At 66.7% G+C, this 56817-nt stretch carries 51 protein-coding genes and 1 tRNA gene; 31 read left to right on the top strand and 21 right to left on the bottom strand.

What is annotated here, in order from left to right:
• Positions 1-128: 128 nt before the first annotated feature.
• Entirely contained in the window at positions 129-551 is a 423-nt protein-coding gene (locus ACY0MJ_RS21035) for a rubrerythrin family protein (RefSeq protein ID WP_462640508.1), read from the bottom strand.
• Positions 552-793: 242 nt separating this feature from the next.
• Between ACY0MJ_RS21035 and ACY0MJ_RS21030 the strand changes: the two genes are divergently transcribed.
• From ACY0MJ_RS21030 to ACY0MJ_RS21015, 4 genes are read left to right on the top strand one after another with little or no spacing between them, the layout of a single operon-like run.
• Positions 794-1411: a VOC family protein gene (locus ACY0MJ_RS21030; RefSeq protein WP_462640507.1), complete on the top strand. Its 618-nt coding sequence runs from the start codon at positions 794-796 to the stop codon at positions 1409-1411.
• 27 nt (positions 1412-1438) lie between these two features.
• On the top strand, positions 1439-3163 hold the full coding sequence (locus tag ACY0MJ_RS21025; RefSeq protein ID WP_462640506.1) for an FAD-dependent monooxygenase: 1725 nt from the start codon (positions 1439-1441) through the stop codon (positions 3161-3163).
• Positions 3160-3348 (top strand): DUF2783 domain-containing protein, encoded by a 189-nt coding sequence (locus ACY0MJ_RS21020; protein WP_462640505.1) that lies wholly within the window; start codon positions 3160-3162, stop codon positions 3346-3348. The genes ACY0MJ_RS21025 and ACY0MJ_RS21020 overlap by 4 nt, the downstream gene beginning before the upstream one ends.
• A 16-nt stretch (positions 3349-3364) precedes the next feature.
• Entirely contained in the window at positions 3365-6181 is a 2817-nt protein-coding gene (locus ACY0MJ_RS21015; RefSeq protein ID WP_462640504.1) for a valine--tRNA ligase, read from the top strand.
• Between the two features lie 768 nt (positions 6182-6949).
• Here ACY0MJ_RS21015 and ACY0MJ_RS21010 read toward each other — a convergent pair.
• Positions 6950-7963, bottom strand: coding sequence for an NAD(P)-dependent oxidoreductase (locus ACY0MJ_RS21010; RefSeq protein ID WP_462640503.1), 1014 nt, complete (start codon positions 7961-7963; stop codon positions 6950-6952).
• 100 nt (positions 7964-8063) lie between these two features.
• Between ACY0MJ_RS21010 and galU (ACY0MJ_RS21005) the strand changes: the two genes are divergently transcribed.
• Complete coding sequence (gene galU, locus ACY0MJ_RS21005; RefSeq protein ID WP_462640502.1) at positions 8064-8957, top strand: UTP--glucose-1-phosphate uridylyltransferase GalU; 894 nt, start codon at positions 8064-8066, stop codon at positions 8955-8957.
• 9 nt (positions 8958-8966) lie between these two features.
• Here galU (ACY0MJ_RS21005) and ACY0MJ_RS21000 read toward each other — a convergent pair whose 3' ends face one another.
• The 4 genes from ACY0MJ_RS21000 to cysM are packed head-to-tail and all read right to left on the bottom strand — an operon-like array spanning position 8967 to position 11547.
• Complete coding sequence (locus ACY0MJ_RS21000; RefSeq protein ID WP_462640501.1) at positions 8967-9845, bottom strand: D-hexose-6-phosphate mutarotase; 879 nt, start codon at positions 9843-9845, stop codon at positions 8967-8969.
• Positions 9846-9864: 19 nt separating this feature from the next.
• A complete protein-coding gene (locus tag ACY0MJ_RS20995; RefSeq protein ID WP_171563612.1) occupies positions 9865-10092 on the bottom strand; it encodes a sulfurtransferase TusA family protein in 228 nt (75 codons plus the stop codon).
• Positions 10092-10628 (bottom strand): NUDIX hydrolase, encoded by a 537-nt coding sequence (locus tag ACY0MJ_RS20990; RefSeq protein ID WP_462640500.1) that lies wholly within the window; start codon positions 10626-10628, stop codon positions 10092-10094. Before ACY0MJ_RS20990 ends, ACY0MJ_RS20995 begins: the two co-directional genes overlap by 1 nt.
• Before the next feature lie 16 nt (positions 10629-10644).
• On the bottom strand, positions 10645-11547 hold the full coding sequence (gene cysM / locus ACY0MJ_RS20985) for a cysteine synthase CysM (RefSeq protein ID WP_462640499.1): 903 nt from the start codon (positions 11545-11547) through the stop codon (positions 10645-10647).
• 43 nt (positions 11548-11590) lie between these two features.
• On the opposite strand from cysM, the gene ACY0MJ_RS20980 reads away from it, so the two are divergent.
• A tRNA-Leu gene (locus ACY0MJ_RS20980) sits at positions 11591-11677 on the top strand.
• Positions 11678-12072: 395 nt separating this feature from the next.
• The gene (locus ACY0MJ_RS20975; protein ID WP_462640498.1) at positions 12073-13173 is read left to right on the top strand and encodes an MraY family glycosyltransferase; all 1101 of its coding nucleotides are present in this window, start codon (positions 12073-12075) and stop codon (positions 13171-13173) included.
• Between the two features lie 24 nt (positions 13174-13197).
• Here the strand turns inward: ACY0MJ_RS20975 and ACY0MJ_RS20970 are convergent, their stop codons facing one another.
• Positions 13198-13527, bottom strand: coding sequence for an H-NS histone family protein (locus tag ACY0MJ_RS20970; protein WP_462640497.1), 330 nt, complete (start codon positions 13525-13527; stop codon positions 13198-13200).
• Positions 13528-14139: 612 nt separating this feature from the next.
• Between ACY0MJ_RS20970 and ACY0MJ_RS20965 the strand changes: the two genes are divergently transcribed.
• Positions 14140-14319: a hypothetical protein gene (locus ACY0MJ_RS20965; protein WP_462640496.1), complete on the top strand. Its 180-nt coding sequence runs from the start codon at positions 14140-14142 to the stop codon at positions 14317-14319.
• On the top strand, positions 14316-16439 hold the full coding sequence (locus tag ACY0MJ_RS20960; RefSeq protein WP_462640495.1) for a hypothetical protein: 2124 nt from the start codon (positions 14316-14318) through the stop codon (positions 16437-16439). Before ACY0MJ_RS20965 ends, ACY0MJ_RS20960 begins: the two co-directional genes overlap by 4 nt.
• A 212-nt stretch (positions 16440-16651) precedes the next feature.
• On the opposite strand, the gene ACY0MJ_RS20955 is transcribed toward ACY0MJ_RS20960, so the two are convergent.
• The gene (locus ACY0MJ_RS20955; protein ID WP_462640494.1) at positions 16652-17578 is read right to left on the bottom strand and encodes an SDR family oxidoreductase; all 927 of its coding nucleotides are present in this window, start codon (positions 17576-17578) and stop codon (positions 16652-16654) included.
• Positions 17579-17616: 38 nt separating this feature from the next.
• Between ACY0MJ_RS20955 and ACY0MJ_RS20950 the strand changes: the two genes are divergently transcribed.
• From ACY0MJ_RS20950 to ACY0MJ_RS20885, 14 genes are all read left to right on the top strand, one after another.
• Positions 17617-18669, top strand: a complete 1053-nt coding sequence (locus ACY0MJ_RS20950; protein ID WP_462640493.1) for a CDP-6-deoxy-delta-3,4-glucoseen reductase — start codon at positions 17617-17619, stop codon at positions 18667-18669.
• Between the two features lie 94 nt (positions 18670-18763).
• Positions 18764-19510, top strand: a complete 747-nt coding sequence (locus ACY0MJ_RS20945) for a polysaccharide biosynthesis/export family protein (protein WP_462640492.1) — start codon at positions 18764-18766, stop codon at positions 19508-19510.
• Positions 19511-19559: 49 nt separating this feature from the next.
• Positions 19560-21899, top strand: coding sequence for a GumC family protein (locus ACY0MJ_RS20940; RefSeq protein ID WP_462640491.1), 2340 nt, complete (start codon positions 19560-19562; stop codon positions 21897-21899).
• A gap of 12 nt (positions 21900-21911) precedes the next feature.
• Positions 21912-23393, top strand: a complete 1482-nt coding sequence (locus ACY0MJ_RS20935; protein WP_462640490.1) for a J domain-containing protein — start codon at positions 21912-21914, stop codon at positions 23391-23393.
• Positions 23390-24580 carry a tetratricopeptide repeat protein gene (locus ACY0MJ_RS20930; protein WP_462640489.1) on the top strand — a complete coding sequence of 397 codons (1191 nt, stop codon included), beginning with the start codon at positions 23390-23392 and terminating at the stop codon, positions 24578-24580. The genes ACY0MJ_RS20935 and ACY0MJ_RS20930 overlap by 4 nt, the downstream gene beginning before the upstream one ends.
• 69 nt (positions 24581-24649) lie before the next feature.
• A complete protein-coding gene (locus ACY0MJ_RS20925) occupies positions 24650-25099 on the top strand; it encodes a FecR family protein (RefSeq protein ID WP_462640488.1) in 450 nt (149 codons plus the stop codon).
• Positions 25089-26510, top strand: coding sequence for an O-antigen ligase family protein (locus ACY0MJ_RS20920; RefSeq protein ID WP_462640487.1), 1422 nt, complete (start codon positions 25089-25091; stop codon positions 26508-26510). Before ACY0MJ_RS20925 ends, ACY0MJ_RS20920 begins: the two co-directional genes overlap by 11 nt.
• On the top strand, positions 26507-27298 hold the full coding sequence (locus tag ACY0MJ_RS20915; RefSeq protein WP_462640486.1) for a tyrosine-protein phosphatase: 792 nt from the start codon (positions 26507-26509) through the stop codon (positions 27296-27298). The genes ACY0MJ_RS20920 and ACY0MJ_RS20915 overlap by 4 nt, the downstream gene beginning before the upstream one ends.
• Positions 27299-27330: 32 nt before the next feature.
• Positions 27331-28302 carry a Bug family tripartite tricarboxylate transporter substrate binding protein gene (locus ACY0MJ_RS20910; protein WP_462640485.1) on the top strand — a complete coding sequence of 324 codons (972 nt, stop codon included), beginning with the start codon at positions 27331-27333 and terminating at the stop codon, positions 28300-28302.
• Positions 28303-28408: 106 nt separating this feature from the next.
• A complete protein-coding gene (locus ACY0MJ_RS20905; protein WP_462640484.1) occupies positions 28409-28852 on the top strand; it encodes a hypothetical protein in 444 nt (147 codons plus the stop codon).
• 122 nt (positions 28853-28974) lie between these two features.
• Positions 28975-29871, top strand: a complete 897-nt coding sequence (gene galU, locus ACY0MJ_RS20900) for a UTP--glucose-1-phosphate uridylyltransferase GalU (protein ID WP_462640483.1) — start codon at positions 28975-28977, stop codon at positions 29869-29871.
• Entirely contained in the window at positions 29868-30995 is a 1128-nt protein-coding gene (gmd, locus tag ACY0MJ_RS20895) for a GDP-mannose 4,6-dehydratase (protein ID WP_462640482.1), read from the top strand. The genes galU (ACY0MJ_RS20900) and gmd overlap by 4 nt, the downstream gene beginning before the upstream one ends.
• The gene (gene fcl / locus ACY0MJ_RS20890) at positions 30992-31951 is read left to right on the top strand and encodes a GDP-L-fucose synthase (protein ID WP_462640481.1); all 960 of its coding nucleotides are present in this window, start codon (positions 30992-30994) and stop codon (positions 31949-31951) included. The genes gmd and fcl overlap by 4 nt, the downstream gene beginning before the upstream one ends.
• 4 nt (positions 31952-31955) lie before the next feature.
• On the top strand, positions 31956-32312 hold the full coding sequence (locus ACY0MJ_RS20885; protein WP_462640480.1) for a VanZ family protein: 357 nt from the start codon (positions 31956-31958) through the stop codon (positions 32310-32312).
• Between the two features lie 44 nt (positions 32313-32356).
• Here the strand turns inward: ACY0MJ_RS20885 and ACY0MJ_RS20880 are convergent, their stop codons facing one another.
• Positions 32357-32911 carry a hypothetical protein gene (locus ACY0MJ_RS20880; RefSeq protein WP_462640479.1) on the bottom strand — a complete coding sequence of 185 codons (555 nt, stop codon included), beginning with the start codon at positions 32909-32911 and terminating at the stop codon, positions 32357-32359.
• A gap of 185 nt (positions 32912-33096) precedes the next feature.
• Here ACY0MJ_RS20880 and ACY0MJ_RS20875 point away from each other — a divergent pair, with 185 nt between their 5' ends.
• From ACY0MJ_RS20875 to ACY0MJ_RS20845, 7 genes are all read left to right on the top strand, one after another.
• Positions 33097-35283 carry a YjbH domain-containing protein gene (locus ACY0MJ_RS20875; protein ID WP_462640478.1) on the top strand — a complete coding sequence of 729 codons (2187 nt, stop codon included), beginning with the start codon at positions 33097-33099 and terminating at the stop codon, positions 35281-35283.
• Between the two features lie 107 nt (positions 35284-35390).
• The gene (locus tag ACY0MJ_RS20870) at positions 35391-36560 is read left to right on the top strand and encodes a polysaccharide biosynthesis/export family protein (protein WP_462640477.1); all 1170 of its coding nucleotides are present in this window, start codon (positions 35391-35393) and stop codon (positions 36558-36560) included.
• A complete protein-coding gene (locus tag ACY0MJ_RS20865; RefSeq protein WP_462640476.1) occupies positions 36557-36988 on the top strand; it encodes a low molecular weight protein-tyrosine-phosphatase in 432 nt (143 codons plus the stop codon). Before ACY0MJ_RS20870 ends, ACY0MJ_RS20865 begins: the two co-directional genes overlap by 4 nt.
• Positions 36989-36999: 11 nt before the next feature.
• Positions 37000-39264, top strand: a complete 2265-nt coding sequence (locus ACY0MJ_RS20860) for a polysaccharide biosynthesis tyrosine autokinase (protein WP_462640475.1) — start codon at positions 37000-37002, stop codon at positions 39262-39264.
• Positions 39261-40295 (top strand): hypothetical protein, encoded by a 1035-nt coding sequence (locus ACY0MJ_RS20855; protein ID WP_462640474.1) that lies wholly within the window; start codon positions 39261-39263, stop codon positions 40293-40295. Before ACY0MJ_RS20860 ends, ACY0MJ_RS20855 begins: the two co-directional genes overlap by 4 nt.
• Positions 40292-41584: a lipopolysaccharide biosynthesis protein gene (locus ACY0MJ_RS20850; RefSeq protein ID WP_462640473.1), complete on the top strand. Its 1293-nt coding sequence runs from the start codon at positions 40292-40294 to the stop codon at positions 41582-41584. Before ACY0MJ_RS20855 ends, ACY0MJ_RS20850 begins: the two co-directional genes overlap by 4 nt.
• Before the next feature lie 13 nt (positions 41585-41597).
• Positions 41598-42668: a glycosyltransferase gene (locus ACY0MJ_RS20845; RefSeq protein ID WP_462640472.1), complete on the top strand. Its 1071-nt coding sequence runs from the start codon at positions 41598-41600 to the stop codon at positions 42666-42668.
• A 1702-nt stretch (positions 42669-44370) separates the two neighbouring features.
• Here ACY0MJ_RS20845 and ACY0MJ_RS20840 read toward each other — a convergent pair.
• The 12 genes from ACY0MJ_RS20840 to ACY0MJ_RS20785 form a co-directional block, all read right to left on the bottom strand.
• The gene (locus ACY0MJ_RS20840; protein ID WP_462640471.1) at positions 44371-45321 is read right to left on the bottom strand and encodes an acyltransferase family protein; all 951 of its coding nucleotides are present in this window, start codon (positions 45319-45321) and stop codon (positions 44371-44373) included.
• A gap of 314 nt (positions 45322-45635) precedes the next feature.
• On the bottom strand, positions 45636-46784 hold the full coding sequence (locus ACY0MJ_RS20835) for a glycosyltransferase family 4 protein (protein ID WP_462640470.1): 1149 nt from the start codon (positions 46782-46784) through the stop codon (positions 45636-45638).
• Positions 46781-47926 (bottom strand): glycosyltransferase family 4 protein, encoded by a 1146-nt coding sequence (locus ACY0MJ_RS20830; protein ID WP_462640469.1) that lies wholly within the window; start codon positions 47924-47926, stop codon positions 46781-46783. The genes ACY0MJ_RS20835 and ACY0MJ_RS20830 overlap by 4 nt, the downstream gene beginning before the upstream one ends.
• The gene (locus ACY0MJ_RS20825) at positions 47904-48503 is read right to left on the bottom strand and encodes a WcaF family extracellular polysaccharide biosynthesis acetyltransferase (protein ID WP_462640468.1); all 600 of its coding nucleotides are present in this window, start codon (positions 48501-48503) and stop codon (positions 47904-47906) included. The genes ACY0MJ_RS20830 and ACY0MJ_RS20825 overlap by 23 nt, the downstream gene beginning before the upstream one ends.
• A 30-nt stretch (positions 48504-48533) precedes the next feature.
• On the bottom strand, positions 48534-49787 hold the full coding sequence (locus ACY0MJ_RS20820) for a WcaI family glycosyltransferase (RefSeq protein WP_462640467.1): 1254 nt from the start codon (positions 49785-49787) through the stop codon (positions 48534-48536).
• A 2-nt stretch (positions 49788-49789) separates the two neighbouring features.
• On the bottom strand, positions 49790-50458 hold the full coding sequence (locus tag ACY0MJ_RS20815) for a sugar transferase (protein ID WP_462640466.1): 669 nt from the start codon (positions 50456-50458) through the stop codon (positions 49790-49792).
• Between the two features lie 274 nt (positions 50459-50732).
• Positions 50733-50924, bottom strand: coding sequence for a hypothetical protein (locus tag ACY0MJ_RS20810; RefSeq protein ID WP_462640465.1), 192 nt, complete (start codon positions 50922-50924; stop codon positions 50733-50735).
• A gap of 218 nt (positions 50925-51142) precedes the next feature.
• A complete protein-coding gene (locus ACY0MJ_RS20805) occupies positions 51143-51859 on the bottom strand; it encodes an ABC transporter ATP-binding protein (protein WP_462640464.1) in 717 nt (238 codons plus the stop codon).
• Complete coding sequence (locus ACY0MJ_RS20800) at positions 51856-52668, bottom strand: ABC transporter ATP-binding protein (protein WP_462640463.1); 813 nt, start codon at positions 52666-52668, stop codon at positions 51856-51858. The genes ACY0MJ_RS20805 and ACY0MJ_RS20800 overlap by 4 nt, the downstream gene beginning before the upstream one ends.
• Before the next feature lie 8 nt (positions 52669-52676).
• On the bottom strand, positions 52677-53855 hold the full coding sequence (locus ACY0MJ_RS20795) for a branched-chain amino acid ABC transporter permease (protein ID WP_462640462.1): 1179 nt from the start codon (positions 53853-53855) through the stop codon (positions 52677-52679).
• Positions 53856-53865: 10 nt separating this feature from the next.
• Positions 53866-54795 carry a branched-chain amino acid ABC transporter permease gene (locus tag ACY0MJ_RS20790; RefSeq protein WP_462640461.1) on the bottom strand — a complete coding sequence of 310 codons (930 nt, stop codon included), beginning with the start codon at positions 54793-54795 and terminating at the stop codon, positions 53866-53868.
• A gap of 140 nt (positions 54796-54935) precedes the next feature.
• Complete coding sequence (locus tag ACY0MJ_RS20785; protein WP_462640460.1) at positions 54936-56240, bottom strand: replication-associated recombination protein A; 1305 nt, start codon at positions 56238-56240, stop codon at positions 54936-54938.
• 25 nt (positions 56241-56265) lie between these two features.
• Between ACY0MJ_RS20785 and ACY0MJ_RS20780 the strand changes: the two genes are divergently transcribed.
• Entirely contained in the window at positions 56266-56637 is a 372-nt protein-coding gene (locus tag ACY0MJ_RS20780) for a hypothetical protein (protein ID WP_462640459.1), read from the top strand.
• Positions 56638-56817: the final 180 nt, after the last annotated feature.

Below are 56817 nucleotides of genomic sequence, written 5' to 3'. Positions count from 1 at the left end.
TGGGGTTCCCGGCGGTTTTTTTGCGGGGGTGTGTGGGTTTGTTGGTGGGGGGGGGGGGGGGGGGGGGGGGGGGGGGGGGCCCCCCCCCCCCCCCCCCCCCCCTCCCCCGGAGGGGGAGGGAGGAAGAATCAGTCGGCCAGCTCGTTGAGCGCCTTGGTGTAGCGGTTCGCGTGCGAGCGTTCCGCCTTCGCCAGGGTCTCGAACCAGTCGGCGATCTCGTCGAAGCCTTCCTGGCGCGCGGTCTTGGCCATGCCCGGGTACATGTCGGTGTACTCGTGGGTCTCGCCGGCGACGGCGGCCTTGAGGTTGTCGCGCGTGCCGCCGATCGGCAGGCCGGTGGCCGGGTCGCCGCACTGCTCCAGCCACTCCAGGTGGCCGTGGGCGTGGCCCGTCTCGCCTTCCGCCGTGGAGCGGAACAGGGCCGCCACGTCGTTCTGGCCTTCCACGTCGGCCTTGTTCGCGAAGTACAGGTAGCGGCGGTTGGCCTGGGACTCGCCCGCAAAGGCGGCCTTCAGGTTTTCTTCCGTCTTGGAGCCTTTGAGTGCTGCCATGGAGATCTCCTTCTGGTGAATGAAGAGGGGAAGCTCGTGCCCCGGCCGGGCCGGGGACGCTGCAAGCGTAATGAGCGCGGGGGGTGGCGTCTAATAGGGTTGCTCAATGCACTCCATTCCCAAGGGCTATTGACGCCGGGGTGTCGATAAATGGTCTTAAGCCCCGCGCCCGGCCGCCTTGGAGCAGCGAGAGCGTTACGGTATAGTAAATGCATTACGCATAGGTAAATACGGAGACTCCCATGGCCGCCGTTCTGAAGGACCCGGGCGCCCTGCCCGCCCCCGCCCCGATCCACCAGCTGCACCACTACGCCTACCGGGCGCGCGACGCCGAGGAGACGCGGCACTTCTACGAGGACATCCTCGGCCTGCCGCTGTACCACATCATCCAGAGCGACTACGTGCCGAGCACGGGCGAGTACTGCCCCTACACGCACTTCTTCTTCCGCCTGCAGGACGGCTCGTTCATCGCCTTCTTCGACCTCGGCGACGACCAGGCCTGCGAACCCTCGCCCAACACGCCCAAGTGGGTCAACCACATCTCCTTCCGCGTCGACTCGATCCAGGCGCTGCAGGACATGAAGGCCCGGCTGGAGGCGCACGGCATCGAAGTGCTGGGCGTGACCGACCACCACATCTTCCACAGCATCTACTTCTTCGACCCCAACGGCGTGCGCCTGGAGCTCACGGCCCAGCTCGCGGACGAGTTCCAGATGCTCGAGGAGAGCAAGACCGCCCATGCCCGCCTGAAGGAATGGACGGCGCGCAAGGAGCAGTGGCGCGCCGACCGCGCCGCGGGCAAGTCGGCCGCGCCGCTGAAACCGCAGCAGAACGACCGCCCGGAGTTCGTGAAGAAGTAAATTCAGGTTCGTCAGGAGGAGACAGACATGGCGGACCGCTACGCCGAGGTGGCCCACACCAACGGCTACGAATTCACGTCGGGCACCGGCTACCAGTTGCCCGAATATCCCTTCCGGAAGCCGCCGGAGGTCGCCTCCGGCCAGCCCGGCCACCACCCGGTCGTGATCGTCGGCGGCGGCTTGAGCGGCCTCACCGCCGCGTGCGCGCTGGCGCAGTTCGGCGTGCCGGCCGTGCTGCTGGACGAGGACAACACGGTGGGCGTGAAGGGCGCGTCCTCGCGCGGCATCTGCTACACGCAGAAGTCGCTGGAGATCTTCGAGCGCCTGGGCATCTACGAGCGCATCGCCGCCAAGGGCATCCAGTGGAGTGTGGGGCGCACCTTCGCCGGCGACGACGAGGTGTATTCCTTCGACCTGCGACAGCAGGGCGCCTTCAACCTCTCCACCCAGCCGCCCTTCATCAACATCCAGCAGTTCTACATCGAGGCCTTCCTCGTCGACCGCATCTACGAGCTGGGCCACGTCGACCTGCGCTGGCGCAACCGCGTCACCGACTTCCGGCAGGACGGCGAGGCCGCCACGCTGTCGGTGACCACGCCCGCCGGCGACTACGAACTGCGCGCCGACTACGTGATCGACGCGACGGGCTGCCACAGCCCCTTCCGCGAGTGGGCCGGCGCCTCCGTCACGGCGAAGAAGGGTTCGGACCGCTGGTGCATCGCCGACGTGCGCTTCAGCAAGCACCCGCCCGTGGAACGCCACACCTGGGTCGAGGCGCCGTTCAACGAGAACCGCGCCGTCTGGCAGCACCTGATGGCCGACAACGTCTGGCGCATCGACTATCAGATGCCGCCCGACTGCGATCCCGCCGAGGTGAGCCGAGAGGACGTCGTGCGCGAGCGGCTCACCCGCCAGTTCGGGCCGGACGCCGAGATCGAGATCGTCTGGGTGGGCCCCTATGCCTACCGCAGCGAATGCGTCGACTCCATGCGCCATGGCCGCGTGTTCCTGATGGGTGACGCCGCCAAGGTCGTGAGCCCCTTCGGCGCGCGCGGCGGCAACACGGGCATCGCGGATGCGGACAACCTCGCGTGGAAGCTCGCCGCCGTCCTGCAGGGGCGCGCCGCGCCGGCGCTGCTGGACAGCTACCACGAGGAGCGCCACGAGGCGGCGAAGCAGAACGTGCTGGTCACCAGCCGCACCACGCGCTTCCTGCGCCCCGCCAATGCCATGGAGAAGCTGTTCCGCGACGCGGCGCTCAGCCTGGCGCGCAAGCACGCCTTCGCCCGCCAGTTCGTCAACACCGGCCGCATGGCGGTGGCCAATCCCTATACCCGCTCCAGCGCCTGCGAGGCCACGGGCGGGCTCTCCGTGCAGAACGTCGCCTTCGCCTGGCCCGACGGCAGCCCGGGCACGGTCAACGACCTGCTGCGCTGGGCCGGCGGCAACCTGCTGGTGCTGGTCTTCGGCGCCACCTCGCCCGCCGCGCTGGCGCGGCTGCAGGGCCTGGCCGGGACGGCGCCGGTGCGCTGCGTGCAGGTACTGGGCCCCGACGACGCCCCCGGCGCCCTGGAGCACGTGCGCGATCCGCAGGGCCACCTGCAGGGCGCCTGCCACGTCTTCGGCCATGCCTGGGCGCTGGTGCGCCCCGACAGCTACGTGGCCGCCACGGGCGAGAGCGTCGACGCCTCGCTGGTGCATGCGGTCGGCCGCGCCCTGGGCGCGTCCCTGGAAGAGGAACCCACCGCATGAAGACCACCCTGAACCAGGTGGACGCCGACGCCTTCTACGAGCAGCTGCTGGACGCCCACGAAGGCCTCGACGAAAAGCAGTCCGCGCTGCTCAACGCCCGGCTGATCCTGCTGCTGGCCAACCAGGTCGGCGACCCCAAGGTGCTGAAGGACTGCGTGGAAGCCGCCCGGCAGCTGCCTGCGTGAACCTTAAAATCCCGGGGTGAGCACCGAACAACCCGGGCTGAACAGCCTTTCCAAGTCCTTCGAACCGGCCGCCCTCGAGGCGAAATGGGGCCCCCTGTGGGAACAGCGGGGCTATGCCCGCGCCGGCTGGCGCGGCACCGGCGAGGCGAAGCCGGGCGAGCCGTCCTTCGCGATCCAGCTGCCGCCGCCGAACGTGACGGGCACCCTGCACATGGGGCACGCGTTCAACCAGACCATCATGGACAGCCTGGCGCGCTACCACCGGATGCGCGGCTTCAACACGCTGTGGGTCCCCGGAACGGACCACGCCGGCATCGCCACGCAGATCGTCGTGGAGCGCCAGCTGCAGGAACAGGGCACGAGCCGGCACGACCTGGGCCGCGAGGCCTTCGTGCGCAAGGTCTGGGAGTGGAAGCAGAAGTCGGGCAACACCATCACCACGCAGATGCGCCGCATGGGCGACAGCGTGGACTGGTCGCACGAGTACTTCACGATGGACGAGAAGCTCTCGAAGATCGTGACGGAGACCTTCGTGGCGCTGTACCGGCAAGGCCTGATCTACCGCGGCAAGCGCCTGGTCAACTGGGACCCGGAGCTGAAGACGGCCGTGTCCGACCTGGAAGTGGAGAGCGAGGAGGAAGACGGCTTCCTCTGGCACATCCGCTATCCGCTGGCCGACGGTTCGGGCAGCCTCACCGTCGCGACGACGCGGCCGGAAACCATGCTGGGCGACACCGCCGTGATGGTGCATCCGGAGGACGAGCGCTACCAGCACCTGGTCGGCAGGAAGGTGAAGCTGCCGCTGACCGACCGCGAGATCCCCGTGATCGCCGACGAATACGTCGACAAGGCCTTCGGCACCGGCGTCGTGAAGGTCACGCCGGCGCACGACCCCAACGACTACGCCGTCGGCCAGCGCCACGGCCTGCCGATGATCGGCGTGCTGACGCTGGACGCGAAGATCAACGACAACGCGCCCGCTGCCTATCGCGGGCTGGACCGCTTCGACGCGCGCAAGAAGGTCGTGGCCGACCTCGAGGCGCAAGGCCTGCTCGTCGAGACGAAGAAGCACAAGCTGATGGTGCCGCGCTGCGCGCGCACGGGGCAGGTGGTGGAGCCCATGCTCACGGACCAGTGGTTCGTGGCCATGACCAAGGTGAGCGACCAGGACCCCACGGGCAAGTCGATCGCGCAGAAGGCCATCGACGCGGTGTCCAGCGGCGCGGTGCGCTTCGTGCCGGAGAACTGGGTCAACACCTACAACCAGTGGATGAACAACATCCAGGACTGGTGCATCTCGCGCCAGCTCTGGTGGGGCCACCAGATCCCGGCCTGGTACGACGAGGACGGCAACGTGTACGTCGCCCGCGACGAGGCCGACGCCCAGGCGCAGGCGCCGGGCAAGAAGCTCACGCGCGATCCCGACGTGCTGGACACCTGGTACTCGTCGGCGCTGGTGCCCTTCTCCACGCTCGGCTGGCCGGCGAAGACGCAGGACATGGACTTGTACCTGCCGTCCACCGTGCTCGTCACCGGCTACGACATCATCTTCTTCTGGGTCGCCCGGATGATCATGATGACGACGCACTTCACCGGCCAGGTGCCCTTCAGGCACGTCTACATCCACGGCCTGGTGCGCGACTCGCACGGCAAGAAGATGAGCAAGTCGGAAGGCAACGTGCTCGACCCGGTCGACCTGATCGACGGCATCGCGCTGCCGCCGCTGCTGGAGAAGCGCACGACCGGCCTGCGCAAGCCCGAGACCGCGCCGCAGGTGCGCAGGAACACCGAGAAGGAATTCCCGGAAGGCATCCCGGCCTACGGCGCCGATGCGCTGCGCTTCACCTTCGCGGCGCTCGCGACGCTGGGGCGCTCGATCAACTTCGATTCCAAGCGCTGCGAGGGCTACCGCAACTTCTGCAACAAGCTCTGGAACGCCACGCGCTTCGTGCTGATGAACTGCGAGGGCCAGGACCTCGCCGAGCAGGAGGCGACGCTCACGTCCGCGGACCGCTGGATCATCTCGCTGCTGCAGAAGGCGGAAGCCGAGGTCGCGCGCGGCTTCGAGGAATACCGCCTGGACAACGTCGCCAACGCGATCTACCAGTTCGTGTGGGACGAGTACTGCGACTGGTACCTCGAGATCGCCAAGGTGCAGATCCAGGCGGGCGACGCGGCGCAGCAGCGCGGCACGCGCCGCACGCTGATCCGCGTGCTGGAGGCGATCCTGCGCCTGGCCCATCCGGTCATCCCCTTCATCACCGAGGAGCTGTGGCAGAAGGTCGCGCCGGTGGCCGGCAAGACCGGCGAGTCGGTCAGCGTGGCGCCCTACCCCGTGTCGAATGCCGCGAACGTGAATGCCGAAGCCGAAGCCTGGATGGCGCGCCTGAAGTCCGTGGTGGACGCGTGCCGCAACCTGCGCGGCGAGATGAACGTGTCGCCCTCCACGCGCCTGCCGGCGTACGTGCTGGGTGACGCGGCGTTCATGCGCGAGGCGGCGCCGGTGCTGCAGGCGCTGGGCAAGCTGAGCGAAGTCCGCGTGTTCGACGACGAGGCCGCATGGGCGGCCGCGGCTAAGGCAGCGCCCGTGGCGGTGGTGGGGGATGCCCGCCTGTGCCTGTACATGGAGATCGACGTCGGGGCGGAAAAGGCGCGTCTTTCGAAGGAAGCCACGCGGCTGGAAGGCGAGCTCGCGAAGGCGAACGGCAAGCTGGCCAACCAGGCTTTCGTCGCGAAGGCGCCGGCGGCGGTGATCGAGCAGGAGCGCAAGCGGATCGCGGATTTCGGGGCGGCGCTGGAGAAGATCCGGGGGCAGTTGCAGCGGTTGGGGTGAAAGCTGGGGTTCGCTTCGCTCACCGCCAGCCTACCTGGGCGGGTGGGGGCAAGCGGTGGGGTTCGCGTCGCTCACCTCCCGCCGACCTGCGGTCGTCGCCACCCTACGCAGCTGGGGTTCGCTGCGCTCACCACCAGCCTACGGGGCCCGGATGTTGGCAGACGCCACCGGGGCCGCGACGCGGATGTCGGTCGGATGTTCGTAGGCTGGCGGCGGCCGCAGGCCGCCGGGCGGTGAGCCGCAGGCGAACCCCAGCAACGCAACGGCGGCCGCGACGCGGATATCGCCGCGGATGTTCGTAGGGTGGCGACGGCCGCAGGCCGCCGGTCGGTGAGCCGGAGGCGAACCCCACCGATGCCACTCCGGACCGTGACGCGGATGCGGGTGCGGATGTTCGTAGGGTGGCGGCGGCCGCAGGCCGCCGGACGGTGAGCCGAAGGCGAACCCCACCGATGCCACCCCGGACCGTGACGCGGATGCGGGTGCGGATGTTCGTAGGGTGGCGGCGGCCGCAGGCCGCCGGGCGGTGAGCCGAAGGCGAACCCCACCGATGCCACCCCGGACCGTGACGCGGATGCGGATGCGGATGTGCGTAGGGTGGCGGCGGCCGCAGGCCGCCGGGCGGTGAGCCGAAGGCGACCGAGCGCTGCTCATGCAGCGCGTAGTCTGGGGCGAAGGCGACAGCCGAACCCCAGTCACCCCACCGACTGCACCCGACCTCGTAGGCTGGCGGTGAGCCGCAGGCGAACCCCAGCACCCCCGCGAAACCTACCCCGCCGGCGGCAACGACGCCGGCTGGCTCTCCGGCGGCGCGATCGAATCGAGCCCCATCGACGCGCTGATGATCGAATCGAACCCCGAATGCCGCGGCGCGCTCAGCGTCTCGTGGATGCGTTGCGCCACATACCAGCTGGCCCGCACGCGCGACTCGCGCGTGTAGGAGCCCAGGCGCGGAGTCAGGAACAGGTTCCGCTGCTCGTGCAGCAGCGTGCCGCGCGCGGCGAAGCCGGACTCGGCGCCATCGAGCATCGCGGCCTCGATGCGCCCGTCGGCCAGCGCCCGCGCCAGCGCGTCGGCGTCGAACAGCGAGCTGCGCGTCGTGCCCACCCAGACCTGGCCGGGCTTGCAGTGCGCGAGCACCTTGTCGTTGAGGAACTGCTTGTAGCGCGAGGCGTACAGCACCTGCACCGTCACCGCGTCGGAATGCGCCATCAGCTCCTGCAGTCCCACGGGCTGGATGCGCAGCCGCTCCCACATGGAGGACGTGCGGTGCACCGCCGGGTCGTAGCCGATCAGGCGCGCGCCCAGCGCGTGCAGCATCTGCGCCAGCGCGTGCGCGGAGGGCGCGAGGCCCAGGATGCCGATCACGCTGCCGTGCAGTTCGCGCCCGAGCGTCGCGGGCGCGTGGCGCTCGCCCTTGAGCGAGGTGCCGATGCCGCGGCGGAACAGCAGCAGCAGGGAGGCCAGCACGTATTCCGCGTTGGAGCGCACATGCGCGTTGGCCGCCTGGATCACGCGGATGCGGCGGTCGCGGCAGGCCTCGAGGTCCATGTTGTCGGTGCCCACGTGCATGCGCGCGAGCGCGCGCAGCACCGGCGCGAAATCGAGGAATTCGCGCGTGACCATCAGCTTGCGCGGCAGCACCAGCGCCTGCACGTTGTACAGGTGCTTGCGCAGTTCCGCGGGGTCCTGCGCCAGTTCCGGCCGGTAGGCCACCTGGTGCCGGGCTTCCAGCCAGGCCTGCGCGTCGGGGACCAGGCGCTCGAGCAGAAGGATTTCCAAGACGGGCTTTCTCGGGTTCACCGCGGGCATCGCTTCTTCAGCAAAATGTCCCGATCCGGTGCCTTGCGGCACACTCTAGCTACAACTTCACGGGCGGTCGATGAAAAAGTTCACACATGTTAACAAAGCTGTCTTCCCCGTCGCCGGCCTCGGCACCCGGTTCCTGCCCGCCACCAAGGCGCAGCCCAAGGAGATGCTGCCGATCGTCGACAAGCCCCTGATCCAGTACGCGGTGGAGGAGGCCTACGACGCGGGCATCCGCCACATGATCTTCGTCACGGGCCGCAACAAGCGCGCCATCGAGGACCACTTCGACACCGCCTACGAACTGGAAAGCGAGCTGGAGGCGGGCGGCAAGGAGGAACTGCTGGAGCTGGTGCGCACGCTGGCGCCCACCGACATGGACTGCTCCTACGTGCGCCAGCCGCGCTCGCTCGGCCTGGGCCACGCCGTGCTGTGCGCGCGGCACATCGTGCGCGACGACCCCTTCGCCGTGCTGCTGGCCGACGACCTGATGATCGGCCGCGAGGGCGGCCCCGGCGTGCTGGCGCAGATGGTCGAAGTGTTCCGGCAGGTGCAGAACTCGGTGCTGGCCGTGCAGGAAGTGCCGCTCGACCAGGTCAGGCGCTATGGCATCGTCGCCGGCACGCCGGCAGGCGAGCGTCTGGTGAAGGTCGAGGCCATGGTGGAGAAGCCCGCGCCCGAGCAGGCGCCCTCGCGCCTGGGCGTGGCCGGCCGCTACGTGCTCACGCCCGCGGTCTTCGACCGCATCGCGAACCAGCCCCGGGGCAGCGGCGGCGAGATCCAGCTCACCGACGGCATCGCGCAGCTGATCGCCACGGAGGGCGTGCACGCCTACCGCTACGAAGGCAAGCGCTACGACTGCGGCAGCAAGCAGGGCTTCCTGGAGGCCTCGGTCGAATTCGCGCTCAAGCACCCGGAAGTGGGCCCCGCCTTCCGCGACTACCTGCGCTCGCTCGACCTCTCTGCCTGAGCGCGGGCCTCAGTCGCTCGCGTGCGCCGGGTCGAACCCCGGCGAATCCAGCAACTCGATGCGTTGCATGCCGCGCCAGGTCTTGCCGGGCGCCAGCGCCACCGGCACGTGCACCACGGCGGCCTCGATGCACAGCATGCGCAGCCAGTCGTCCCGCGGCATGTCGCCCAGGCGCGCTGCCTTCTCCGGCCCGGGGTTCCACGTCACCGCGTCCGCGAACCCCTGGTGCACGATGCGCCGCGGCGGCATGCCGCCGCCCTCCAGGTGCAGCGGCCCGGGCACCGCGCGGTACATGCGGTCCACCTCGCCGGCGACGGTGAGCTCCGCCTCGGACTGCGTGTGCAGCGCGCCGCCGGCCGCCTGGTCCTCGTACTGCAGCCCCTGCAGCCCGCGCACGCGCGCCGTGCGCACGTCCTGCACCGCCAGGTAGGTGTGGATGGCGCCGGTGAACGCATAGGCCGTGCGCCCGGTGTTGGCCGCCTGCAGGTGCAGCTCCAGCCAGCCGGGCCCCAGGCGCACCACCAGCACGAGGCAGAAGGCCTGGTCCCACAGCGTGGAGGTCATGGCGGAGTCGAGCTGGAAGCGCGCCTCGGCCACCTGCGCGTGCGGCGTCGGCGGCGTCACCAGCTGCCAGCGGCGGTTGCGCGCGAAGCCGTGCTTGGGCAGCGGCCCGCGGTCGGAGAACTGGGGAAAGCAGATCGGCGCGCCGCCGCGCACCGAGTGGCCCGGCGCCGGATGCGACAGCGGGCTGTGGTAGACCTGCTCGTCCTCGCCGGCCGGCCGCCAAGACAGCAGCTGGCCGCCGTACAGGCTCACGGCCGCCTGGTCGCCCGACGCGTTGCGCACCGGGACCAGCAGGTCTTCGTCGTGGGAGGCGGCGGTGTGCACGTTCGCCCCGGTGCGTGGATCAGCGGCGGCGCAGCACGTGGATGAACTCGTCGCCCACCGTCTGCTGCTCCACCAGCTCGTTGCCGGTCTGCTTCGAGAAGGCCTGGAAGTCGCGCAGCGACCCGCCGTCGGTGGAGACCACCTTCAGCAGCTGCCCGCTCTGCATGTCGGTCAGCGCCTTCTTCGCCTTGAGGATGGGCAAGGGGCAGTTGAGCCCCCGGGTGTCGATTTCCTTGTCGATCTGCATCACTTCTCCTCGGCGGGCCGGGGGAACTCCATGTACTGCGGTTCCACGCCGCGGCCGCGCAGCCAGTCCGCGAGCGCGTGGCCCGTGCCCGCGGGCCAGCAGCGCACCTGGTCGTAGGCGAACAGGCGGTAGTCCACGAGCTCGGGCGACAGCTTCACCTCGCCTTCGCACTCCGCATGGTAGGCGATGATGACCTGGTTCATGCGCTGGAAGTCGTAGACCCCGATGAGGGAAAGGGAGCGCGCGCGCAGGCTCGTCTCCTCGGCGATCTCGCGGGCGATGCCGGCCTCGGGCGTCTCGCCGGCCTCCATGAAGCCGGTGATCAGCGCGTACATCTTGTGCGTCCAGGCGGCGTTGCGCGCGAGCAGGATGCGGTCGTGGTACTGCACCACGGCCGCCAGCACCGGCGTCGGGTTGTTCCAGTGGGTCCAGCCGCAGGCGGGGCAGCGCAGGCGCTGCTTCGTGCCGCCGTCCTCCTCCTGCGCGATCCACGCCAGCGGCGTGGCGCACTGCGGGCAGAAGCGGTAGTCGCTCATCGCGCCTGCGCGGTCCTCACGCGGGGAACACGCCGGTGGAGAGGTAGCGGTCGCCGCGGTCGCAGACCACGAAGACGATGGTGGCGTTCTCCACCCGCTGCGCGACCTGCTGCGCCACCCAGCAGGCGCCGGCGGCGGAGATGCCGCCGAAGATGCCTTCCTCGCGCGCGAGGCGACGGCACATGTCCTCGGCGTCCTCCTGGCTCACCGGCACGAGCTCGTCGACGGCGCTCGGGTCGTAGATCTTGGGCAGGTATTCCTCGGGCCACTTGCGGATGCCCGGAATGCGCGAGCCCGGGGCGGGTTCGGCGCCGACGATGCGCACCTGCGGGTTCTTCTCTCGCAGGTAGCGCGACACGCCGGTGATCGTGCCCGTGGTGCCCATCGCACTCACGAAGTGCGTGATGCGCCCGCCGGTCTGCTCCCAGATCTCGGGGCCGGTGGTCTCGTAGTGGATGCGCGGGTTGTCGGGGTTGGCGAACTGGTCGAGCACGCGGCCCTTGCCTTCGCGCTGCATGTTCTCGGCCAGGTCGCGCGCGTATTCCATGCCGCCGCTCTTGGGCGTGAGCAGCAGCTCGGCGCCGAAGGCCTTCATGGTCTGCGCGCGCTCGATCGAGAGGTCCTCCGGCATGATGAGCACCATGCGGTAGCCCTTGACGGCCGCCGCCATCGCGAGCGCGATGCCGGTGTTGCCGGAGGTGGCCTCGATGAGCGTGTCGCCGGGCTTGATCTCGCCGCGCTCCTCGGCGCGCGCGATCATCGAGAGCGCCGGCCGGTCCTTCACGGAGCCCGCCGGGTTGTTGCCCTCCAGTTTGCCCAGGATCACGTTGCCGCGGCGGGCGTTCTCCGCCGCGCCGATGCGCTGCAGCGCGACCAGCGGCGTCCTGCCGATGGTGTCCGCTATCGTCGGGTATTGCATGAACGTCACTGTGCCATAATTTCCAACCCCTCCTCTCCCCGCTGCCGGAGTGGCGAAATCGGTAGACGCAGCAGACTCAAAATCTGCCGGTGGCAACACCGTGCCGGTTCGATTCCGGCCTCCGGCACCAGCGCCCGCGTTTGCTCGGCTTTCCTGGAAGACAAGTACCGCAAGGTGCGTTTTCGTTTCCGCGAAGGCACCTCTGCAGCGTGGCTGCGCGCGCACCCTCACCCCGGCCCTCTCCCGCGAGCGGGAGAGGGAGAACTGCGCTGACTTGCTCCCTCTCCCGCTTGCGGGAGAGGGCGGGGGTGAGGGCCATCGCCCATCGATACGCATGAGTTCTCACCCAACGCGACATTGCAGATAGCCGAGTTGCTTTCCCCCGAATGGTCGCGCACACGCATGCGATTCGCGTGCGAGCGTTGCTTTTCGCGCCCCACGGCTTCGGATTCGCGACCTACACTCCAAACCCCGCGCGGCACCCGCGTTGCGCGGAACGTGCGTTGCAGGAGAGGGAACCCGGTGTTGTCTTCGCATTCCTCGCTGGCCATTGCCGCAACCATGCTCGTGTCCTTCGTGCTGGCACAGGCGCTCGTGTGGAGCACGCACAAGCATGGCCGCCTCGCGATGGACCTGCCGGGCGAGGTGCAGAAGTTCCATTCGCTTCCCACGCCGCGCGTCGGCGGCATCGGCATCTACATCTCCGTGACGGCCGCATGGCTCCTGCTCCCCGGCCTGCAGGAGAACGCGCTGCTCGCCACCGTGCTGCTCGCCGGGATGCCCGCGCTGATCGTGGGGCTCACCGAGGACGTGACGCGGCGCGTCAGCGTGCGCACGCGCCTGGTCGTGACGATGGCGAGCGGCGGCCTCGCGGCGCTGTGGACGGGCCTGGGCCTCACGCGGGTCGACATTCCGCTCGCCGACATGGTGCTGTCGTACTGGCCGGTCGCGGTGCTCTTCACGGCCTTCGCGGTCGGCGGCGTCGCCAACGCCATCAACATCATCGACGGCTTCCACGGCCTCGCGAGCGGCACGGTGATCATTTCCTCGATCGCCCTCTCGGCGATCGCACTGTCCTACGGCGACGTGCCGCTCGCCACCGTGGCGCTGGTGCTCGCCGCGTCGGTCGCCGGCTTCTGGCTGGTGAACTTCCCCTGGGGCAGGCTGTTCCTCGGCGACGGCGGCGCGTATTTCTCCGGCTTCGCGCTCGCGTGGCTGTCGGTGGAACTGCTGGCACGCCACCCGCAGGTGTCTCCCTGGGCGAGCGTCCTGCTCTGCGGCTACCCGACGATCGAGGTGCTCTACAGCGTCGTGCGCCGGAGCAAGCGGCGGCTGTCGCCGGGCCAGCCGGACCGCCACCATCTCCACAGCCTCGTGGCCACGCAGGTGGTGCAGCCGCGCCTGCGCATGCTGCAGCCGCCTTTCAGCAATGCGGCCGTCTCCGTGATCATGTGGGTGTGCGCCATCGTGCCGGTGGTGCCCGCCGTGCTGTACAGCAACCGGGGCGACCTCCTGCTGGCATGGCTCGCGCTGTGCGTGGGCGCGTACCACCTGGCGTACCAGCGCGTCGCGGCGACGGCCGGCGCGGCCAAGTTCGTGGAACAGCGGGTCGACGCGCACGGCTGACGCGAGCGCGCCAGCCCGCCGCGCTCAGCGGCCGTTCTTGACGGCGAATTCCTCCAGGTCGCGGCCCTGCTGCAGGGCCTGCACGACCCATTGCGGCTTGCGCCCGCGCCCGCCCGACCAGGTCTCGCCATTGGGGCCGCGGTACTTCACCACCGGCTTGGCGGCCGGCCTGGGCCGCCCGCTGCCGCCGGGGCCGCCGGGCCGGGCCAGTCCCAGGTCCGCCGCCGTCAGGCCATACAGCGCGATCTTCGCCTTGACATCGGCAATGGCGTCCGCGATTTCCTGCTCGCGCATCCGCTCGGCTTCGGCCATCAGCTTTTCGGCCTGCTCTTTCAATTCGAGATAAGTCGCCACGGAGATTCCTTGGATGGGATGCGGCGGATTATGCAGAAAAGCCGGCCGGGCCCCGTCGCCGACGGCCGGGCGCGGGCATGGATCGCACGCTTGCGGCACCCCGGCGTTTGACGCATTCTTTCGGCCCAACTCCTGGGGATCGCCATGTCCCTCCTGTCCTCGGCGCGCCGCGTCGCCGGCGCCCTGGCCTTCGCCGCGCTCTGGAGCGCTCCCGTGCACGCGGCGGACCCGCCTGGCGGCGGCGACCTCGAGGCGGTGACGCGGGCACTGCAGGCCGCGATCCTCGCCGAGATGCAGCAGACGGGCAGCACGCGCTCAGGGCGAGAAGGTCGAGACGCTGGAAGGCTTCTACAAGAAGCTGTGGGCGCGGGGCGACCCCGAGAGCGAGGTGCGGCTCACCGTGCTGCACGGCGCGGACATCGTGCAGGTGACGGTGAAGGCGACGGACCGCATGAAAACCCTGCGTCCGCCGGCGGGCATCTAGCGGGCGGTCCCGCCAGGGTTGTCCAGTCTGCTCCGGCTTCGTCCGACAGCGCCTCCGGATAAAACCTGACAGGGAGCCGCGCCGCAGTCCTTAGCCTTGGCACTCGACGCAGAAAGCGGGGGATGGGCATGACGGCGGAATCTCCAGGCACGCAGCAAGGGCCCTCGGGCTTCGCCCGGTGGTGGCCGTGGCTGCAGGTCGCGGCCATCGCGCTCCTGCTGCTGCTGCTGTCCGAGCTCGTCTGGCTCTGGCAGACCTGGCCCGTGCGCGAACTGCTGCAGCCGGCCGCCACCACGGGGCGGCCATGACGGCGGCACGCCTGCGGCAGGCCCTCGCCTCGCGCAACTGGCCGCTGATGGCCGCGTGCGCGCTGCTGGCCGCCTGGGGCATCGGCATCCTGGTGGCGGCGGTGCAGCTCGATGGCTGGCGCCAGGAACTCACCCGCACGCTGGTGCAGCTCAATGCCGACGCGCGCTTCCGCGCCCGCGCGCACGACCGCGAGTCGGTGGACCCGGAGTGGTACCGGCGCAAGGCGCTCGCGCTGCTCTCCGCCAGCGAGCGCCTGCAGCAGGACGCCGCCTGGAGCCTGTTCATCCCCGGCTCCTGGGGCCGCTTCGACGCGCTGGAGGAACAACTGCAGGCCCGCCTGGAAAGCGAGTTCAGCGACATCGTGGTGGAGACCGTCCGGCGCGAGCTCTACGCGCGCGCGAGCCGGCTCACGGGCGTGCCGCTGGTGCGCGGCTCGGGCGAGCTGCAGGGCGGCGTGGACTGCCAGTCGCCGCTGCCGCAGAACCTGGAGCGGCGCCTCACCTCCTCGGCCGAGGACCTGCCCGAGTTCGCCGCTGCGGCCGATTACGTCGTCTCCGTGCAGCAGCTGGACGAGGCGGTGCAGTCCTTCCTGTCGCTTCACTACAGCGGCGGCGAGCCCGAGCAGCTGCGCCGCCTCGTCGCGTACACGCTGGGCCGCCAGTTGCCCGGCCGGCTCGCCGGCGCCGTGCGCATGTTCCAGGCGAGCGACGAAGTCACCGTGCAGCCGGCGCTGATGCAGGCGCGCCTGCAGTGGGCGACGCGCTGCGCGCTGATGAAGGCGATGGGCGCGCTGCACACGCGCCTGCTGAACACCAACGACCTGTTCGCGCTGGAGCAGGGGCTGGTGGAGCGCAGCGCAGGCCTGTTCGAGGCTTCGACCCGCGCCGGCCCCTTCGACCGCACGCTCGAGCGCTATCGCGCGGTGCACGCCCTGCTGGACGACCAGGACGCGCTGCTGGCCAAGGGCCGCAACGAATGGATGCGGCAGGCCACGCTGCAACTGGGCGGCGCCTACCAGCAGGTGCTCAAGCGCATCGCCCAGACGCGCCTGCTCGGGCCGGAAGCGCTCGACCAGTTGCAGCAGCAGTCCGGCGCCGCCTTCGCCGAGTTCCGCCGGCAGTTCCAGCTCGCCTTCGGCACGCGCGACGACCCGGGCATCGTCTGGGTCGACGAGGAGCAGCGTTTCGCGCTGTCGCCGGACCGCACGGCGCTGCGCAAGGGCCTGGACGCGCTGCTGAAGACCTCGTTCATGGCCGACGCGGCCGCGGCGCAGGCCGCCGGCCGGGACACGCCCAGCCTCTCGCGCGTGCTGCAGGACGCGCGGGCGCTGGCGCAGGAGCGCGAGCGCGTGCGCGCCGAGATCCTTCCGGTCTTTCCCGCGGGCGCCCAGCCGGCGGTCGCGCGCGTGATCGACGCGCGCGTGTCCGAACTGATCTACCAGCGCGCCTATCGCACGCTGAAGGCGGCGCTGCCGCCGGAGCCGAACACGCCGCTGGACCCGGCGGCCTTCCGGCAGCACCGCGCGCAGGTGCTGGCGCTGCAGGCGGTGCTGAAGGACACGGGCGGCGCCGGCTTCGGCGAGCGGCTGGTCGCCACGCTCGACGGCGAGCTGCTGCGCCGGCTCGCGCTGCTGCAGGAGGAGTGGGAGCGCCAGCCGCTGCAGTCCGCGCGCGACTTCGCGTGGTGGCACGGCGAGCCGCTGCCGCTCGCGCAGTTGCTGGGCGCCGGCGAGGCCGGCCCGGTGGTGCCCGCCTTCAGCCGCACGGCGGTGCGTCTCGAGCTGCTGGTGCAGCAGGCCCGCTCGCTGCTGGACCTGGGCAGCCCCGCCCTGCCGAACGATCCGGCCGCCGCGCGCTGGTTGCAGCTGCAGTCGGAACTGGAACGCTACACGGCGCGCTCCTCCAACAGCAGCCTGCTGCGGCTGGAACGCTACGTGTCGGCGCTGGGCGCCGACCTCAAGCGCGACAACTGCACCGAACGGCTCGCGGCGAACGCGCCCGCGCCGGCGTACGACGATGCGATCGCGCAGCGGCACGTGCAGTTGCACCAGGCGCTGGCGAAGCGGTGCGAGGAGTTGCGGGCCGAGGCGGTGACGCCGGCGCCGACGATGGCGCAGTGAGGGGGTGGGGCGGTGGGGTTCGCTGCGCTCACCGCCACCCTACGAAGGCTGGTTGGTGGAATGCGTTGCTGGGGTTCGCTGCGCTCACCGCCAGCCTACGAAGGCCCGTACACCACGATCCGCGGCAAGGTATCCGTAGGCTGGCGGTGAGCGCAGCGAACCCCAGCTCACGACCCGTAGGGTGGCGGTGAGCGCAGCGAACCCCACCGCCCCTACGGGCGCAAGCCCTTGTCCACCGTCGGATAGCGAAGGCGCAAGCCAAGCTCCTTCTTCAAGCGCGTGTTGTCGAGACGCCGCGACTCCCCCATGAACGACAGCAGCATCAGCGGCAACTGCTCCTGCGCCACGCTGCGCGCCACGCGCGGCGGACGCGGCAGGCCGTAGAGGTTCGCCGCCAGGTCGAAGTAGTCGCCCATCTTCAGTTCGCTGTCGTCGCTCGCGTTGTAGGCGCGCTGGGGCCGCCCGCGCCACAGCGCCGCGATCAGCGCGCGCGCGAGGTCGTCGGCGTGCACGTGGTTGGTGTAGACGTCGTCCTCGCGCGCCAGCACCGGCGTGCCCTTCAGCAGCCGCTCGCGCGGTGTACCTCCGGGACGATCGGGCGCGTAGATGCCCGGGATGCGCAGCACGCTGGCGCGCACGCCGCTCGCGCGGCCAAAGAAGCGCACCTGCCGCTCCGCATCGGCGCGCCGCTGCGCCCGGGGCGTGCGCGGGGAAAGCGGGCGCGTCTCCGCCACCCGCTCTCCCCCGCAGTCGCCGTACACGCCGCTCGTGGAGGCATACACCAGCGCCCGCGGCGGCGTGCGCAGGGCGAGCGCGCGCAGCAGGGCCTGCGTGCGCCGGTCGCGCCACCACTGTTCCTGCGGGTCGCCGGGCGGCGGCGCGAGGTGCAGCACGGCCTCGCCGAGCGCGGCCAGCCGCGCCAGCGTCGCGGGCGCATCGAGGTTGCCCACCAGCGGGACGATGCCGCGCGCGCGCAGGAGCGGCACGCGCTGCGGGTCGCTGGTGAGCGCGAGCACGCGCACGCGCGGCGGCAGCGCCCGCGCGACGCGCAGTCCGACGTCGCCGCAGCCGGCGATGAGCACGCGCAGCCGGCGGAAGCGGCCGGGCAAGGCGCCGAGGGGGTTTTGGTTTGAAGGCAAAATCGCTTGGAACGAGAACTCGAGAGGATAACCAAAGCATGACTGCCGCCTCGGCCGGCGCCGGCCCCTTCCAGATCACCGTGCAGCCCAGTGGACGCACGTTCACGACGGAGCCGGGCGAAGCCATCCTCGCGGCCGCGATCCGCCAGGGCATCGGCATGCCCTATGGCTGCAAGGACGGCGCCTGCGGCTCCTGCAAGTGCCGGAAGCTCGAAGGCACCGTGGTGCACGGCCCGCACCAGAGCAAGGCCCTGTCGCCGGAGGAAGAGGCCGCCGGCCTGGTGCTCACCTGCCAGGCCGTGCCGCAGACCGACGTCGTGCTGGAGTCGCGCCAGGTCACCGACGAGAGCGCCTTCCCGGTGCGCAAGATGCCCTCGCGCGTGAGCTCGCTCGAGAAGGTGTCGCACGACGTCATGGTGGTGAAGCTGCAGCTGCCGGCCAACGACACGCTGCGCTACCACGCGGGCCAGTACATCGAATTCATCCTGCGCGACGGCGCGCGGCGCAGCTACTCCATGGCCAACGCGCCGCACAACGGCCCCGGCGTCGAACTGCACATCCGCCACATGCCCGGCGGCAAGTTCACCGACCACGTGTTCACGGCCATGAAGGAGAAGGAGATCCTGCGCGTGGAAGGCCCCTTCGGCAGCTTCTACCTGCGCGAGGACTCCGACAAGCCGATGATCCTGCTCGCCTCGGGCACGGGCTTCGCGCCGATCAAGGCGCTGATCGAGCACCTGCAGTTCAAGGGCATCCAGCGCGAGGCCACGCTCTACTGGGGCGGCCGCCGCCCGTCCGACCTCTACATGGATGCATGGGTGCGCGAACGCATGGCCGAGCTGCCGGGCCTCAAGTACGTGCCGGTGATCTCCAACGCATTGCCGGAAGACAACTGGACCGGACGCACCGGCTTCGTCCACAAGGCCGTGATGGAAGACTTCCCCGATCTCTCGGGCCACGAGGTCTACGCCTGCGGCGCGCCCATCGTCGTGGACTCCGCGCGCGCGGAGTACGCGGCGCAATGCAAGCTGCCGCCGGAAAGTTTTTTTGCCGACTCGTTCACCAGCGAGGCGGACAAACACGGATCCTGAGCGCAAAGCCCACTCAAAACCCGATGACTTCCCTAGAATCCGCTTTCTTTTCGCGGAGGGAAGCATGTCTCCGAACACGCATCGCCATGTGCTCATGGCCGCGTTGCTGCTCGCGTCGACAGCAGTCCTGGGCCAGTCCGCAACCGAAGTCAGCTCGACAACGCAGGTGCCCCAGGCAGGCACCGGCGTGTTCCGCCCGCTGGGCGCCGCGCCCGAAGACGCGGCGAAACCCTCGCAATCCCCGCAGCAGCCGACGCCCGTCTTCAGCATCGGCAAGGAATACCGCGTCGGCCCGAACGACCTGCTCGACATCGAGGTGCTCGACCTCGAGAACGGCAAGCGAACGGTCCGGGTGAATGCCGCGGGCTACGTCACGCTGCCGCTGATCGGCGCGGTGACGGTCGCCGGCCTCACGCAACAGGAAATCGAGACGCACGTCGCCAGCCTCTATGGCGAGAAGTACCTGCAGAACCCGCAGGTGTCGGTCTTCATCAAGGAGTTCACCACCGAGCGGATCACCGTGGACGGCGCCGTCGCCAAGCCCGGGATCTATCCGCTCGTCGGCCAGATGACGTTGCTGCGCGCGCTCGCGCTCGCCGGCGGCTTCGGCCAGATCGCGGATGCGCAGAAGGTCAAGCTCTTCCGTCAGGGCGACAACGGGCAGCGGCAGGTCGCGACCTTCGACGTGGATCGCATCCGCGCCGGCAAGGACCCCGATCCGCCCGTGCTCGGCGATGACCTGATCGTGGTGCAAAGGGACTCCGCGCGCGCGGTGTTCAAGGACTCGATCTTCCGGGACATCGTCGATTCGATCAACCCGTTCTCCGTGTTTACGCGCTAAGCTCCAACGCCTCGCCGGAGGGCGCGAACGATCAAGGCACGCAGTCACCATGTCCGCTTCCGAACTCTCGCGCGACGACGCATCCGCGTTCAGCGCTCCTGCCGCCAACGAAGTGGCGGTCCGCCAGCCGTACCAGTTGCAAGCGGGCCTGCTCGCGCGGCCGGAGGAAGAACAGCAGGCGGACGACTCGCTCACGCTGACCGACCTCGGCCGCATCATCCTCAAGCACAAGTGGACGCTGCTCATCGTCATCGGCCTGGCGTGCATCGCCGCCACGGTGCGCACCTTCCTCAGCACGCCCATCTACCGCTCCACGGTCGTGCTGCAGATCGACAAGGCGAGTCCGCGCGTGGTGCGCTTCGAGAACGACCCGGAACAGGAACGGCTGGGCACCGACGACGCGATCTCCATGCGCACGCAGCAGGAGCTCCTCAAGAGCCGCTCGCTCGCCGAGCGCGTGATCGACGAACTGGGCCTCGACCGCTCCGCCTCCGCCGAACCGGCGCCGGTGGTGGCGTCCGATGCTTCCGGCCTGGGCCAGGAAGGCGAGGCCGAGGGCGAGGACGCGAAGCCCGATTACCTCGATCGCCTCATCGCCGGCTACCGGAAGATGACGAGCCCCAGCACCAGCAGCCAGGAGGTCCTCGGGCGCGAAGCCGTCGTCAAGCGTTTCCTCGAATCGCTCACCATCGAACCGGTGCGCAGTTCGCGGCTGGTCAAGGTCCATGTCGAGAACACCAATCCGGCGCTGGCGGCGCGCATCGCCAACGCGACGGTGCAGGCCTTCATCGCGATGGGCATCGAGCGGCGGGTCGAAGCCTCCTCCTACGCGAAGAACTTCCTGGAAGACCAGATCAAGCAGATGAAGGCGCGCCTGGAGGAGTCGGAGCGCCGGCTCAACAGCTACGCGCAGTCCAAGAAGATCCTGACGCTCGACGACAAGACCAGCGCGGTCAGCATGACCTACACCGACTTCGCCACGGCGCTCGCCAAGGCGGAGCAGGAGCGCATCCGCGCCGAATCCGTGTACGAGGAAATGAAGCGCAACCCGGAAGCGTCGACGGCTGTGGTGGAGAACAAGACCATCCAGGCCTACAAGGAGCGCCGCGCCAGGCTGCAGATCGAGTACCAGGAGAACCTGCGCACCTACAAGCCCGAGTTCCCGAAGATGCTGCAGCTGAAGGCGCAGATCGCGGAAATCCAGGACCAGATCAACCGCGAGATCGCCAACGTCGCCGGCAGCCTGAAGGCCGCGCGCGACGCCGCGGTCGCCGAGGAAAACGCGCTGCGCCAGAAGGTGAGCCAGACGCGCAGGGAGGTGCTCAACACGCAGGAGCAGAGCATCGACATGAACCTCCTGAAGCGGGAGGTGGACACCAACCGCCAGCTCTACGACAACCTGCTGCAACGCTTCAAGGAGCTCGGCGTCTCGGGCAACATCGTCACCAACAACGTCTCGGTCGTCGACGCCGCCGAACCCTCGCTGTTCCCGTTCAAGCCCAACCTGCTGACCAACCTGCTCGTGGGGATCGTGGCGGGCATGCTGCTCGGGGCCGCCATCGTCGTCACGCTGGAAGTGATGGACGATTCCATCAAGTACCCGGACGAGGTCGAGCGCATCCTGGGGCTGCCGCTCATGGGCGTCATCCCCAAGATCAACCGCAAGCGCTCCAACACCAAGCCGGTCGCGATGGAAGTCCACGACGACCCGCGCTCCACGGTGGCGGAAGCCTACCGCTCCGTGCGCACGGCGCTGCAGTTCTCCACGGCCGAAGGCGCGCCCAAGCGGCTGGTGGTGACCAGCACCACGCGCAACGAAGGCAAGAGCACGACGTCGCTCGCCCTCGCGATCAACTTCGCGCAGATGGGCCAGCGCGTGCTGCTGATCGACGCCGACATGCGCAACCCCACCATCCACAAGCTGCTGGGGATGTCCAACGACTTCGGCCTGTCGAACCTGCTGTCCAGCGACAACCGCGGCGACAAGATGATCACGCCGACGGCGATCCCCAACCTGTCGGTGCTCACGGCCGGCCCGGTGCCGCCGAACCCGGTGGACCTGCTCACGGGCCCGAAGCTGCTGCTGCTGCTCAACATCACCGCCGCGCTGGGCATCGACTACGTGATCGTCGATGCGCCGCCGATGCTCGGCCTGGCCGACGCCGTGGTGCTGGGCAACCAGCTGCAGAACGTGCTGTACGTCGTGCAGGCGAGCAGCACCCGCAAGGCGCAGATCAAGAGCGCGCTGCGGCGCCTGCGCCAGGGCGGCCTGGTGCCGCGTGGCGTGGTGCTCACGCAGACGCTGCAGCATGCGCTGCCGGAGGATTACGGCTCCTATTACGGCTACGGCGCGGACGACGCCAACCCCGCGCTGACGCGGGCGACGTAGCCCCGGGCCGCCATGAGGGACGCAGGGTCGGCAAGCCCCTCCGTCGCGTCACTGCATGGCGCGCTCCTGGACTATTTCAGCGCGCCGGGCAAGTACCAGCTCTCGCTGCGCCAGCCCGCGGCCCTGTTCGCGTCGATGCGCGAGATCCTGCAGATCGCCGCGGGGCGCGGCCCGCATGCGGATGGCGCCGATGCCGACCGCCTGCAGGAGGCAGCGATCTTCTTCGTGCGCGCGGCCCTGCTCCATCCCGGAGCCGACCACTATGGCGTGCTGGGCCTGTCCGCCGGCGCGAGTGCCGCCGAGCTGAAGGAACGCTACCGGCTGCTCATGCGCCTGACGCACCCCGATTTCGCCACCGCGGGCGCGAACCCGTGGCCGCCCGACGCGGCGATGCGCGTGAACCGCGCGTATGAAGTCCTTTCCTCGCCGGTGCTGCGCCGCGAATACGACGACCAGCGCGCCGCGCTGGATGCCAAGCGCGTGCAGCCGGCTCCCGCGCCGAAGCCAAGGCGCGCGGCATGGCAGCCGCGCCCGCGGCTTCGGCCTCACGTCAAGGCGGCGCCCGCGCGGCCCCTGCGCATCAGCAGGAAGGCCGCCTGGGCCGCCGGCGCGGCGCTCACGGCGGCCGGCGTGCTGATCCTGCTGCCCACGCAGGAGCCCGAACACCTGGTGCAGCGCGCGCGGATTCCGGCCGCGCCGGCGACGCCGGAGCGCGTGGCGACGGTGCAGCAGGTCGTGCCTCCTGCACCCGCTGCGCCGCCGGCTGCTGCACCTGCCCCTGCACCGGCCCCCGCGCTCGCTCCTGCCGCGGCGCCTGCCGTCGCTCTCGCGCCAGCTCCCGCCCCGGCTCCCGCACCAGCGCCTGCGCTCGCGCCGGCGCCGCCGCCAGTGCCCGCAGCGGTTGCGCAGCCGACGCCTCCGGCGCCGGCGCGAGCGACCACGCCACCACGCGCGCAGGTCACGGCTGCAGCATCCGCGCCCGCGCCCGCGCCCGCGCCTGCTCCCGCGCCTGCGCCCGCGCCACCGCCGGCCGTAGCACCCGTCGTCGTCACCGCACGCGCTCCCGTCGCCGCGCCGGCGCCCGTTTCCGCGCCTGCCACCGTCACCGTCGCCGCACCGGTCGCCGCCGCCGTCCCCAGCCCCACGCTCAGCGACGCGCAGCCGCTGCTCACGCAATTGCTGCAAAGGCTGGAAAGCGGCAGCGCCGACCAGGTGCTCCTGCTGCTGGAGCGCGACGCGCGCCAGGCGCCGGGCGCCCAGGCGCTCTCGCGCCAGTACGACCAGCTGGTGCGCGGCGCGCGCCCCGTGCGGCTCGCGCAGGTCGAGTTCAAGGGCGAGCCGCACGACGGCGTGCTGCTGGTCACCGGCCGCGTGTGGCTGCACGCGGGCGAACCCACCATCGGCGCGCGCGGACAGCGCCTGCTCGTCCGCGCGGAATTCGCATCACGCGGCGGCAAGGTCCGCCTCACTTCATTGAGCGGGGCCCCGGATTGAGCGCAGACAAGACTTCCCTCCCGATCGGGCGCTGGTTGCTCACGCTCGGCGGAGCGGCCGCGGCCGCGGCCCTCTTCTCCACCGCGGTGGCCGTGCACCTGCGCAACGCGTGCACGGAGATGGACACGCCCTACCTGCCGCTGTGCCCGGCCGCACCCGATGATCCCCAGGTGCTGAGCGCGGCATTGCGCGAGCGCATCGCGCGCAACCCGGGCGATTCGACGGCGTGGACGCGCCTGCTCGTCACGAACCCGCAGCGCGACGATGGCGTGCTGCACGCGGCCGTGGTCGTGGCGCCGCACAACCACAACGTCGCGCGCCTGCAGGCCGCGCAGGCGCTCGAGTCGGGGCAGCTGTCCGAAGGCGTCGCGCTGCTCGTCGAGATCCTGCGTCACCGCTCCTCGCCCGACGCGGCCGCAGTGCTCGCGCAACTCGCCACTTCCGACGAAGGCATGCAACTGCTGCGGCCCTACCTCGCGCACTCGGGCAAGTGGCTGCCGCAGGTCCTCTCGGCCAGCTATGCGCTGAAGGTGCCGCCCGGCGACGTCCTCTCGCTCGTCGCGGAAGCGGTCGAAAAAGGCGGCGGACTGCCCGATGCCCCGCGCCGCAACTACATGCGCAAGCTGAAGGAAACCGGTGCGTGGCTCGATGCCTACGGCCTGTGGCTCGCGCAGCAGAAGCAGCAGGTTCCGCTGCTGTACAACGGGAATTTCGACAAGCCCTTCCAGCCCGACGGTTTCGACTGGGAGTTCGCGAAGGTGCCGCGCAGCCGTGCCGGCGTGGTGTTCCGACAGGAGGCGGTCGCACGACGCGGCCTCGTGGTGGGCCTGGAGTTCACGGGCCGCAGCTTCAAGTTGCCGGTGATTCGCCAGTACGTCTTCGTGGCGCCCGGAACCTACCACCTGGAAGGCCAGTACCGCGCGACGAAGATGCGTTCGGAAGAAGGCCTCGCATGGGTCGCGCAGTGCATGGGCGGCCGCCGCGCACTCGCCGGACGCTCCGATGCGTTGACCGACACCGGCGGCGTGTGGAAGCCCGTCGCGTTCGACTTCACCGTGCCGCCGGACTGCGGCGCGGTCGTGAGTGTCCAGCTCGAAACTGCTGTCCAGTACGAAGCGAAAACAGGCATCAAGGGACGCGTTGCATTCGATGGTTTCACTCTCACGCCATCCGTATCTTCTCCTTGAAAAATCCACACCACCGCGCGCAAACGCGGTGCTATATTGCACCGGCCCTTCACCCTGCGGAGCACCTCCATGACCTTGAACAAACTGCTTGTTGCCTTGCCCATTGTCCTCGCCGGAACCGCGTTCGCGCAGGCGCCACTGGGCACCGTCTCGAACGTGCAAGGCGTCGTCACCGCGACGCAAGGCGCCACCGGCGTGACCGTCACGCCCGGCACCGCGATCACGAACGGAATGCGCTTCGTCACGACGTCGCGTGGCTCCGTCACGCTGCGCCTGAACAGCGGTTGCACCGTCACCGTTCCCGCCGGCCATGGCGTCACGGTGCTGCAAAGCATGTCGTGCCAGCAACTCGCAGCCGCCGTGCAACCGGTCGTGCCGGTCGCGGCCACGGGGCCCGTCGGTCCCGCACCTGGCGTCATCAATGGTGCCGTGGCGCTGGGCGCCGCCGCCATCGCCGCGGGCGTGATCCACACCCTGAACGAGGATGACGACAACGACAGGGAACTCAGTGCGCGCTGAGCGCATCACCGGCGAGTTCGCCACGCAAGACACGGGGCCCGTCGGCCCCGTGGCTGTTTCTGCCTTGCTGTTCCTGCTGGCGGTATCGCCCCTCATGCGCGGTGGCAACCGGAACGTCGCGTTGATCGTGCTCGAAGGCGCGGCGCTCGCGTTCCTCGTCGCCCTGCTCGCGAACGCGCAGCGGCCCGCCGTGCGCGTGTCGGTGCGCACGCTCGCCATCGCATTCCTGGTGTCCAGCCCGCTGTGGCTGTCCATCGTGTACCTGCTTCCGGTCCCGATGGGACTCTGGGAGTCCACGCCCGGCCGGGGCATCTATCCCGAACTGCTCTCCGCGGCCGGCCTCTCGGGGATCCACGCGCTTCCCCTGTCGCTCGTGCCGGACGCCACCGCGGCGTCGCTGCTGGCGGGCATCCCGATCGCGGCCGCGTTCCTCGCGGGCATCTTGCTGCGACTCCCTCAACTCAAGACGGTGCTGGCCGCGCTCGTCGCACTCGCGTTCCTGCAGGTGGCGATGGGTTTGCTGCAGGTCGCCGGAGGCTCCGCGTCGTCCTTCTATTTCGGTGGCCAGGGCGGCCGCCCGTTCGGGACCTTCGCGAACCCGAACCACTTCGCGAACTACCTGGCGATGGCGCTGGCCGCCTACATCTGGCTCGCGTGGACCTTCCTCGGCAATCGCCGCCGCGCCTGGGATCGCACCGAAGCTTCGCATGCGCGCGCGGTGGCGCTGTGGAGCGCCGGTGCGCTGGTGCTCGTCACGGGCATCCTCATGTCGCGCTCGCGCGGCGCCGCGCTCGCGGGGCTGCCCGCCGCCATGTGCGCATTCGCCATCGCGGTCACCGAAGGCCGCCGCGCGCGCTCCTGGCGGGGCGGACTGTTCATGGCCGGCGCCGCCGTCGTCGCGGCCGTGGCACTGGTCGGCTTCGACTTCGTCGCATCGCGCTTCACCGAAGAGTCCGTGAGCGATGCGGCATCCGTGCGCAGCCTGCTCGCGGCCAGCAGCTTCGAGGCCGCCGCGGAGTTCTGGCCCTGGGGCGCGGGCTGGGGCACGTACGCGGGCGTGTACCCGCGCTTCCAGCCGGCCAGCATCGTCGGCGTCGCGATCTACGCCCACCAGGACTACGCCCAACTCCTCTTCGAAGGCGGCATCTTCGCCGTGCTGCTTGCACTCGCCTTCACCGGCCTGGCCGCCACCCGCGCCGTGCAACTCGTGCGCTCCGCGCGCAAGCACGGCCGCCTGCGCCGCGACGAAATGGCCAGCGCGCTGTGCGGCGTGGGCCTGCTCGGCTTCCTCCTGCACTCGGTCGTGGAGTTCAACATGCACATCCCGGCGAACGCCATCGTCGCGGCCCTGCTCGCGGGTGCGTACCTGCGGCCGCTGGAGCGCCCCGAAAGCGAGCAGGCTTCCCAATGATCGACCTGCACTGCCACATCCTCCCCGGCATCGACGACGGCTCGCGCAGCCTCGAGATGTCGCTCGCGATGGCGCGCATGGCGGTGGACGACGGCATCACCATGACCGCCTGCACGCCGCACATCTACCCCGGCCTGTACATGAACGACACGGCGGGCATCACCGCCGCGCGCGACGCGCTGCAGGCGGCGCTCGACGAGCACGGCATCCCGCTGCAGCTGACCATCGGCGCCGACGTGCACCTGGTGCCCGGGCTGCTCGACGGCCTGCGGGCCGGCTCGGTGCCCTGCCTGCACCACACGCGCTACCTGCTGCTGGAGCCGGCGCACCACGTCGCGCCGCCGCACTTCGCCGAATCGGTGTTCCGGCTGGTGGTGGAAGGCTACGTGCCGGTGATCACGCACCCGGAGCGGCTCACCTGGGTCGAGGACCACTACCCCGTGTTCGCCGAGCTCGTGAAGCAGGGCGCATGGATGCAGGTGACGGCCGCATCGCTCACGGGCACCTTCGGCGCCCGCGCGAAGTACTGGGGCGAGCGCTTCCTCGGCGAAGGCCTCACGCACATCCTGGCGACCGACGCGCACTCCAACGGCCGGCGCTCGCCCGTGATGTCCAAGGCGCGCGACATCGCCGAGCGCATGCTCGGCCGCGAGGAGGCGCAGCTGCTCGTGCGCGGGCGGCAGGAATGCATGCTGCGCAACGACCCGCCCTCGAAGGTGCCGCCGCTTCCCGAGGTGGAGCGCAAGCGCAGCCGCTGGTGGAACGGCCTCTTCGACATGCGGCATTAAGGCGTACACGGCCGGTCGGCGAAAATGCGGGCATGAAACGCCGACACATCCTCCTCTCCTCCCTCAGCGCGGCCGCCGTGGTGGCCGCTCCCGCCGCCCTGGCGCAAGGCCGGCCGATCCGCCTGATCGTCCCCTACGGGGCCGGCGGCCCGATCGACACCACGGCCCGCGTGCTGGCCGAGCGCGTGAAGGACAGCCTGGGCACGGTGATCATCGAGAACCGGCCCGGCGGCGGCGGCAACATCGGCGTGGACGCCATCGCCAAGGCCGCGCCCGACGGCCTGACCATCGGCGTGGCCGCCGTGGCCACGCAGGCGATCAACCCGTGGCTCTTCTCGAAGCTGCCCTTCGACCCGGTCAAGGACTTCGCCCCCATCACGCAGATGGTGCGCGTGCCCAACGTGCTGGTGATGAACGCCGAGACGGCGAAGCGCCTGAACATCAACAGCGTGCGCGACCTGATCGCCTACGCCAAGGCCAACCCCGCGAAGCTCAATTACGGCAGCGGCGGCAACGGCAGCGCCGGCCACCTGGCCGGCGAGATGTTCAAGCGCGATGCCGGCGTCTTCGCCGTGCACATCCCGTACAACGGCGGCAACCCCGCGCAGCTCGCGCTGCTCTCGGGCCAGGTCGATTTCAACTTCGACAACCTCGCCACCGCCGCCCCGAACATCCGCGCCGGCAAGCTGAAGGCGCTGGCCGTCACCACCCTGCAGCGTTCGCCCAGCCTGCCGGACGTGCCGCCCGTGGCCGACACCCTGCCCGGCTTCTCCATCGACACGTGGTGGGGCCTGGTCGCCCCGGCCGGCACGCCGCCCGAGACCATCCAGAAGATGAACCAGGCCTTCGTGGCGGCGCTGCGTTCGCCGGAAGCGAAGGCCCGCTTCGCCAGCCTGCTGGCGGAGCCCGTGCCCACCACGCCGGAGGAATTCGGCCGGTTCATGCGCGCCGAACTCGCCAAGTACGAAAAAGTGGTGAAGGCCTCGGGCGCCAAGGTCGACTGACGCCTGAGCCGCGGCTCCTACACGCGCGGTGAGATTTGTCCTACACGCGCTGCCTCAGCCGGTGCGCAAAGTGGTCGCAGGCGCAACGAGTCGTGAGGAGCCCGCCATGTGGTTGCAGCGCACACTCCTGGTCCTGGCGATCGGCATGACGGCTTCCGGCATGGCCGCCGCGCAGTCGTACGGCACGCTGCGATGGCACGCCGGCTCCACGCCCCTGGGCCTGCAGATCACGACGGGCGACAGCGCCGCCCTCCCGGGCCTCGCGCCTTCGCTGGACCTGCTGCCACGCGGATCCAGCGTGCGCCTGGTCGGCCGCGCGGGCCTGCCCTACGACCTGGGCGTGTACGGCCGCGTGGGCACCAGCTTCGGCCGCACGCCCACGCTCGCGGGCCTGGGCACCGAGGGCGGCCTGACCTATGGCGTGGGCCTGAGCTGGGACTTCTCGCGCAGCGCGTCGGCCGCCTTCGGCTGGGACATCTACGACCTGCGCACGCCCGTGGGCGACTCGCGCGACGTGCGCACGAGCCTGGGGTTGCAGTGGCGCTACTGATTCGCAGATAAGGGCGCACGAAAAGCATGCAACAAGGCCCGCAGCCCTCAAGGCTGCGGGCCTTTGTTCGTGCGCGCGCGACCCTGTGGCACACTTGAAACCAGTTGTTGCAGGGACAGGACATGAAGAAGTACGCGCGCATCGACAAGGCCGTTTTCCCCGTCGCGGGCCTCGGCACCCGCTTCCTCCCGGCCACCAAGGCGCAGCCCAAGGAGATGCTGCCGGTGGTGGACAAGCCCCTGATCCAGTACGCGGTGGAGGAGGCCTACGAAGCCGGCATCCGGCACATGATCTTCGTCACCGGCCGCAACAAGCGCGCGATCGAAGACCACTTCGACACCGCCTACGAGCTCGAGACGGAGCTGGAGCACGCGGGCAAGACCGAGCTGCTGGACCTGGTGCATTCGCTGGCGCCCAAGGACATGGAGTGCTCCTACGTGCGCCAGCCGCGCTCGCTGGGCCTGGGCCATGCCGTGCTGTGCGCGGCCCACATCGTGGGCAACGACCCTTTCGCCGTGCTGCTGGCCGACGACCTGATGACCGGCCCCGACGGCGGCCCGGGCGTGCTGACGCAGATGGTGGAGACCTTCAAGGAAGTGCAGACCTCCGTGCTCGCCGTGCAGGAAGTGCCCTTGCCGCACGTGAAGCGCTATGGCATCGTCGCGGGCGACGCCGTGGGCCAGCGCCTCGTGAAGGTCCGGCAGATGGTGGAGAAGCCCGCGCCCGAGCAGGCGCCTTCGCGCCTGGGCGTGGCCGGCCGCTACGTGCTCACGCCCGCGGTCTTCGACCGGATCCGCACGCAGGAGCGCGGCAGCGGCGGCGAGATCCAGCTCACCGACGGCATCGCGCAACTGATCGCCACCGAAGGCGTGCATGCGTACCGCTACGAAGGCAGGCGCTACGACTGCGGCAGCAAGGAGGGCTTCCTGGAGGCGACGGTGGACTTCGCGCTGCGGCATCCGGAGGTCGGGCCGGCGTTCAGCGAGTACCTGGGATCCCTGAAACGGACAAGCAAATGACCAAACGCGCACTCATCACCGGCATCACGGGCCAGGACGGCTCCTATCTCGCCGAATTCCTGCTGGACAAGAGCTACGAAGTCCATGGCATCAAGCGCCGGGCGTCCCTGTTCAACACCGCGCGCATCGACCACATCTACCAGGACCCGCACGTCGACAACAAGCGCTTCATCCTGCACTACGGCGACCTGACGGACACCTCGAACCTGACGCGCATCCTGCAGCAGGTGCAGCCCGACGAGGTCTACAACCTCGGCGCGCAGTCGCACGTGGCCGTGAGCTTCGAGGCACCGGAGTACACGGCGGACGTCGATGCCATGGGCACGCTGCGGCTGCTGGAAGCCATCCGCTTCCTCGGGCTGGACAAGAAGACTCGCTTCTACCAAGCCTCCACCTCCGAGCTGTACGGCCTGGTGCAGGAGACGCCGCAGAAGGAGACCACGCCCTTCTATCCCCGCTCGCCCTATGCGGTGGCGAAGCTCTACGCCTATTGGATCACGGTGAACTACCGCGAGGCCTACGGCATGTACGCCTGCAACGGCATCCTCTTCAACCACGAGTCGCCGCGCCGCGGCGAAACCTTCGTCACGCGCAAGATCACGCGCGGCCTGTCGAACATCGCCCAGGGCGTGGAGAAGTGCCTCTTCATGGGCAACATGGACGCCCTGCGCGACTGGGGCCACGCCAAGGACTACGTGCGCATGCAGTGGATGATGCTGCAGCAGGAGAAACCGCAGGACTTCGTGATCGCCACCGGCACGCAGATCTCGGTGCGCGACTTCATCCGGCTGTCGGCGGAGAACCTGGGCCTGCGCATCCGCTTCGAAGGCAAGGGCGTGGAGGAAAAGGGCATCGTCGAGGCCATCACCGGCAGCGACGCGCCCGCCCTGAAGGTGGGTGACGTGATCGTGGCCGTGGACCCGCGCTACTTCCGCCCCACGGAAGTGGAGACCCTGCTGGGCGACCCGAGCCGCGCGCGGCGCGAGCTGGGGTGGACGCCCGAGATCACGGTGCAGCAGATGTGCGCCGAAATGGTGGCCTCGGACCTGGCCGAAGCCAAGCGCCACGCCCTGCTGCGCGCCCACGGCTACGACGTGCCCGTGTCGGTGGAGAACGGCTCGTGAGCGCCATCTTCGTGGCCGGCCATCGCGGGATGGTCGGCTCGGCGATCGTCCGCCAGCTGCAGGCGAAAGGCCGCACCGGCATCCTGACGGCCACGCACGCGGAAGTGGACCTGACGCGGCAGGCCGAGGTGGAAGCCTTCTTCCGCCAGCACGACATCGCCCAGGTGTACGTCGCCGCGGCGAAGGTGGGCGGCATCCATGCCAACAACACCTATCCCGCGCAGTTCATCTACGAGAACCTGATGATCGAGTGCAACGTGATCCACGCCGCCCACCAGGCCGGCGTGCAGAAGCTGCTGCTGCTCGGATCGTCCTGCATCTACCCGCGCGCCGTGGAACAGCCCATGCGCGAGGACGCCCTGCTGACCGGCGTGCTGGAGCCCACCAACGAGCCCTACGCGGTTGCCAAGATCGCGGGCATCAAGCTGTGCGAGAGCTACAACCGCCAGTACGGGCGCGACTACCGCAGCGTGATGCCCACCAACCTGTACGGGCCCAACGACAACTTCCATCCGGAGAACAGCCACGTGATCCCGGCGCTGATCCGGCGCTTCCACGAGGCGAAGGAAGCGGGCCAGCCGGTGGTCACCATCTGGGGCACCGGCACGCCCATGCGCGAGTTCCTGCACGTGGACGACATGGCCGCCGCGTCGGTGCACGTGATGGAACTGCCGCCCGAGGTGTACGCCGAGCACACGCAACCCATGCTGTCGCACATCAACGTGGGCACGGGCGTGGACTGCACCATCCGGGAACTGGCGGAAACCATCGCCGACGTCGTCGGCTTCCGGGGCCAGGTGCAGTTCGACCCCAGCAAGCCCGATGGAACGGCCCGCAAGCTGATGGACGTGAGCAAGCTGAAGAAGCTGGGGTGGTCGGCCACCATCGCGCTGCGCGAAGGCCTGCAGGACAGCTACCGCTGGTTCCTGGCCAACGAGAAGCAGGCGCGCCTTTAAGAGCGTGCTGGAGACGCCCTTCCGGCGGCGCCTGGCGCTGCTCGCCGCGATCGCCGTCCTGCTGGTGGGAACCACCATGCCCGGCAGCCTGAAGGGCGAGATCGAGGGCCGCCTGTGGCACCTGTGGCCCTGGTCCGCCAGCGCGCATTTCGTGCTGTTCGGCGTGATCGCGGCGATCCCCGCTTACGGCGAGGGGCGCTGGCGCGTGTGGCGCGCGCTCGCGCTCGGCATCTTCCTCGCGCTGCTCACCGAATGGCTGCAGGGGTTCGCGCCGGGCCGGCATCCTTCGCTTCGCGACGCGCTGATCGACCTGTGCGGCACGACCAGCGGGCTTGCGGTCGCTGCGTGGATGCGGAAATGAAGAAGGCCGCGCGAGCGCGGCCTTCTTGAACGGAAGGGCGGTAGTTAAACGCCGAAGCCGCCGGTGTACGGCGAGAGTTCGACGGTGCCGATGTCCTCGCCCTCGACGATGACGTCGCCCGAATCGGTGATCCGCACCTCCAGGTCCTTGGCTTGCGACGCGTTGCCGCCCAGCACGAAGGACACGGCGCGCGCGACCGCGTTCTGCCCCGCCACCATGCCTTGGGTGTTCACCGTGAAGTTGCAAGGCTGGACCTCCACCGTCTTGCCGGTCGCGAGCGGCGACGACGCGCCGAAGGTCGACGAGGTCACCTTGAAGATGCACGAACCGAACGACAGGTCGCCGCTCGCATTCCCTTGCGCCGACGTGACGGAGAAGGTGGTGGGCGTGTTCAGCGTCACCGTGGTGGCGGACGTGGTGCCGAAATCAGCCACACCAGACGGGAACGTGAACGCCTCCGACTCGATGGCCGCGACGGTGCTCGCGTCGACGGCGGCCGTGGTATTGCTCTGCGCCACTTCCGAGCCGCCATCGCCGCCGCCACCGCACGCCACCAGCATCGACGTTGCGACCACGAGGGCCAGACCGAGTTTCTTCATTTGCACACTCCTTGGGGTTGTCAAAGGCCTGGGGCTCCCCCCTCGGCGGAATCAGGAGGTTACAAGAAGCGTGATCAAACGTAAACTCTCGCGTACGGATGTAGGTGCCTTTTCCAGGCGGCATCCGCCATTCGGAGTAGCAGGTGCGCGAAACGACTCTGTGATCATCCGCAACCTGCTCTTCCATGCCCCGCTCTCTCACCGCCCTCTGCCTCCTCGCCACCGTCTGCACCGCCCATGCGCAGGTGCCGCAGACCACGATGACGCAGGGTGGCTACACCGGGCTGGGCATCACGCCCAACGCGCACCTGCTGGATTGGGGCCGCGGCGAATTCACCTACGACAAGCAGTTGCCCGGGGTCGTACGTAACCCAAACGGCCACAACTACGTGCTCGGGTTCGGGCTGTTCCCGAACCTGGAGATCGCCGGGCGGCTGGCCGCGAACTCCCCGCAGAACGCCAATTGCTTCGTCCCGCCAGGCTGCGGGGCGCGGGACCTCTCGGCTTCGGTCAAGGCCGGTATCGGCCTCGACACCGCGGGGCGTTTCCACATCGCAGCCGGCGCGACCGACCTGGGTGGGTCGGTCACGTACTTCCGCAGCTACTACGGGGTGGGCACGTACAGCGAAGGGCCCTGGCAAGCAAGCATTGGCCTCGCCCGACGCAGCGGCGCGGGTGTTCGCGGGTCCATGTCGCCGCTGGACGGCCCTTTCGCATCGGCCGCCTGGCAGCCCGCCCGCTGGGTGCGCGGCCATGTCGAATACACCGACGGGAATGCCTGGGCGGGCGTACGCCTGTTCGCCCCGGAGCAGTGGTTGCCCGAAGGCTGGTCCGCCTACATCGGCGCCAACCAGCGCCTGACGCATACCGACCTGACGGAAAAGACCTGGTGGACGGCCGGCCTCTCCATCCCCCTGTACAAGGTGCCGTCGCTGCCATCCGCGGCGCCGAGGGCGCCGCTGCCGGACCTCAAGGGAACGCAGCGGCCGTTGCCGGCCTACGAAGCCCGCACCCTCCCCGCGCCGGCGGCGCCTGCCCTGCCCTCCAGCCCGGCCCCTGCCCCCGCGACGCCGGTGCAGGAAGCGGCGCTGCATGCCCTGGCCGGCGCGCTGGAGGCCAAGGGCCTCGAGGACGTGTGGGTCGGCCGCATGCCCGACGGCTCCGTTGCCGTGCGGGCGAACAATGCCACGTACAACTGGAACACCGTGGACGCACTGGGAGCCGCGCTGCGCGCCGTGGCCGACACGCTCGGGAGTGGCCCGAACGCCTATCGCCTGATCCTGACGCAGCGTCAGCTGCCGCTGGTGGCCGTGACGGGCCAGGCAGACTGCCTGCGCCGCTGGATCGAGAGCAATGCCCCCGGCTGCGCCGCGGGCGAACTCTCCACCCCCGGAACGACGGCCCTGGACCGGTTGCACGCAGGCGCCACCTGGGTGGTGCGCCGGGAAGCCCCGAGCTGGCAGACGGCCCGGGTGAGCATCCGCCCGGTGCTGCGCACCGCCGTGGGCACCGAGGCCGGCGTGCTGGACTACTCGCTGGGCGCGAACGTCGGCCTGCAACTGCCCCTGTGGAGCGGCGCCAGCGTGGAGGCCCGCCAGGACATGCCGCTGGCGCACAGCAGCGATTTCGAAGCCGGCGGCGTCTTCGGCAACCAGCGCGTGCGCTCTCGCCTCGAGCGGCTCGCCTTCACGCAGACGATGCGCCTGCCATTGGAGCGCTGGGTGGCCGCCGATGACGTGTCGATCCGTCGCTGGGGGCTGGCCGCCGTGACTGGCCAGGCATCCGTGGGCCGCTTCGGCGGCATCTACGACGGCCTGCATGGCGAGTTGCGCTGGGAGCCCGGCGAGGGCCGGCATCGCCTGAGCGCCGAGGCTGGGTGGCTGCGCAATGCGGACTTCAACGGGCCGAGCGCGTTGGGGCCGGAGACGGCCAAGCCCTTGCTGCTGCACTACCGCTACAACGTCAGCGCCACCCGCACCTACATCGAGGGCAGCGCCGGCGCCTTCCTGAACAACGACGCCGGCTTCCAGATCGGCTTGCGCCAGTGGTTCAGCGACGTGGCTGTGGGCCTGTACTACAAGAGAACGCGGTTCGAAGGTTCACCCGCGCGGCAATTCGTCGGCATCCAGGTTTCCGTGCCCATCGGCCCGCGGGGCGACATGAATCCTGGCAAAGGCCTGCAGGTGACCGGAACACCGCGCTTCACCACCGGTGTGGAAACAGCGGTGCGCGAAGAAGGGGGCAACCCGCTGCGCTTCGGTCACGGCGCCCTGCCACCCACCCCATCGCTGGAAAGCGTTTTCAACTCGGATCGCGCCGGGCTGGTGTATTTCGAGGACATGCTGCGTCGTGTCCGCGATGCCGCACGGTAGGCGGGGCGATGGGCAGCTTTCCACAGTTCATGCGCACACGGCGCGGTCTACTTTGAGCGCGGCCGTCTGTAAGTTAGAGTTACCGGCTTCTCCTCTGATTTGTAACCATGCGGCCTCTGCATTCATCTTTGCTGCGCCGGCTTGCTGCCGGCTTTTGTGTTGGGGGCGCGCTGCTGGTTCAGGGGTGTGCGGTGGTCACCGCGCCGGGATTCGACTTCGCCGACACAGCGACGCGGACGAGCGTGACGCTCGGGAACTACGTCCCGGCAGATGCGGGAAGCCCGCCGGCGGGGGTGATCGTGCCGATTACGCCGGAATTGGTCCAGGCACAGCGTGCGGCTGTTCCGGCCAGCGTCCCCGCGGAGATCGAGGCGCTGTTCGGGCAGCCGAAGCCTTACACCATCGGGCCCAGCGACATCGTGAGCGTCGTGGTCTATGACCATCCCGAGTTGCTGCCCAACGCGGGCGCGGTGATCAGCCAGCAGGTGGATCCCACGGGTATCTCCAGCGCGCCCGGCTTCATCGTCGATGCGAGGGGAGAGATCTTCTTTCCCTATGCCGGACGCGTGCGCCTGGCAGGGCTGACCGAAGCGGAGGCCGCCGAAGAGATCACGAGACGCATCCGCGGGGTGATCAAGGATCCACAGGTGACGGTGCGGATCAACTCGTTTCGCAGCCGACGCGCCTACGTGGACGGCGAGGTCCGCACCCCCGGCATGCAGATCTTCACGGACGTCCCAATGACGCTGCCGGAGGCGATCAACCGCGCCGGCGGCATCACCCCCAATGGTGACCGCTCGTTCGTGACGCTCACCCGCGGCGACACCACCGCCGTCATCGACATGCCGCGCCTGCAGGAACTGGGTATCAACCCAAGCAGGATCCTCCTCCAGAACGGCGACCTCGTTTCCGTGCGGCACCGGGAGGACCGCAAGGTCTTCGTCATGGGCGAGATCCTGCGCCCCTCGGCGCTGATGATGCGCAATGGCCGCCTGACGCTGAACGAGGCGCTGGGCGAAGCCGGCGGCCCGAACCTCGGGACGGCCAACACCGACCAGATCTATGTGGTGCGCAACAACGGCGAGGGCCAACCGGTGGTCTACCACCTGAAAGCGAACAACCCCACAGCACTCGCGCTTGCCGAGAGCTTTGCGCTGAGGCCGCGGGACGTGGTGTACATCGACCCGGTGCCGCTGGTGCAGTGGAACCGCATCATCAGCCTGATCCTTCCCAGTGCCCAGGCCCTCAACGCCGGGCGGCAGGTGGTGAACCCGTGAAGTCCATCCTGGTCGTTTGCGAGGGCAACATCTGCCGCAGTCCGATGGCCGAGGGGCTGCTGCGGAATGCGCTTCCACACGTGGCTGTACGCTCGGCCGGCCTTGGCGCGCTGGTAGGCATGCCGCCGGATGAAGTGGCCGTACGGTTGATGCAGGAACGCGGCATTGACATTTCCCACCATCGCGCGACTCAGATCACGAAGCCGATGTGCCTGGAGTCGGACATGGTACTGGTGATGGAGTTGCAGCAGCGCGCTCGTTTGGAAGCCATGTTCCCGCAGGCGCGAGGCCGCATCTTCCGAATTGGAGAATACACCGGCCAAGACGTTCCGGACCCCTACAGAAAGCCCGAACAGACATTTCGCGCCGCATTGCGCGCCATAGAACTAAGCATCGGCGAGTGGCTACGTCGCATCGCAAAAATCTGAAGAGGCACATCATGAACGCGCCGCACTCATTCCAGCAATTGGCGGCTACCCAGCCCATGCAGTACGCCCCCGTGGAGGAAGACGACGACATCAACCTGATCGAATATTGGGACATCATCGTCGACAACCGGTGGTTGGTCGCGGGCATCACGGCCTTGGCGCTACTCGCTGGCGCGAGTTACGCGATCCTTGCGAAGCCCATCTACGAAGCCAATCTGCTGATCCAGGTGGAGGATTCCGGCACTTCGGCCCAAGGCCTGCTGGGCGAGGCCGCCAACCTTTTCGAAGTCAAGACGGCTGCCTCGGCCGAGATCGAGATCCTGCGCTCACGCATGGTGGTGGGGCAAGCCGTGGATCAGACCCGCTTCTACATCGACGCGAGGCCGCGCTACCTCCCCGTGATCGGCAACTGGCTTGCCCGCCGTGCCACGGGACTGTCGGACCCGGGCATTTTCGGATACGGCGGATGGGTCAGCGGCACGGAGAGAATCGATATCGTGACGTTCGACGTCCCCGCCACGCTGGAAGGGACGGAGTTCGTCATCACGGCCGGACAAGCAGGAACGTTCAAGGTCCAGCATAACGACGTCACACAGGAGATCACCGGCAAGGTCGGCAGCACCCTGACCACCTCCACGCCATTCGGTCCGATTTCGCTCAACGTCGCCGAGCTGAAGGGCAAGTCCGGAGCCCAATTCACGGTTGTACGCGCGTCACGCCTCAAGACGATCGAGTCTCTCCAGAAACATCTGATCCTCGCTGAAAAGGGGCGTCAGTCCGGTGTCATAGATGCCACTTTGCAAGATAGCGACAGGGAACGGCTGACGCTGATCCTGAACGAGATCGGAAAACAGTACGTCCACCAAAACATTGAACGCAAGGCCGCGGAAGCCCAGAAGACGTTGCAGTTCCTGGACGTTCAGCTGCCGCAGTTCAAGAAGCAACTGGACGCATCCGAAGAGGCCTACAACCGCTACCGAAACCAGAAGGGTACCGTGGCTCTGGACGAAGAGGCCAAATTGCTTCTCGGCCGCAGCGTGGAGCTTCACGCGAAGCTGGTCGAGGCCCAACAGAAACGGGTTGATCTGATTTCCCGCTTCACATCTGAGCACCCGTCAGTTAAGACACTCGATAACCAGATCGCGTTGTGGAACCGCGAAATCGCGGAAGTGAATAGCCGGGTGAAGCTGTTGCCTTCGGTGCAGCAGGACGCGATCCGGCTTGAGCGGGACGTAAAGGTCAATAACGAACTCTACCAGCAGCTACGCAACAACGCTTTGCAGCTCCAATTGATCCGCGAAGGCAAGATCGGCAATGTTCGAGTGATCGATACAGCCGCCATGCCCGAGCGCCCCGTCGCGCCGCGTCGCAGTCTGATCATCGTGCTGTCATTGGCATTCGGCCTGGTTGCCGGCGTTCTCCTCGCTCTCGCGCGGAGCGCATTTTTCCGCGGAATCCGTGACCCGCAGGAGATCGAGGCGGGCACGGGGCTGAACGTCTACAGCACTATCCCGTTGAGTGAGGTGCAGACGACCATGGCCAGGCTGGTCGCCGACAAGGCGCCTGGTGTCCACATCCTGGCGCAGGCCGCGCCTCAGGATGTGGCGATCGAGAGCCTGCGTAGCCTGCGCACTGCCTTGCAGTTCGCCATGCTCGATGCGAGCAACAACCGCATTCTCATCACCGGGGCGACGCCCGGCGTGGGCAAGAGCTTTGTTTCAGCAAATTTTGCGGCCGTTCTGGCCAGCGCCGGCAAGCACGTGCTGTTGATCGATGCAGACCTGCGGAAGGGCCATTTGAATCAGTACTTCAACATTGCGCGCAACAGCGGGCTTTCCGAACTGATCAGCGGCAGTATCCGCGTCGACGATGCAATTCATCGCGAGCTTCTGCCCAATTTGGACGTGATCACCACTGGCACGCTTCCCCCCAACCCGGCCGAACTTGTCGGAAGCAACGCCTTTGTTTCGTTGCTGGAACAGCTTTCCACAAAGTACGACGTGGTATTGATCGACAGTGCCCCGATCTTGGTCGCCGCCGATACGCAATCCATCGCAGTTCACGCCGGCACCGTGCTGCTGGTAGCGCGCGCCGACCACACACAACTGGGCGAACTGAATGAATGCGCCCGCAGGCTGGCCCACGCAGGCCGTGAGGTGAAGGGCGTTCTGTTCAACGCCATCGACCTGAGCCGCCGGCACTACGGAAGCTACGGGTACAAGTACGGTGGCTATAGATACCAGCAGTATTCGTACCACGGTGCGGCGGGAAAATGAAGGCCGCTCCGCCGCCGGTTGCGCGGGACAAGAGCGCCATCACACTCCTGGACATCGGCATGGTCGACGATGGGCATCGAGCGCCCTACGTTGAGTTCCTCTCGAGCCTCTTCCATCTCGAACGAATGGGCTTCTGTTCTCGTTCGGTGCTCTCATCCCGACCGGTTCTCGTGCCAATGGTCGAGGAGTCCTTTGCGATTTACGTCTGCACCGCCTTGATCCGTTCACTGACGGGCAAGACAACTGTTGGCCTCCTGTTCCGGCCTCGCCCCGCGCTCGACGCCAAGAGCTTGCGCCTGCGGGTGAAGTATTGGTTGCTGCGCGCACTGCGCCATTTGCCGCGAGTGCGAACGCTGACCATCCTTCCTTTCGCAGTGGAGCCGCGTTTCGCCGAGATCGCGGCAGGCTGGATCTACGACCCACAGCTATGGGATCTCGACGACGAATGCTGTGATCGGCAGCATCCAGTGCGAGACCAGATGATGTCAGAGGTGCGAAATGCAGCTGGTGAGCGCATTGTCTGTGTCGCACTGGGGCGGCAGGATGCAGATAAGGGATTCGATCGCTTCGCCGACATCTACACCCAGAACGCGGGCTTGCGCAAGGCCGCGCTTTTCGCTTTCGGCGGCAAGGTGACTGCGGGACTGGAGGAACGCTGCGCTGAGTTCACTGCAGTAGGCGGCTTCGCCTGTGACCGCTTCGTAAGCAACGAGGAATTGCTGGGGTTCTACGCGGCCGCAGACCTCGTCTGGTGCGCCTACGCCCCTGACTATGACCAAGCCTCCGGAATACTGGGGCGCGCGGTCCAGCTGGGAATTCCTGTCATCGTGCGCAGCGGGTCGCTTGTTGATCGCTTCTGCAAGTTGGAAGGCATCGCGCACATCGCCAACGACGGCACTGGCGATTGGCGGCAAATTTCGTCGCCGCCGCCGCGGGAACCCTGCGGCGGGGCTATTAAGAGGAAACGTCGCATGAGGGCTGAAAGCCTCAATCGCCTGCGCGCGGCGTTGGGTGAGGGTATCGCGGCGTGAGCGATGCGACCGGCCTGTTTCGGCGGCTCAACTTGCGAAGGAACGTGTCCTTCGCAGTCGGCGAATTCCTCATCAATACGGTACTTCTGTTCGTCGGCTACCGCCTTCTCATTCGTCAAGGTGGGGTGGAGATGGTTGGCGTATGGGCGACTCTCTATGCCTGGACCAATCTAATTCGGCTGGGCGATGCGGGAATGGCGACTGCGGTTACACGCTTCCTCGCGCTGTGGGACGCAGAGCGGGAGCGCGAGTGCGCAAGAAGGTACGCGGAAACAGCGTTGCTGACGAACGCCATCCAGTTTGGCGTGCTGGCACTGATTGCCCTTGAAGCATTGAGCCCTCAGCTAGAGCGCATTGTTGGTGCGGCACATTCCCGCGAGGCGGAGACCGTGCTTCCTTGGTTGCTATTTGGGTTCTTTCTTCTCAACCTTTCGGGCACCGTCATGGGCAGTTTGCAAGGACTGCATCTCGGCTATCGAAGGTCGCAGCTCTCCGTTTTGGGAACGTCGATCCAGCTTGCCGCCGTGTTATGGCTCGTCCCTACGTACGGTCTAAAGGGGTTTGCGTGGGCGCAAGTCCTTCAGTATGCGGTTCTGATTGTGATCGGGTGGAGTATTGTCACTTCCCGGGTGGGTGGCAGCGTCGTGCCCTATCGCTTCAATCCCGCGGCATTCCGCGAAATGCTGGCGTACAGCTTGAAGGTTCAAGTCGTAAACGTTGCCAACGGGCTGGTAGAGCCCCTATCCAAGATGATGGTCGGCCACTTCGGCGGCATGAGCTCGCAGGGCCTCTACGAGCTGGCATACAAGACCGTCCTCTTACCGCGGAATCTCGTAGCCTCGGCGATATCAGCTACCTCGCCCGGTATTACTGCGCTGTTTGAACACGACAAGCCGCGACTCCGAGCTCTCTATGCGCGCGCCTTTCAACTGTCGGTAGCTCTGATGGGCGCGGCGACTGTAGCGACAGTTGCACTAGCTCCGATTCCATCCTACCTTTGGCTCGGCGGAACGGATCGCACTTACTGGCTTTATGTTGGAATTCTGTCGATTGGATTTTTCGGCAACATGGTTGGTGTGCCGGCATATCTGCTGGGAATGGCGTCGGGACACACACGAAACAACATTGTTGCGACGCTCGCCTCGCTGGTCATCTTGGTAGGAGCCGGCCTCTCTCTGGGGCGATCGTTCGGCGGGACGGCCATGGTGACGGTGACGGCCGTAGCTATCGGGGTGTGCGGACTGATGATTTGGCGAACCAATCGCAAACTGGTCCCTGAGGGCGAATGATGACGGAGATTCCATGCGGCTGATGCACTTCGTTCACACGCTGCGCCATTCGGGTGCCGAGATGCTGGTTTTCAACCTGTGCAGGCTGCATCAATCGTGGGGCCATGACTGCGCCATTGCCTCGTTTGCCCCGGCGCGGCCCGAATTTGCTGAATGCTCGGCGGAACTGCGGCGAATAGGGGTGGTGTCCTTTGAGCCTGCCACTCCAAAAGTGAAGCTTGGGCGAATTGCCCATTTCAGAGACGCCGTGCATCGGTTCCGCCCTGACGTCGTATTCGCGCACTCCGAGTTACCCTCGCTCTATGGGCGCTTTGCCACTGGCTTGCGAACGCGCGTCCCGTTTGTTTCGGTCCTGCACTCGGCAACCAGTACTCTGCGATGGTCCGATCGGCTAACGCGCAGCCGTGTTGATCATGTTGTTGCCGTCGCCGACGTCAGCGCGATGGACTATGCGAACGACTCTGGCGCACGACTCCCGTTGTCAGTGATTCGGAACGGGGTTGACCTGCACCGCTTTTCGCAAGCAGATCGCATCGCCGCTCGAGCCAAGTTCGAGTTGCCTCGTGACGTGAGTGTTGTATTGCAGGTTGGTCGAATCTCTGAGGTCAAGCAACAGCATTTGTCTCTTTCAATGTTGAGGCATCGACTCGCGTCGGGCAACACGATTCTTTGGCTTGCAGGACTTACTGAAGAACCGGAGTACGAGCGCCAGCTACGTAGCATGGTTTCGGACTGGGGTCTTGGAGGCAGAGTCCGGTTTCTTGGGAGCCGCAGCGACATACCCGACCTACTTGCCGCGGCGGACCTTTACGTCATGCCGTCAAGACAAGAAGCACACAGTGTCGCGATGCTCGAGGCATTGGCCAGCCAAATTCCCGTGATCGCCTCCGATATTCCGGCGTTCGCCTTTGCGCGCCCACTTCCCGCCGTGATGCTCTGCAGCAGTACCGACGAGGCGGCGTGGGATAGGGCTGTAAATCAGATGCTTGCCGCACCCAGAGCCGCCAGAGACCTAGATGAATATTCTCTCGACAGGACTGCTGCAGCGTACCTGTCGCTTGGGGCAAGCTTCAATGTTCAATAGCGCCCGCCCCGCCTATCTGCGCGACCGCAATCAGGGCTGCCGGCGCATCCGGCCTAGGCTACGTGCATGCGAGAAGTGAGTCAGCCAGGGGCGCGGTTGCACCCCGGTTTTCCGATGCAGGCACGGGTCTTCAATAGAGGACCGTCTCAAGTCAGCATTGGTTTAGGCTTGTTCGTCTTGCCAATGTCGCTGGACTTTCGAAGCAATAGCGAAGGCGGCACGTTCTGGCAATACATACTCCTGGTCTTGACCCTGCTGGGCGCATTCTTAGTCTTAGTTAGGCACCGCCCACCGAAAGCGAGGGGTCACCTTTGGCAGGTGTCCTCGTTCTGTATCGTGGTCGTGATCCTCGGAAGCATCCTATCCTTCTCTATGGGCACAGTGCCGTTTGAGCACTACGTCCGCGTCATCCTGCCTTTCGGATTATTCGCCGTAGCTTTCTATGTTGGCGCCACTGCGATGAAGAGCAGACATGGTCTGCAGCTGGACAGGCTTATGTTTCGCGGTTTCGCGACATCGACTGCGTTTTCACTCGCTGCGGGTTTACTCCTCACCGGAGCTTCGTTGGAGGAGATCCGCTATCAAATACTTTCGCCGGTGATCTTGCTGTTTGAAGCGGTTCTGTTGCATAACCTGTTGCTTGTCCGGGTCCGCCGCTGGATCAGCTTGTCTTGGCTTCTCTGCTGCGTAGTATTGCAACTCTTAAGCGTCACCAGAAGCTCGGTTCTTGGCGCGCTAATAGTGTGGCTGACGGCAGTTTGGATCAGCTCACCGAGTGCGTTGCGCTTCGGTACTCGAGTAGCCCGTTATGGTGCCCTAGGCGTTCCGCTAGCCGGTCTCGCGCTACTCTCCGCTGCGCTCCTGGCTCCAACCGTAGCGGAGCGCTGGGAAGCCCGACTCAGCACGATACAAGTTTACGGAGCCGACCCAACCACCCTTTCACGGCTAGCCGAAGTGAGTGAGCAGATCGCGGCTTGGTCTAGCACTACGAGAACAATGCTGATTGGTGCGGGATACGGCGCCTCATACGGATGGTCTCAAGCCTTCTACGATCGTCTGCTTGACACTGGGGCGTTCGATGCGCGCGACTTAGAACGACGAGAACGCTTTGAACTCGGACACAACCTATGGGTCAGTTCCCTGCATGCTGGAGGCATCTTGTTTGGATTGGCCCTGCCGGTTCTTCTGGTGTATGCCACTTTCCATGGCTTGCGCAGGGCACGACGACTGTATCGGCATTGGCCCCGACCCTTGGACCCTGCGACCTACTGCCTGACTAGATCTGCACTCCTGATGACTGCAGTATTGGCCGCCACGATTGGTGGTAACCCCTTCGGCGTGCGTTACACCGCCTTGATGACAGGACTCGCTCTGGGAATGTTGGTGTTCAGTCTTCGTTCGAAGCAGGTATCGTTTCAATCAGGTTGGCTAGAAGCAGCACGGACAACTGGTCCCCAGTGATCACAGTCTGCCTGGGGCTTACGTGATGGTCGCATTGCTTTAAGCCGCCACTAGCGTTCTCCACCTCCTCAGGCGTTCAACGGCCAATATCGCCGAAGCAACCCGGCCCGGCTTCAGACGCGTCGCCACCGTCCGCGAAACTATGGCTCATGCCTCGAAGACCAGTTGAAGGTGCGCGTCGTACGGGAGTTGATTTCCGAACGGGTCAAGGTGGAACCGTCGGCTACCCGGGAGTGTGGCGCTACTTCGCGCCGACCCATGCAGAAACTCGACCACGTCCCCGTAGCGCGTAGAACGCCAAGAGGGGAATAACAACGGACGCGGTGAGCACGATCAGGCTAGGGACCTTTGCGCCAAGATGGGCCAAGATTAGGTGCACAGCTTGGTGGTACAGGAGCACCAACATCGAGGCCTTGCCGAGCGGAGCCGTCAACGTGCGCAGAGCTTGAGACACGGTGCCTGGAACAAGGAATAAAGCTACGAACGCCAGCGAAAACATAAAAGCGTAAGCCTGCGAAAGCAGCGGTATGCCGAAATTGCGTGCCGCCATGTCGAGGGAAAGCGGAAGGACCAGCAGTCCGCCGGCGAACGCGCCTGCGCCGACTAGAAGTGCTATTCCGTACCGGCGATAGAAGTCGAGTGGTAGAAGATAGCCCACGACGAAAAACTGTAGTCCGAAGAGGCCACCCAGCGCGACGCGAGGCACGAATGGCACTGGGTACAGGGCAATGATCGCGCCTAGCGTGACGGTGCATACCACAGCCCAAAACGAGAGCCGCCAGCGGCCAAGGGCAAAAAAGAGGGCTTGAATTAGCGCCAGCGCCCCGATGAACCAATATGCGCTGAACGCCCCCGACAGAGCGGGTTGGCCGTAGACAGCACGGGGATCCCCAAATGCGTAACCGATGGCCAGGATCGCTGCAGCGCCGACTGCACTGGGGATCACAAGCCCCCGGATCCGACGCACTGTGGCTGTGGCGTCAACCCGCCCGAACTGACGCACCGCGATTCCGGAAAGTAGAAAAAATAGCGGCATGTGGAACAGGTAGATGAACCTGTTCTGCGGGCCAGAAACAATGTGCGCGAGAGCGACAAGGAAGATGCCAACACCGCGAGCGGCATAGAGCGCGGCCGAATCGTCTTGGACTAATGCGCGATCCAAGTAGGAGGGAATTCCGATCTGCTGATCCATGTAGCAACCGATATGCGCTCAGCACAAAAACGATTATCGAGGACAGTCCGTGTGCACCGAGCAGAAGGAGGCGCGCGGCGGATGTACGAATCTATCGGATTTTGCTACGCAAAGCATCCATGCGGCTGCCGGTTCAGACTGAGACGGCAGACTTCTTCGGTGCGCAAGATGTTTCACGACGGCTTTGATCACCGCCACAATGTCGCAGCCGATCGCAGAGCCCCAGACGCCTGACCTGCCGACGTGTACGTAGCGCCTTTTGCCGTCTCGGCGAGATTTCTCCTTCTGGCTGCAATCCGCACAGAATGTCGCGATCATTTCCCGGGACCATTAGGAATGCTGATGTTAGCCTTGCAGTGCTGGGGCTTGCCGGCCCCGGACGATCGCCTTACGTGCGTTAGTACGTCTAACGTGCGCTCGACGAACGCCTCTTCACTGAAGCGTTCGGCCGCGTAATGTCTGTTGTTAGAAGAAAAGCGCGCAACCTGGCCTGGCAGATCACGCGCGATTCGCTTTAGAGCGTGCACGATAGCATCGACACTCCCACTTTCGATTAAGTGACCATTTTCTGGGCCAACAATGTCCGGTATGCCAGCGTGCCGCGTCGTTACAACGATGTTGCCTGTGGCCATGCCTTCCAAGAGTGCTATCGGCTGGCCTTCCATCGTATAGAAAGTAGGCAGCACAAATACATTCGCGTCGCGCAAAACTTGCGTCTTAGCCGCACCTGATACAGGGCCGATGTAGACGGCAGCATCTCCGATGCGCGCCAACCGTTCAGACACTTCGCCCTCAATGCCCACTTCCAGATTGCCAGCTATTACCGCCTGAAACGGAACCTTCTGCTGCCGCAGGATCACCAGCGCATCAAGGAGCTGGAGTATGCCCTTCTCTCGCATCAGGTTGCTCAAGTAGAGCACGCGCAGCATGTCAACGGGCTTCGCTAGCGTGGTATCCGCGAAAAGCTCGCTCCCAGCGAAGTTCTCTACAACGAAGACCTTGTCTGAGCTAAGTATCCCGTCGAAATTTGACCTTAGCGAATCCGATAGAACAATCCCAGCAGCGGCCCGGCTGGCGAACCAATGAAACAGTCTGCGTTTCAGCCCTACCAAACTCGCGTAATGAGCACCCAAATGATTTCCGTGGAGGTGCAGCACGTAGGGCCTACATCGCCCGATCGCCAGCAGCATGAACGGGGCGTACTTTAGGAATCCGAAGAAGGTTTGACCAGGCGTAAGATAGAAGACATCCACCGACCATAATCGCCGTAACGTTGCGTATGAGCGCAAAAACAAAAGTACCTTGCGCAACGAGAATCGATCACCCTGCCGCCCCGACACATTGTCTGTATTCGTATTGACCGCGATGAAAGAGACTCGATGCGCTTGGTGCAGCAGCACCGAATTCGCATACGAACAACCGGTTATCGGGTCCGGCAAAGGGCCAATGAGGGCAACCTTCATGGCGAGGCCAGAAGAATGCTCCGGCTGCCGATCAGAATCTCCGAGGCGGCACGCTGTGGGACGTAGGTTCTGATAGCTTGCAGGCAGTCATCTGTGACCTTATCTGCGTTACGGAACACAGTGGGAAGAAGCTTCAGTTTGTTCCCGAGGTCTTCCGCGTCTTCTGTGCGAAACGCATAACCAGTGATTCCGTCGTGAACGAGCTCGGGGACGCATCCGCAGTTCTCGCTGACGATAACCGGGCAACCGTAGTGCAATGCCTCATTGACGACCAAGCCCCAAGGTTCGCTGCGACTGGGCAGAACCAAGCACGTGGCCAATCCGTATTGCTCTGCCAACGCGTCGGGACCCATTGCGCCCGCAAACTCAACCGCTTCTGCGATGCCGAGCGCTCTGGCCTGCGTCTTCAGGGCTGCACCTTCCGGGCCAGATCCGACTAGGACCAGTCGGGCGTGGGGCGAAACGGACAGCACGGACGCGAAGGCGCGTAGCAAGCAGGAAAGCGATTTTTCTTCAGAGAAGCGGCCTACATACAAATATCGAGGCGCATCGTGAGGCGGCGCAAGCCGCATGCGTACCGCCCGTGCAGCGGTCTCGCTATACGCTCTATCCAGCGCAGCTGCCTGGCAGCGTTGATAGATCCGGCCAGGTTGCGCACCATAGTGGCATAGGTATTCCCTGCTCCGTTGACCATAAGAGAAGTAGCCGTTACAGAGCATGAAGAAGATCCGCTTGAATATGCCTTTCACAGCGGACTGAGGGCGATCGCGCAATGTGGAATCACAAAAAACAGCGCGGCGCTTTCCGGAAACAACGGCGGCCAGCAGCATACCCCAGTATTCAAGACGGTCGAAGCCAGGAATTAGCACCAGATCGGCGTCAGACGTGAGAACCTTCGCAAACAAGACCCGAACGAGCTTCCATCGAGGGACATCGTCATAAGATCCGGGAAACAACAGTTCGTGCGGATATTGATGGAATTCCAGCTCCACTCCAGAGAGCCCACTCCGTTCGCCGCTGGTGTCAGCAATTTGGAAGAACCTAACATCGAGATCGCTACCAACCACTTGGCGATGCAGTGCTGAAAAGACTGCCGCCTTGTAACGGGACCAGCGGATGTTATGGTAAAGGTCGATCTTCATCACGATTTCCGCCATTCGAGGGACGCTTCGAAACCACTTTACAGGGGACGCCGTAGCAGATCACTCCCGACGGGACATTCCGGAACACTGAGCTTCGAGCGCCGATCACGGTCCCCGCACCGATGGTCGCCCCCGGTCCGACAAACACGTCCGTGGCGATCCACGCTTGCTCGCCGATAGAGATCGGTCTGGAGCGAATCGGGAAGTCAGGTCGCCGGTGATCGTGATCCGCAGCACACAGATAAGAGCGTTGCGATATAACCGCATGCGCCCCGATCTCGATGTCACCCAATGTGTAAAGCACTACATCGTCCCCGATCCAAGCGTAGTCGCCAACCTTCAGCTTCCAAGGGTAGGTGATCGTAACGGTTGGGCGTATCAGTACCCGCTGGCCTATCTGTGCTCCGAAAAGGCGCAGCAGAAAGCGTCGAAAGCCATATAGCACTTGCGGCGATGTGCGAAACAGAGCGCTTTGAACGAGCCACCAGAGTTGCACCATCCAAGCCGACCGCCCCCTAAACTCAGCGGGCATACTGAACCGTGACAAGTCTTGGTAGATGGGTTCAGGCTTCCGCATTATTGAGCTTTAATCAGCACTGAGCTCTGGTCAGATGTCCGGCCGAATTTCGCTCGGTGCCGCAGGCGTAGCACGAATCTTGTCAAAACATCGAAGCAAGATGGCTTGAATATCCAGCTCCTGCTCTGCGTAACCGCGCCCGGCCTGTCCCATGACGCAGCGTAGGCCGGCATTCGCGGCAAGTTCGGAGATCGCCTGCGCAAGTGCCGGTGCATCCTCGGGCGGCACGAGTAGACCACAACCAGTGCGCTGCACGAGTTTTCCCACTTCCGTCTGCGGCTCCGCCATTGCAATCACGGCTCGTCCACTCGCCAGCATCCCCGTGAGCTTGGAAGGCAGCACCAAGTCCGCCGCGTCTCGGCGTTGAGGGAGCAAGTGAATATCAGCTACCCCGAGCAGCTCGTTGAGCCGCTCGAAAGGTTGCAGGGGGAGCAGGCGCACATTAGACAAACCCGCGCATTCTCGCGCGAGCGCCTCCTTTCCCGCCCCCTCGCCGCAGAACACGAACACGAGATTTTTGTCATGCTGGAGTGCCCGGGCAGTAGCACCCAGTACTTCCAAGCCCTGCTTGGTTCCCATGTTGCCGGAATAGAGAGCGACCACTGCATCCTGCGGGATGCACAATGTTTGCCGATACGTGCTGGCTCGCTCTAATGGAGTGATGCCGGAGATATCCACCCAGTTGGGAAAGAGCGCCAAGCGATCTTCCGGAACGCCTTTGCACTTCGCCAACTCCAGCATGCGCCCAGAAATGGTCGAAACCACGTGGAAGCGACGCATCAACCAGCGCTCAAATCCCAGCACGGCGCGGCGGAGAAGTTCACCGCGAAGCAGCCCCATGGCAAACGCGGCGTCCACCTCATAGTCTTGGACGTGCAGCCAACTGCGTGCGCCTGCCAGCTTGGCGACAAGCAGCGCGCCTGGTGTGCCGAAAAGTGCAGGCTCCACGGTCCATACCAGTTCAGGGCGCCAGCGCGATTGCAACAGCAATGCCGGCAAGCTGGAGAGTGCAAAGCTCGCCAAATGCAACACTCGCTTTAGGCCTGAGGCACGCGATGGCACCCACAACGGGCAGCGGATCACGTCTACACCGTGCCATTGCTCACGCCTATAGGCCCCCGCGACATGACCGGCGTGTACCCGCCATTCAGGGTAGTAGGGGGGCGCCGTCACCACGCGCACCTGATGGCCGTGTTTCGCCAACCAGCGCGCCATCTCGCCTGTGTATTTGCCTATGCCTGTGAGTTCCGGGGCGAAGTTCAGCCCGTAGATGAGAATCCTCACGGCTACTTGGAGCCGTGGCCAGTCAGTACGACGCCAACGGTGCGGAGCAGCAGCTTAAGGTCCAGCACAAGGGACCAGTTCTGGACATATTGGGCGTCTAGTTGCACCCGCTGCTCGTATGTAAGGCGGTTGCGACCGCTAACCTGCCACAGCCCTGTGAGCCCTGGCCGGACCGCACAGTACGCTCTCCAATGCACACCGTACAGACTCTTTTGGCTAGGCATGCACGGACGCGGCCCTACCATGCTCATATGGCCGACCAGCACATTCCAGAACTGAGGAAGTTCGTCGAGGCTGGTCCGGCGAATGAAACTCCCAAACCAGGTAACGCGCGGATCGTCGTCAAGCTTCTGGTAAGCCTCCCACTGGGACCGCGCCTCATTGGAGCTATCCAGAAATGCGCTGAACACCTCATCGGAGTTCTGCACCATTGACCGGAACTTGTAGAAGCGGAACGTGCGACCGTGTTGGCCTATCCGCTCCTGCGAATATATGACAGGGCCCTTCGAAGAAAGCTTGACCCCAATCGCGATGATCACGAACACGGGCAGGAAGACGACCAGGAAAGCGAGCGACCCGACGATATCCATCAGCCGCTTGATACCGAGCGCAATCTGCGAATGCTCGCCATGTCCCCGTACGCGCTCCACAGAGCGCGCACTCGCTTCCATGAACTCCTCATTCGAGCGCAACATCCCGCCCCCCGCTTCGTTACCAATGCTGTCTCGATGCAACTGACCGAAACAAGAGGTGCGATGGTACACACCCGGGGTAGCGGAGGAAAGACCCTGAATGGGGGATCGTCAGCCAACGCGGCAATAGCAGACGCAAAAGGTACCAGTATTGGTACAAATGCAACTGCCGAGGGAATGCCTATTGCGTTCCGTGCAAAACGGTGGGTGAGGAAAACCGGCGGGTAGCTGCAGGCGCGGCGGCCTGCGGAAATCAGCGGAACAAGGCCGCGATGCCGACCCAGGCCGCGATGGAGAGGACGCCTGCAACCCAGAACGCGGGGTTGACGAGCATTCGCCCTTCTTCGTGCTGCTGGTCGTGCATGGCCCGCTGCGCGCGGGACGCTCGCTCCGCGGCCTGCCGGTGCGGCCGGTGCGTCCTCAAGGCGTGGTTGTATTCAGCCATCGTCGTCTCCCCGTGGGACGTCCAGTGCGCCCCGATGGGATGGGACGCTTGCTGGTGGGGATAGTTTGTCAGACTGCTCGCACGGGCTGCGTCAGTGCTCACTGGCGTTGTGTAACGGAAGGCTACGGATGAGCACTTCCCGGACGGGAGGTCGCCATGCAGGGGCTGAGCGGGCGCCGGTGTGAGGGGATTGGCGCCCGGGGTGTTGCTTTATTGCCTTATTCGCCCAGGTACGCCGCCCGCACCTTCGGGTCGTCCAGCATGACCTTCGCATCCCCGCTCATGCTGATCATCCCCGACTCCATCACGTAGCCGCGGTCGGCGATCTCCAGCGCGCGGCTGGCGTTCTGCTCGACCAGCAGGATGGTCACGCCCTGGCCGTGCACGTCGCGCACGACCTCGAAGATCTTGTCCACCATGATGGGCGAGAGGCCCATGGAGGGCTCGTCCATCAGCAGCACCTTGGGCCGGCTCATGAGGGCGCGCCCCATCGCCAGCATCTGCTGCTCGCCGCCCGACATGGTGCCGGCGAGCTGGTCCTTGCGTTCCTTCAGGCGCGGGAAGGTGGTGAACACGCGGTCCAGGTCCTGCGCGATGCCCGCCTTGTCGCGGCGGATGTGCGCGCCCATCTGCAGGTTCTCGGTGATGGTCATGCGCGTGAAGACGCCGCGGCCTTCCGGCACCATGGCCAGGCCGTCCTTCACCAGGTCCCAGGCGCCGCGGCCGCGCACGCTGCGCCCCATGAACTGGATGTCGCCGTCGTTGAGCGGCAGCAGGCCGGTGATGGCCTTCATGGTGGTGGTCTTGCCGGCGCCGTTGGAGCCGATCAGGGTGACCAGCTCGCCCGCGTGCACCTCGAAATCCACGCCCTTCACGGCCTGGATGCCGCCGTAGGCGACCTTCAGGCCGCTCACCTTCAGCAGCGTCTCGCTCATTGTTGTTCTCCCGTCGCGGCCGCCGCCGGCGCGCCGGTCGCCTTGTGGCTGTGGCCCAGGTAGGCCTCGATCACCTTCTCGTCGCGCTGCACGTCGTACGGCGTGCCCACGGCGATCTCCTTGCCGTAATCGAGCACCGTGACGCGGTCGCACAGGCCCATCACCAGCTTCACGTCGTGCTCGATCAGCAGGATGGTGCGCCCGTCCTTGCGGATGCGGTCGATCAGCTCGCGCAGCACCACCTTCTCGGTGGAGTTCATGCCGGCGGCCGGCTCGTCCAGCGCGATCAGCTGCGGGTCGGTCGCCAGCGCCCGCGCGATCTCCAGGCGGCGCTGGTCACCGTACGAGAGCGTGCGGGCCTTGTAGTCAGCCAGGCGGGCGATGCCCACGTACTCCAGGAGTTCGTGGGCGCGCTGCGCGATCTCGGCCTCCTCCTGCAGGAACTTGCGGGTGCGGAACATCGCGCCCAGCAGGCCGGATTGCGTGCGCACGTGCCGGCCGACCATCACGTTCTCCAGCGCCGTCATGTCGGCGAACAGGCGGATGTTCTGGAAGGTGCGGGCGATGCCGGCCTTGGCCACCTCGTGCACGGCGCTGGGCTTGTAGGGCTGGCCGGCGAGCTCGAAGCTGCCGCTGTCGGGGGCGTAGAGGCCCGTGATCACGTTGAAGAAGGTGGTCTTGCCGGCGCCGTTGGGGCCGATCAGGCCGTAGACCTGGCCGCGCTCGATGGTGAGGCCCACGTCGGAGAGGGCCTGCAGGCCGCCGAAGCGCTTGGAAATGCCGGCCACGCGAAGGACGATGTCTGCCATGGCTGCTCCTACTTCACGGTCGCCACGGGGGCGGCAGGGGCCGCGGCGGGGCGCTCGCCGGGCTTGCCGGCGGCCTGCAGCGACTTGCCGTGCTCGGGCGCCGGCCAGAGGCCGCGCGGGCGCAGCAGCATCACGATGATCATCGCCAGCGCGATCAGCAGCTGGCGCAGGATGGAGGCGTCGAGGCGCCCGCCCGTGGCCGCCTGCAGGTCCACCACGCCGGAGACCCAGCGCAGCACCTCCGGCAGCGCCGAGAGCAGCACGGCGCCGAGGATCACCCCCGGCAGGTAGCCGATGCCGCCCAGCACCACCATGGCGACGATCATGATCGACTCCATCAGGCTGAAGGACTCGGGCGAGACGAAGCCCTGGAACGCGGCGAACATGGTGCCCGACACGCCGCCGAAGGTGGCGCCCATGCCGAAGGCGAGCAGCTTCATGTTGCGGGTGTTGATGCCCATCGCCTTGGCGGCGATCTCGTCCTCGCGCACGGCCATCCAGGCGCGGCCGATGCGCGAGAGCTCCAGGCGGTGGCAGATCACGACGCTCAGCACCACGAGCGCGAGGAACAGGTAGTAGTAGAGCGTCACCGAGCTGAGCGAATACTCCTCGGTGATGTCGAGGGTCTTGCCGAGGTCGATGCCCGTCATGCCCAGCGTCTCCCACGCGAACAGCTGGATGGAGTCGATCTGCCCCAGGCCCTTGGGCCCGTTGGTGATGTTGACGGGGTGGTCCAGGTTGTTCAGGAACACGCGGATGATCTCGCCGAAGCCGAGCGTCACGATCGCGAGGTAGTCGCCGCGCAGCTTCAGCGTGGGCGCGCCCAGCAGGATGCCGAACACGCCGGCGAGCGCGGCGCCCAGCGGGATCACCCACCAGATGGTCACGTGCAGGCCGTCGGGGAACATCGCCGCGAACCAGGGGAAGGTCTCGCTCAGGTGCGGCGAGGCGAGCAGGCCGTACATGTAGGCGCCGATGGCGAAGAAGGCGACGAAGCCCAGGTCCAGCAGGCCGGCGTAGCCGACGACGATGTTCAGGCCGATGGCCAGCAGCACGTACAGCAGCGCGGTGTCGGCGATGCGCACCCAGAAGTTGCCCATCGACTGCAGCAGCAGCGGCAGGATGGCGAGGGCGAGCGCCGAGAGGACCCAGACCGCGGTCTTGTTCTGACGGTTCAGCAGCGTCATGGCGGGCTCCTCAGGCGCGGTCGGCGACGCGTTCGCCCAGCAGGCCGGAAGGCCGCAGCGTCAGCACCACGATCAGCACGATGAACGCGAAGATGTCCGAGTAGTTGCTGCCGAGGATGCCGCCGGTCACCACGCCCAGGTAGCCGGAACCGATGGATTCGATCAGCCCCAGGAGCACGCCGCCGACCACGGCGCCGGCCAGGTTGCCGATGCCGCCGAACACGGCGGCCGTGAAGGCCTTCAGGCCGGGGAGGAAGCCCATGGTGTGCTGCACGGTGCCGTAGTTCGACGCGTACATCACGCCGGCGATGGTGGCGAGCACGGCGCCGATGACGAAGGTGGCCGAGATCACCATGTCGGGCTTCACGCCCATGAGCGCGGCCACGCGCGGGTTCTCCGAGGTGGCGCGCATCGCGCGGCCGAGGCGCGTGTAGTTCACCACGTACATCAGGACGGCGAGCGACAGCACCGTGATGCCCAGGATCATGATCTGGGTGGTGGTGATCACCGCGCCGCCGAACTGGATGGGCTTGGCCGGCAGGAGCGTCGGGTAGGGCTTGTAGTTCGGCTTCCAGATGATCATCGCCAGCGTCTGCAGCAGCAGCGACATGCCGATGGCGGTGATCAGCGGGGCCAGCTTGGGGCTGTTGCGCAGCGGCCGGTAGGCGATCTTCTCGATGGCGAAGTTCAGTACCGAGGCCACGACGCACGCGATGGCCGTCGCCAGCAGCAGCAGCAGCCAGCCGGGCAGGCCCGGCATCGACTCCTGCGCGGTCGTGATGATCGACCAGCTGGTGATCGCGCCGACCATCAGGACTTCACCGTGGGCGAAGTTGATCAGGTTGATGATGCCGTACACCATGGTATAGCCGAGGGCTATCAGCGCGTACATGCTGCCCAGGACCAGACCGTTGATGATCTGCTGCAGCAGGATCTCCATAAGACTCTCCGTTTCCTCAGCCTCTTGGTCGTGGCGATGGGCCTTTGTGGGGCGCTTCGCCATCTAGCAAAAAACCCGCCGTTCGGATCCGCGGGCGGGTTCTTGGCGCGCGATTGTAAGGTCGCGAAACGAGGGGACGTCTACGGATTTTCTCGGGGTGCCGCGGCCTGGTTGCGCGCGCGCAGTTCCCGCAGTTTCTCGGCGATGCGGATCTCCAGCCCGCGCTCCACCGGGCGGTAGAAGCGCGGGGCCTTCATGCCTTCGGGGAAGTAGTTCTCGCCGGCCGCGAAGCCGCCTTCCTCGGCGTGGGCGTAACGGTACTCCTTTCCGTAGCCCAGGTCCTTCATCAGGCGGGTGGGCGCGTTGCGCAGGTGCAGGGGCACCGGCCGGGTGCCGTCCTTGCGCACCAGGGCGCGCGCCTCGTTGTAGGCGGCGTAGACGGCGTTCGACTTGGGCGCGACGGCCAGGTAGACCAGGCACTCGGCCAGGGCGAGCTCGCCTTCCGGGCTGCCCAGGCGCTCGTAGACGTCGGCGGCGTCGAGCGCCAGGCGCAGCGCGCGCGGGTCGGCCAGGCCGACGTCCTCCACGGCCATGCGGATCATGCGGCGGGCGACGTAGCGCGGGTCGACGCCGCCATCGAGCATGCGCACGAACCAGTAGAGCGTGGCGTCGGGGTCGGAGCCGCGCATGGACTTGTGCAGGGCGCTGATGGTGTCGTAGAACTGCTCGCCGCCCTTGTCGTAGCGGCGCATGCGCTCGCCCAGCACCTTGAGCAGCCAGGCGTCGTCGATCTCGCTGCGCTTCTCGCGCGTGGCGGCGACGGCGAGCGTCTCCAGCGTGTTGAGCAGCCGGCGCGCGTCGCCGTCGGCATAGGCGATCAGGCGGTCGAGCGCGTCCGGCGCGATGGCGGGCACGGCGTCGATCGCCTGCGCGCGCTGCACGATCTGCTTGAGGTCGTCCTCGGTGAGCGGCTGCAGCACGTAGACGGCGGCGCGCGACAGCAGCGCGGAATTCACCTCGAAGGAGGGGTTCTCGGTGGTGGCGCCGATGAAGGTGAAGAGGCCCGACTCCACGTGCGGCAGGAAGGCGTCCTGCTGGCTCTTGTTGAAGCGGTGGACCTCGTCGACGAAGACGATGGTGCGGCGGCCGTGCGCCTGCGCGACCTGCGCCTGCTCCACGGCCTCGCGGATGTCCTTCACGCCGCCCAGGACGGCGCTGATGGTGATGAACTGGGCGTCGAAGGCTTCCGCCATCAGGCGGGCGATGGTGGTCTTGCCGGTGCCGGGCGGGCCCCAGAGGATGCAGCTATGCGGCTGGCCGGACTCGAAGGCGATGCGCAGGGGCATGCCTTCGCCCAGCAGGTGCTGCTGCCCGATCACCTCGCCCAGCGACTTCGGCCGCAGGCGCTCGGCCAGCGGTGCATGGGCGGCGGGAGACTTGCTCATCCAGCCAGTTTATATTGCGGCCATCATGGAACCGGCGCTCTGGTCGATGCTTTCCGCGCTGCTCGGCGCCCTGGTGGGCGGCGGCATCAGCTATGCCCTGAACCGGCAGCAGTTCCGCAACCAGCTGCGGGTGCTGCAGGAGCAGAACAAGGTGGAGTTCATGGCGGAGACGACCGCGCGGCACTTCCTCGGGCACAAGAGCTTCACGGACCGGTCGTTCGAGACGCTGCGGAATCACCTGGGTGGGTTCGGCGATGACGAGCTGAGGAAGATTTTGGTGCGGGCGGGGGCGATCCGCGTGTATCGCGAGGACGGGTCGGAGTGGTGGCGGCTGCTGTCGCGGATGGATGAGTACATCGAGCGGAAACAGCTCGACCAGATCGCGCGGGAGATTTGAGTAGAGGTTGTCATTGCGGGCGCCAGGTTGTCAGGCGCCAGGTTGTCATTGCGGGCGCCGGGTTGTCATTGCGGGCTTGACCCGCAATCCATCGGTGGCGCACTGCCACGCATGCATGGATCCCGGGTCAAGCCCGGGATGACAAGGCATCGGTTGTCATTGCGGGCGCCAGGTTGTCAT

Source organism: Ramlibacter sp. bp-362 (assembly GCF_054956735.1).
The sequence above is the reverse complement of the archived record's forward strand: the minus strand, read 5'-3'. Positions and strand labels throughout refer to the sequence as shown.

Bases quoted from the DNA above. Each gene is read 5' to 3' on its own strand.
- ACY0MJ_RS21035 (WP_462640508.1), bottom strand. From the start codon at position 551: ATGGCAGCACTCAAAGGCTCCAAGACGGAAGAAAACCTGAAGGCCGCC.
- ACY0MJ_RS21030 (WP_462640507.1), top strand. From the start codon at position 794: ATGGCCGCCGTTCTGAAGGACCCGGGCGCCCTGCCCGCCCCCGCCCCG.
- ACY0MJ_RS21025 (WP_462640506.1), top strand. From the start codon at position 1,439: ATGGCGGACCGCTACGCCGAGGTGGCCCACACCAACGGCTACGAATTC.
- ACY0MJ_RS21020 (WP_462640505.1), top strand. From the start codon at position 3,160: ATGAAGACCACCCTGAACCAGGTGGACGCCGACGCCTTCTACGAGCAG.
- galU (WP_462640502.1), top strand. From the start codon at position 8,064: ATGAAAAAGTTCACACATGTTAACAAAGCTGTCTTCCCCGTCGCCGGC.
- ACY0MJ_RS20995 (WP_171563612.1), bottom strand. From the start codon at position 10,092: ATGCAGATCGACAAGGAAATCGACACCCGGGGGCTCAACTGCCCCTTG.
- ACY0MJ_RS20990 (WP_462640500.1), bottom strand. From the start codon at position 10,628: ATGAGCGACTACCGCTTCTGCCCGCAGTGCGCCACGCCGCTGGCGTGG.
- cysM (WP_462640499.1), bottom strand. From the start codon at position 11,547: ATGCAATACCCGACGATAGCGGACACCATCGGCAGGACGCCGCTGGTC.
- ACY0MJ_RS20965 (WP_462640496.1), top strand. From the start codon at position 14,140: ATGACGGCGGAATCTCCAGGCACGCAGCAAGGGCCCTCGGGCTTCGCC.
- ACY0MJ_RS20960 (WP_462640495.1), top strand. From the start codon at position 14,316: ATGACGGCGGCACGCCTGCGGCAGGCCCTCGCCTCGCGCAACTGGCCG.
- ACY0MJ_RS20950 (WP_462640493.1), top strand. From the start codon at position 17,617: ATGACTGCCGCCTCGGCCGGCGCCGGCCCCTTCCAGATCACCGTGCAG.
- ACY0MJ_RS20945 (WP_462640492.1), top strand. From the start codon at position 18,764: ATGGCCGCGTTGCTGCTCGCGTCGACAGCAGTCCTGGGCCAGTCCGCA.
- ACY0MJ_RS20940 (WP_462640491.1), top strand. From the start codon at position 19,560: ATGTCCGCTTCCGAACTCTCGCGCGACGACGCATCCGCGTTCAGCGCT.
- ACY0MJ_RS20935 (WP_462640490.1), top strand. From the start codon at position 21,912: ATGAGGGACGCAGGGTCGGCAAGCCCCTCCGTCGCGTCACTGCATGGC.
- ACY0MJ_RS20925 (WP_462640488.1), top strand. From the start codon at position 24,650: ATGACCTTGAACAAACTGCTTGTTGCCTTGCCCATTGTCCTCGCCGGA.
- ACY0MJ_RS20915 (WP_462640486.1), top strand. From the start codon at position 26,507: ATGATCGACCTGCACTGCCACATCCTCCCCGGCATCGACGACGGCTCG.
- ACY0MJ_RS20910 (WP_462640485.1), top strand. From the start codon at position 27,331: ATGAAACGCCGACACATCCTCCTCTCCTCCCTCAGCGCGGCCGCCGTG.
- ACY0MJ_RS20905 (WP_462640484.1), top strand. From the start codon at position 28,409: ATGTGGTTGCAGCGCACACTCCTGGTCCTGGCGATCGGCATGACGGCT.
- galU (WP_462640483.1), top strand. From the start codon at position 28,975: ATGAAGAAGTACGCGCGCATCGACAAGGCCGTTTTCCCCGTCGCGGGC.
- gmd (WP_462640482.1), top strand. From the start codon at position 29,868: ATGACCAAACGCGCACTCATCACCGGCATCACGGGCCAGGACGGCTCC.
- ACY0MJ_RS20880 (WP_462640479.1), bottom strand. From the start codon at position 32,911: ATGAAGAAACTCGGTCTGGCCCTCGTGGTCGCAACGTCGATGCTGGTG.
- ACY0MJ_RS20875 (WP_462640478.1), top strand. From the start codon at position 33,097: ATGCCCCGCTCTCTCACCGCCCTCTGCCTCCTCGCCACCGTCTGCACC.
- ACY0MJ_RS20870 (WP_462640477.1), top strand. From the start codon at position 35,391: ATGCGGCCTCTGCATTCATCTTTGCTGCGCCGGCTTGCTGCCGGCTTT.
- ACY0MJ_RS20860 (WP_462640475.1), top strand. From the start codon at position 37,000: ATGAACGCGCCGCACTCATTCCAGCAATTGGCGGCTACCCAGCCCATG.
- ACY0MJ_RS20855 (WP_462640474.1), top strand. From the start codon at position 39,261: ATGAAGGCCGCTCCGCCGCCGGTTGCGCGGGACAAGAGCGCCATCACA.
- ACY0MJ_RS20845 (WP_462640472.1), top strand. From the start codon at position 41,598: ATGCGGCTGATGCACTTCGTTCACACGCTGCGCCATTCGGGTGCCGAG.
- ACY0MJ_RS20840 (WP_462640471.1), bottom strand. From the start codon at position 45,321: ATGGATCAGCAGATCGGAATTCCCTCCTACTTGGATCGCGCATTAGTC.
- ACY0MJ_RS20835 (WP_462640470.1), bottom strand. From the start codon at position 46,784: ATGAAGGTTGCCCTCATTGGCCCTTTGCCGGACCCGATAACCGGTTGT.
- ACY0MJ_RS20830 (WP_462640469.1), bottom strand. From the start codon at position 47,926: ATGAAGATCGACCTTTACCATAACATCCGCTGGTCCCGTTACAAGGCG.
- ACY0MJ_RS20825 (WP_462640468.1), bottom strand. From the start codon at position 48,503: ATGCGGAAGCCTGAACCCATCTACCAAGACTTGTCACGGTTCAGTATG.
- ACY0MJ_RS20815 (WP_462640466.1), bottom strand. From the start codon at position 50,458: ATGGAAGCGAGTGCGCGCTCTGTGGAGCGCGTACGGGGACATGGCGAG.
- ACY0MJ_RS20810 (WP_462640465.1), bottom strand. From the start codon at position 50,924: ATGGCTGAATACAACCACGCCTTGAGGACGCACCGGCCGCACCGGCAG.
- ACY0MJ_RS20805 (WP_462640464.1), bottom strand. From the start codon at position 51,859: ATGAGCGAGACGCTGCTGAAGGTGAGCGGCCTGAAGGTCGCCTACGGC.
- ACY0MJ_RS20800 (WP_462640463.1), bottom strand. From the start codon at position 52,668: ATGGCAGACATCGTCCTTCGCGTGGCCGGCATTTCCAAGCGCTTCGGC.
- ACY0MJ_RS20795 (WP_462640462.1), bottom strand. From the start codon at position 53,855: ATGACGCTGCTGAACCGTCAGAACAAGACCGCGGTCTGGGTCCTCTCG.
- ACY0MJ_RS20790 (WP_462640461.1), bottom strand. From the start codon at position 54,795: ATGGAGATCCTGCTGCAGCAGATCATCAACGGTCTGGTCCTGGGCAGC.
- ACY0MJ_RS20785 (WP_462640460.1), bottom strand. From the start codon at position 56,240: ATGAGCAAGTCTCCCGCCGCCCATGCACCGCTGGCCGAGCGCCTGCGG.
- ACY0MJ_RS20780 (WP_462640459.1), top strand. From the start codon at position 56,266: ATGGAACCGGCGCTCTGGTCGATGCTTTCCGCGCTGCTCGGCGCCCTG.